Here is a 56,284-nt window from a genome sequence, read left to right on the forward strand (position 1 = left end):
GCAGCAACGCGATCCGCTCGCGCGCCGTCAGCTTGCCCTTGGCGTGCTGGGCCTCGGTGGCCCTCTCGCTCGGTCCGCTCAGGGCCTGCGCGCGGATCGCGTGCAGTTCGGCGACCCGCCCGCCGCCCTGTCCCGTGTCCGCTCCCGTACGGCCGGAGTCCACTGCCACCGTCATGTCCGTTCCTTCCCTGAGGGCGTACGACATCCCGTCACCGCCAACTGCCGGGCGCGCGGTACGCCCGCGGCTCCGGCAGCGGGTGCCGGTCCCGCTCGGGCCGCTCGGGGCCGCGCCGCCGGGCCCGGGGACGCAGCCCGAGGAGCAGGACGGTCAGCGCCGCCACCTCCTCGGCGTCGGCCCGGCCGCGCTCCACGCGCAGCAGATCGCCCGCCACCTGCGCGCCGGTCTCCGGATTCGTCATGACGGCCTCCTCAGACCTGTTCCGATGTGCCCGGCGGGGCGCTCTCGCACCGCCGGTATCCGGGCGCGCCGTACCGGCACGGTCCGGTTACGCCCGGCCCGTCACCACGGACCGCAGCGCGGCGGCGAGCGCGTCCGCGCTCGCCTCGGCGCTCCCCGTGCCCACCATGACCACGACCGGGTCCCGGCCGGACGCGACCGTGCGCGCGATCTCGTACGCCGTCACCGCGGCCGGTCCGCATCCGCACAGGAGCAGCCCGGATCCGCTCACCCTCTCCGCGAGGGCGGACGGCAGGGTGAACGGGGGTCCCTGGCAGCGGAGTTCGACGATGCACTCGGGCCCCTCGTGGAGCCGGGCGAAACGGCGGTGCGCGCCGGGCACGACGCCCTCCTGCGCGACCAGGCAGATGACGTCCGCCCCGGGTTCACCGCGCCGCAGCGTGGTGAGGACCGGCACCCCGGCCCCCGCCGCCCCGCTCCCGGACGCCGCCGGCGGCTCCGCCGCCCTCGGCACGTCCACCCCGTCGAGGACCGCGACGAGCTGCCCGACGGTGGTGTCCGCGCCGGGGAACTCGGCCAGGGCGCGCAGCATCCGCACGCACTGCGACAGCAGCAGGGCCGCGTCGTCGTCGCGGAGCACCGCGCGGTCGTAGAGGGAGGTCAGGCCGAGGCTCCCGTCGGGTTCGTGACGCGCCACCAGGGTGAGCGGGCCGCCCGAGCCGCCGACGAGCCTCGGTACGTCGACGCGGATGCCGTGCGCCTCCAGCTCCGCGCGCACGGCCGGGACCATCGGCGGTCTGCTGTCGAAGTCCACGGTGGTGTCCGCCGGCCGCACCACGCGTCCGGCCCACCGGTTCAACAGATCGTCGCTGGCCCAGGGGTAGTTGGCCATGTCGAGTCCGGCGTCCCGCAGCCGCAGCAGCAGCGCGTCCACGGGTTCCGCCGGGTCCACCGTCACGGTGAGGGGGACCCGGCCGCCCAGCAGGCCGGGGACGTCGGCGGAGCCGGGCATCGCGACGTCCCGCGCCGACAGCCGTACGCCGAAGGTCACTTCGGCCGGGCGGCCAGGCGTCTCCCGCGCGGCCCGGTGCAGCAGCAGCGCCCAGACCAGGTGGAGCGCGCTGGACTCGCCGGCGCCCCGGTCGGCCGCCCAGGCCCGCAGCCGCAGCGCCTGCGTGGGGCTGAGCCGGCGCCGTACGCGGGCGTCGCCGCTCTGCCGGGTGGAGCCGCCCGGCCGTCCAGGCCCCGACCAGGCGTCCGGCGGGGGTGCGGCGCAGGCCCAGTAGGCGCGCGCGGCGTCCGGGGACTGCGCGGCCAGCCAGTGGGCGTGGTCGCGGACATCGGGGCGCCGCTCCCCGCCGGGCAGGACCCCGCCCGCCAGATAGGCGCGGTAGAAGGCCCGCAGCAGGATGTGGACGGCCCGCTCGTCCAGCAGGGCCCGGTGGTACGTCAGCAGGACCCGGGTGCACGGCACGGAGGCATCCGCCGTGGCCGGGACGTCCTCGAAGAGGGTGAGCCGCAGCAGCCCGGCGCGGTGCAGCGCGAAACCGCGCGCCCGGTCGTCTTCCAGTAAGTCGTTCCAGGAGCGCAGCGCCGAACGGGAGCGGTGGGCAACCTCGATGTCGGCGTGGTCGTGCAGCACCAGCCGGGGGGCCGCCACCCAGTCGAAGGCGCTGCGCAGCACCGTTTCGCGGGCCGCGACCGACTGCCAGGCGGCCACGAAGCGGTGCGGGTCGAGCTGGCCCGTCCAGCGCAGGGCGACCTGCTCCACCTGGCGTCCCGGATCGCCGGGCGCGCCGACGGCGGCCCGGACCCGGTCGAGCTGGGTGCCGGACAGCGGCACGGTCCGCGCCCCGCCGGGCAGCAGCAGGAGGTCGGCGAGGAGTTCGGGCGTCAGCGGCGCGCCGCCCACGTCGGGCTCGCGCGGGATCAGGGTCAGGGTGTGCCGGCTGTCGGTGAGGCCGGTGACCAGGACGGAGAAGGCATGGTGGCGCTCGACGAGCCGGGCGGCGAGCCGGTCGGCATCGGCGGGCGTCAGCGCGCCGTGCAGCTCGATCACATGGGAGCCGTCGGAGGCGCTCGCGGACGCGGTGTGCGTCGCGCAGAGAACGCCTCCCGGACTCGGGCGTCCGCCGCTCATTCCCGGTCCCGCGCGCCCTCGTCCCCCGCGCCCCGGCCGTCGGCGGCCGGGGACGGGCCCGCGTCGCGGCCGGGCAGCGGGCCGCGGTGGGCCTCGCTCACCAGATACCGCTCCTGGACCCGGTGGGTGGCGAAGGTCCAGGCGTCGGGGTCCGGGGCGGGCGCGGCCAGCCGGGCCCGCCCCTCGGCGTCCGGCTCGAAGCCCACCCGGGAGAAGCTGTGGCGCAGGCCGTAGCCGAGCGCCTTGGTGTACGCCTCCTTCAGCGTCCAGAGCCGCAGCAGTTCGGCGCGCTGCCGCTCCGGGGGCAGCTGGGCCAGCCGCCGCACCTCGCGGGGTGTGCACATCTCCTCGCCCATCAGGTCGAAGGGGATGGAGCGGTCGGCGCGTTCGATGTCGACGCCGACCGGTCCGGTGCGGCTGACCGCGACGACGAGGAGTTCGTCGGTGTGCGCGAGGCTCAGCGAGAGCTCGTCCCACCCCCGCACCCCGGGCCGGCCACCGGGCCGGAAGGTGAAGTCGATGGCCCCGACGGGCACTTCGAGGGCCTCGGCCACCGTGTACTTCATGACGTAGCGCGAGGCCGCGAAGCCGAGCCGCTGCCCGGTCGCGGGGAACTGCCGGTAGCGGGGCCAGTCCCGGCCCAGCGTCTGGCGCAGATCGGGGTCGAGCAGCGCGGAGGGTGCCCACACCCCCCAGGTGGTGTGGACGACCACGTGACCCGCACTGCTGAAACGGTCCTGCACGGTGTCCCACGGGCCGTCCGGGCCGCCCACGTACAGCGGCGCCGTGCTCATGGCGCTCACCACAGGACCCTGGTGGCGTGGAGGTCGGTGTCGACGCCCATCCGGTCGCGCCGGTCCAGCTCCGCCTCGACCCCGGCCTGGGCCCCGTCGAAGGGCCCGACCGGGGGCAGCCCGAGGCGCTGGACCGCGCGGGCCAGCGCCAGCGGGGTCCACCCCCCGGAGGCGAGGAAGCCGCCGCGGCCGTACCGGGCGGTGTCCCGGCGGACCGCCAGCACCACGCAGGCGGTGAGGAGTTGGGCGTACCGCTCGGCCGCCGCCGCGCCCGTCCCGGGCACCTTGCCCTCCGGTCCGGTCAGCAGCCGCCGTTCGGCCAGCAGCCGTCCGGCGGCGCGGGCCCGTCCGGCCTCGGGGCCGGTTCCGTCCCGGTCCGCGGCGGCCGCGTCGAGGAGTCCGAGCAGTCCGGCCAGCGGGTCGCGGGCGTCCGCGTCGCCGCTCGCCGCTCCGGTGTACGGCCCGGCCGGGCGTACGGCGGCGCGGCCGCCCCCGGGACCGGCCGACGAGGGCAGCGCGCGCAGCAACTGAGCCCTGCTCTCGGCCGTACCGCTCGCCTCGCGCACCCGGGCCGCCCCCTCCGCCGCCCGCAGGCACCAGCGCAGGGCGGCGCTGTCGCGCCCGTGGCCGCATTCGCCGAGCGTGAGCACGGCCTCGTCCAGGATCTCGGCGGCCAGCGCGGGCACGACACAGCACGCCGCCGCCCGCACCACCGCGTCGCCCGTTCCGGAGGGGCGGCTGAGTGAACGCAGCGCCACCGCCGTCAGACTCTCGCAGGCCAGCAGGTCGGCGAAGCTCCGGGCGAGGGAGGCACGCCAGCGCGACAGCCCCGGCGTCCCGCGCTCCCCCTCGGCGACGGCGCGCACGGCGGCCCGCAGCGCGGTTCCCGCGGCGGCGCCGAGCGCGGCGGGGCCGATCAGCCGGGCCAGTTCCACGGTCCGGGCCGGCAGCGGGGCCTCGGAGTCGGGGACGGCGGCCAGGGCGGCGGTGACGAGGGCGTGGCCCAGATCGGGATCGCGGCGCAGCAGTGGCCGCAGGGCGGCGGCCAGCGCCTCTCCCCCGGCGAAGTGGCCGCCCTTGGCGACAGGCCGGATCTCTGCCTCGACCAGCCCGCCGAGCCCGTCGAAGGGCCTGCGCCCGGCCCCGTGGGCGAGGGCGTGGTGGCCGTACGGGTTGCTCCGGTCGCGCGGGTCCCCGAGCAGCCCTTCCAGCCGCCGGGCGCGCTGGACTACGGCGGTCGGCGGCGGCGCGGCCACGTGGAAGGGCGGCAGGTGGGAGCCGGCCGGCCGCTCGTCCGCCAGGAGCGCGCCCCGGCCCGCCGGGGTCCGGGGGTGGACCGGGCCCGGATCGCCGGGGGCGTCGACGTGCCGGGAGGAGCCGTCGGCGGACACGGCGCCGCCGACGTTCCTCGCTCCGGGCTGCTGCAAGCGCAAGACCCTGCCCATCGGCGTGCTCCTCCTCGTCGGTCCTGCCGGTGCGGTCGCTGTGATCACCCCACGCGGCGCAGGGCGCTCTCCGCGTGCCACTTGGCCAGCCCGAGAATCTCGGTGGCCGCCTGCCCCAGCCCCGTACGCACCTCGTGGCGCGCGTCGGTGAGGGTGGCACCGGCACCGAGGAACGAGGCCAGCGCCTCTTCCCTGAGCATCACCGAGTGCGTACAGACCACCGTGAGTCCCGAACCGTCCGGCACCAGGGACCACCGGACGGTGTGCCCCGCGAGGATCTGGGGCGCCACCACGTCCTTGTGGACGAGGTATCCGGCGGCCGGGAAGCCGAGCCGGACGGCGCCCGAGGTGACGGTGTCGCCGCCGTCCCAGGCCATGCTGTCGATGTCGACGATCTGGACGCCCGGGGCGTCCGTGCCGACCTGGACCCGGTCGATGTGCGGGACCAGCTCGGGCCAGTTCTCGATGTGCTGGAGGAAGTCGTAGACGAGTTCGGGCGGGCCCGTGGTGCGCACGCTGTCGGAGAAGGCGAGCAGCAGTTCGTCCAGCCGCTCCCAGCGTTCGGCGACCGCCCTGACCTCGTCGAGCCGCGACCTGACCTCGGTGTCCGGCGGCTGGTCCGCCCCGGGCGTCCAGGGCGCGGGGTACGGGGTGGCCACCCGTTCGCGCCGCAGGCTCAGGACGCTGCCGCCGCTGCCGTCGGTCGTCACCCGCCAGACGCCGCGCCCCACGGTCTGCTGGGTGGCGGGGTCGATCCGCTCGGTCGTGATGGTCCGCTCGTGCGGGTACAGCCGGCGGCGTACGTGCAGGGCACGCGGGCCGTCGCTCGTCATGTCCCACAGGTGGAGCAGTTCACGGGAGCCGTCGGTGTCGATGCGTTCGGCATGGACGTACGACGGAAAGAGCACGGGCCATCGGAGCGGGTCGGCGAGCAGCCCGTAGACCACGCCGACGGGAGCCGCGACCGGGATCGCGTACTCGGCCCCTTGTCCTGGGTGCGACGACATCCGTGCTGGCCCCCTCTCCAACGGCCCGGATCAGCGGACCAAGGATGCGGTGTCGTGCTGGAGTACGGCTCAAGGCCCACAGGACCCGATGCCCCGTCAGCCCGAGGGGACCACCGGGCCGGGTCTGCTCCGGCCCGGTGCCGGCCGCTGCGGCGGTACGGAGACGGAGAGCCAGGAGAGCAGGAACTCCCGGAACGGGACCATGCCCGCGCACGACCCCTGCTCGGACCCGCGGACGCCGTCGAGCAGCACCACCCCGGCCAGGGCCGCGGAGATCACCGCGGCGGCGCCCTCCGCCGAGTGCTGCTCGGGGAGTTCGCCCGCCTCCCTGGCCCCGACGAGCAGCTCACCGACCCATCCGTACCACCAGGCGAGGGCGCCGCCGCCGGTCTTGCGGGAGGGGTCGCCGCCCAGCCGCAGGCCCGCCCGGGTCACCGGGTCGGCGACCACGGCGTCGAGCAGCCGGGTGATGGTGCAGGCCAGCCGCTGGAGCCGCGTCGTCGCCGATGCCCCGCACTCCTCGACCAGGCTCCGCAGGGCCAGCTCCGCCGTCTCCTCGACCGCCGCCGCCAGCGCGTCCTTGTTGGCGAAGTGGAAGTGGAGCGCCCCGGTGCTCACGCCGGCCTTCTTGCTGATCGCAGGGAGCGAGGCGAGGGCGTATCCGTCCTCGGCGAAGACCTCCGCGGCCGCGATGATGAGCGCACGACGTGTGCGGGCGGCCCGCTCCTGCTTGACCATGGGTTCCTCCTCAATCCGCCCTGAGCGGCACGCCGAGTCCCCCACTCCGGTTTTCCGCGGACAGCGGTGTCCTGACCCCGAAAGAATAGCAAACCGCACGTCTGGTTGGTTTATGACGGGGTACCGGATTCCTGACCCACGTCCACCGCGATCAACGCCTGAACTGGGGGGAAGGGCGGATTCACGCAGGTACGGCGGCCGGACGGGCCACCGTCCGCCACCGATACCGCCGCCGACCGCACCGGATCACGGCGCGGTCGGCGGCAGCGGGATTCGAGGCGCTCTCAAGCGCGGCGTGCCGTCACGCCTCGGAGACCGCGTACTCCTTCTCGGCCGAGCCCTGGATCTCGGCGAGGACCCGGGCGCCCCGGTCGGGCGCGGTGTCCAGTCTGACCAGCGCCGCCGGCGTGGCCACGGCGGGAAGCATGTGGTTGTAGAGCACGGAGATGCGCTCGTCGAGATCCGCGAATTCGGACTCCGCCTCGGAGACGACCTGGGTGCCGATCCACGCGCCGAGGAAGCACTGCGCGGTCTGCTCGGGGTCGACGTGCGGCAGCACCTCGCCCTGTTCCTTGGCCTCGGTGAGGAGTTTGGTGCCCAGTTCGGCCCAGGCCGGCCAGGCACTTCCGAACAACTTCCGCCCGTGCATATCGGCCGAGAGCCGGATACCGGCGAGCAGAATGACGTCGCGGGGTATGCGGTGGGCCAGCGTCATCCCCACGTCGACCCACTCCTGGAGCCGTAAATCGCGCGGCGCCCACTGCCCGGAATCGATCTGCGCCTCGATGACGCCTCGCGCCAGCGCTTCCTTGGAATCGAAGTGGAAGTAGAGGGCGCCCTTGGTCACTCCGGCCCGCTGGAGGATCTCGGCCATCGTCGCCGCGGTGTAACCCCGCTCGGCGAAGACCGCGGCGGCGCCCTCGATAACAGCCCGCCGGGTCCGTATTGCACGCTCTTGCTGTGCCATGGCCCTCCTCCGACGGCGAACAAAACCAAACGGGTCGTACTCTACCCCCAACCAGCCCGCGTGCGCTGCTCCTTGGGAGGGTCGGAACCAGGAGCAGCGCCGCGGTCCGGGTTCACCAGGCGGTCCTGCCTCCGTCCACGGGCACGGTCGCCCCGGTCACGAAGCTCGCCAGATCGCTGCAGAGCCAGGCCGCCGTCTCGGCCACTTCCTCCGGATCGGCCGCGCGGCCCTGGGGGGCGGACCGGTGGGCCCGTTCCTCCGCCTCCGGCGAGCGCGCGAACCAGGCGTCGATCATCTCGGAGCGGGTCAGCCCCGGGGCGATCGCGTTGACCCGTATGTGGTGGGGGGCGTACTCGACGGCAGCCGCCTTGGTCAGGCCGATCACCGCGTGCTTCGAGGCGATGTAGGGCGCCCCGGTCGAGGAGGCCACCAGCCCGCCGACACTGCTGGTGTTGACGATCGCACCGCCCTTGCCCTCGACCATGGCCGCGAGTTCATGGCGCATGCAGTTCCACACGCCGGTGACATTGGTCCCCACCACGTGTTCGTACGTCGCGTCGTCGATGAGGTGCATGGGGGTTCTGGGGAGGCCGACACCGGCGTTGTTGAAGGCCGCGTCCAGGCGGCCGTGCCGCTCCACCGTGCGCTCCACGACGCGGCGCACGGCCTCCCCGTCGCGTACGTCCAGCACCTCGTAGGAGGCGTCGGCGCCGGTGGCGCGCACCTGCTCGACCAGGGCGCGGAGCCGGTCCTCCCGGCGGGCGGTCAGAACGACGGCGGCGCCGTGCCGGGCGAAGACCCGGGCGGCGGCGGCGCCGATGCCGCTGCTGGCGCCGTGGACGAGCGCGACCCGCCCCTCCAGGACGGGGGCCACCGTGCCGCTCATGCGCACACCGCCTCGGCGGAGCCCCGCCACACCGTGCCCTCGGCCGCCTCGTGGTCGAGTCGTCGCAGCAGGTCCTCGTCGATCTCGTGCAGGGAGCCGACCACGTGCCGCGCGCCGGTCTCGCGCATCAGGGCCGGCTGGAATCCGTGTTCGAAGGCGCTGGGGTGCCCGATGAAGGGGACGTCCAACTCCCGGGCACGGGCGGCGAAGGAGGCCGCGTCGTCGATGAAGAGGACCTGTTCGCGGCGGAGGCCGAAGACGCCCTCGACGATCTCGCGGATGCCGGGACGGAAGTCATTGGTACAGATGTACCGGGGGGCGGTGAACCAGGACGCCCGCTCCCCCAAATGGCGTTCGAAGTGGCTGACGCCGAGGCCGCCGTAGCACACGAGGTCCAGGCCCATGCCCTGGAGGCGTTCCAGTAACCACACCGCTCCGTCGAGGAGTTGGACGGGGTGGCGCTCCACGTACCGCTCGCGTGCGGCGAAGTAGGCCCGGACCAGCTCCTCCTCGGTCGCCCGTATCCCGGTCGCCTCGGCCGCGGCACGCGCCGCGACGGCCTGCGTCTGCGAGAGCAGCCGCCGCTCCAGATCGGCGGTGTAGGTGCCGCCCCACTCGACCACGAGCTGATGCAGAACGGGACTGAAGGTGTCGTTGAGCAGAACGCCGTCGATGTTGACAGCGGCGAGACGGAGCGTGCAGAGGGGTGCGTTCATCTAGTGATCTCCCTGTCTGTTCTGACGGTCGCCCCGGATTCACTACGAAAAACAACACGCGCACCGGGTTTCTTTACTGGCGCTTTTCCTCACTCCAGGATCAACGGATATCCGTTACGTCCGCTTATCTCGGCGTTTCCCCTGCTTTTAAGGCCGTCCGGGACGGCACTAACCGGAATGCTCCCCTCAAGTAACCAGGCCGCACTTGGCAAAGATTTTACTTTAGGGCTCACGCGAAGAAAACCGGTAGGTCCGTATCTTATAGTCGTCGTCGCTGACCGCACGTTCAAGATGGGGGTCCTCATGGCTCTGTCCATCGCCGGTGGAAGTACCGAACTGCCCGAAATGCCTCGGCTCACCACCACGGTTCCCAAGGAGTACGTGCACCGCGCGTCCTTGGCCGAGGTGTTCCTCACCGGCTGCACCGCTCAGGGAGATCTGCGCTTCACGCTCACCGGACAGTGGCCGCGGGCCCATACGCTCTTCAACAGTCCGGACGGCCGCAGCCACGATCCGCTCCAGGTCGCCGAGACGTTCCGGCAGGCCGGCATGTTCCTGGCCCACGCCGAACTCGGCGTACCGCTCGGCCACCACTTCGTGATGTGGGACCTCACCTACACGACGTTCCTGGAGAACCTACGCATAGGCCCGCACCCGACCGACTTCGAGATGGAGGCGCGCTGTACGGAGGTGACGACCAGCGGACGAAGAGTCAGCCAGCTCCGCATGGAGTTCGAGATACGCCGGGACGGGGCGACCCTCGCCCATGCGGCGGGACACTTCTCCGCCATCACCCCGCGCGTCTACGCCCGGCTGCGCGCCGGCCGCCCGCAGCGCGACGACTCCGCCGCGCCGTTCGCCCCGCCGGACCGCCCGCCGATGACCCCGGCCTCCGTGGGCCGCCACTCCCCCGCCGATGTGGCGCTCACCCCGACCGACGATTCCACGCGCTGGCTGCTCACCCCGGACCTGAACCACCCGATCCTCTTCGACCACGCCGGGGACCACCTGCCGGGGATGGTGCTGCTCGAAGCCGCCCGCCAGGCCGCCTGCACGCTCGCCGCGCCGCTCGTGATGCCCCCGTCCAGCGCCGCCACGTACTTCCACCGCTACGCCGAACTCGACCGCCCGTGCTGGATCGAGGTGGACCGGCTCTCGGCCGAGCACTGCGATCTGATGACCGTCCGGGTGGTGGGGCGGCAGGACGGTGAGGCCGTCTTCACCTCGACCATGACGGGTCCCGTACAGGACTGGTGAGTCCGGGTCAGGAACGCGCCGGCACGGTCTCCGCAGTGCCCTGCGAGCGGCTGGTCTTCTCCCCGACCGCACCCGGCGCCAGTGTGCGCGGGTCGACGGCTTCGAGGGGGGAGCCCACCTTGTAGGGGCACTCGGGGTCGTCGGGCCGGTTGGGGCGGTCGTGCGGCAGCAGATAGAAGGTGCGCCGTGCGAACAGCCCGCTGCCGATGGAGCGGGGCGCCTTCGGCGCGAGGTTGGAGTAGCCGATGAGGCGGCCGTCCCGCTCGTACCGCGGCCGCCCCTTGCGGGTGTTGACCTTGTCCAGGGACTGGCGGACGTAGTCGAGGCCCATCGGGTCCTCGAGCCACACGATCTCGACCTCCTGGGCAACATCGCCTTCTTGGGGCAGTGCGCTCATCGTCGGCCCTCCTGCGTGTGGGCGGCCGCGGGTCGGCCTGGTGGTGTGTCGTTCGTGAAGCCGGTTCCCGGACAGGTGGGACGAAGCCGTCCGGAACTTCCGCCTCCATCGTACGGGTGCCCTACGGGGGCGGGCAGGGCGCAGTCCTTCATCGTGCGCCCCCCTCCACGCCCTCCGCAAGCAGAGCGATGCCCGGATAGAGCTTGGTCGCGTTGTTCTTGATCATCTCGGCGGGCGAGGCGAGGCCGAGTTCCTGGCGGATGCGGCTGGCGAAGGCGCGCGGCGTGGAGGCGCGGATCCCCTCGTCCAGACACCAGCGGCTGTAGGTCTCGTACAGCAGCTTCTGCTCGACGCGCAGCTCCGGGTTGGGCCCGTCCCCCTCGCCCTTGGTGCAGCGCTCGGTGACGAACCGTCCGACGTGGTCCTCGGTCGTCTCGTACGCGGCCGTGGCTACCCGCACGGAGGCCGGCCCGGCCAGCGAGTCCCGGGTGGCGAGATAGCGCTGGGCGCCCTCGATGAGCCACTGGAGGATGCCGGGGCCCTCGTCGGCAACGAGTTCCGCCGCCAGGTTGTCGATCTTGCGTTCGTCGGGCACCCGCCGCTCGAAGGGGATGATGCGCATCCGGCGCCAGAAGGCATGGCCCCCGGTGCCGACCTCGGGACGGTGGTTGCCCAGCAGCCACAGCTTGTGCGTGGGCGTGAAGGTGAAGAAGTTCTGCCGCATCCGGCGGGCGGTGATGGTGTCGCCGCCCGTGAGCAGCTTGACGCGCGCCTCGTTGAACCTGTCGTTGGGCTTGAGCTCGCTGCACACGACGATGCGCCGCCCGTGCAGTTCGGTCAGTTCGGTGGAGTGCTCGGTGAACTTGCCCTTCTCCATGAGGAAGCCGGGCGGCGCGGCGTTCGCGTAGTCGCCGAGGATCTGCGTCATGACCTCCAGGAGCACCGACTTGCCGTTGGCCCCGGAGCCGTACAGGAAGGGCAGGACCTGGGCGCCGACGTCCCCGGTGATGGAGTAGCCGAGCAGCAGGTGCAGGAAGCGCGTGGTCTCCAGGCCCTGGTCGTCGTCGCCGAAGGTGTCGCGCAGGAAGCTGTCCCAGCGGGGCACCGGCATCTTGAGCGGGGCGACGGTGGTGGCGCGCGAGTGCATGTCGGTGAGCGGGTCGGGTTTGCGCAGTACGCCGGTGCGCAGGTCCACCACGCCGGTCGGGGTGCACAGGGCATAGATGTCGCCGTCCAGGACGTCGGGGTCCAGACGCAGGTCCGGTGCGGCCTGGGCCTGGAAGAGGAGCGCCTTGACCCCGGCGGTCGACTCCGAGTGCCTGCAGTGGCCCGCCAGTTGCCGGTCCGTGAAGCGCCCGCTCGGGTCGTGGTCGGCGTACCGCTCGGCCATCTCCCCCGCGGCCCACACGGCGGCCTCCTCGCCGCCGGTCAGCTTCCAGCGGTAGGTGTCCCAGCAGTGCCAGCCCATCCCGATGACGTACCGGAAGCGGTCCCGGTAGAGGCGGGCGAACAGCTTGGCGTTGCCCCGGTCGGTGAGCGAGGTCGGCAGCAGGCCGCCGGCGCGGGCCGGGGGCGGCGCGGTGACCGCCTCGCCGTGCTGGGCCGGGAGGCTGGGCAGCTCGTGCAGGGCGAGGTCGAGGCTCTGCTGATGAATCTGGCGGGCCGCGGCCACAGCGTCGAAGCGCACGGGTTCTGCGCTCATGAGCATCCTCGTCGGGAGAACGGGCGCTGCGCGCCGAGGGACAGGACAGCTGCGAGTCGGGTCCCCCGCGTGTCCGAGGCCCGCGCCGACGGGACTACGGGACCGAAGGGACTGAGCTTCTGAGTTGACCGAGCAGAGCGTAGCCCACCGGAAGCCTCCGGAACGGGAAGACTCACGTGTCGGGAGAATTGAGTCCCGTCAGTCCCGTGTCCCTCGGGCAAGGGGCCTCCCTCCGCGGCCGGTTCAGTCCCGTGCGGGCCCCCAGCCCTTCGGGCCCGTTCAGTCCCGTTGCGCAAAAGCGCAGGTCACAGCGTTGGCCTGGAGAACTACGGGTCTGACGGGGCTCAACCTCGTAGTTATCACCAGCACAGAGAAACAGATGTCGTACGCGCGCGCACACGTGTTCCCTTGTTCTTGAACTACTGATAACTAGGAGCTTGAGCCCCGTCAGTCCCGTGGCAGGGCTGCGAAACCGCTCTGACCTGCGGTTTCGTCGGTACGGGACTGAAGCCCACGTTCAGGCCCGCCGAGCCCCGGGCCCGCTCGGCCCCGTTCGGTCCCGTGGGAAGCTGCAGCCGGGCCGGGTTGATCGTCGAGCCGCGCTGGACCACTCCTGGAGGGCCCTGTTCTCCCGAAGCTACGGCGGAGTGACAAGTAGCTCTCTGTAGCGGATCTGGGGTGTGCTAGTCGGCATTTTTGATCTTCTGGGGTCATCGAGGGCCGTGCTCGGCAAGGTTGGTCCGGTCATGACGACCGGAGGGAGCGCGGGGTGCGGCAGGAGTGGGAGCCGGAGGACCTGATCGAGGTCTGGACGCTGCTGGAGGAGGACCAGGAGCGGCTGCGGAACAAGTCGGGGGCTAACCGGTTGGGGTTCGCGCTGTTGCTGAAGTTCTTCGAGGCGGAGGCCCGGTTCCCGGAGGACGCCGAAGAGATCCCGGTGCCGGCGGTGTCGTACGTCGCCCAGCAGGTGAAGGTGCCCGCAGGGGAGTGGGCCGCGTACGACTGGGCGGGGCGGGGGATCAAGCGGCACCGGATGGAGATCCGGGGCGCGTTCGGCTTCCGTGAGTGCACGGAGGAGGACCAGGGCCAGCTCGCGGAGTGGCTGGCGGTCGAGCTGTGCGGGGTGGAGCTGAACCGGGACCGGCTGGCGGAGGCGGTGGTGGCCCGCTGCCGCAAGGACCGGCTGGAGCCGCCGGCCCCGGGACAGATCGCCCGGCTGGTGGGCAAGGCGGTCAGCACCTTCGAGGAACGGTTCTGCGCGGCCACCATGGGTCGGCTGTCGGCGGCGACCCGGTCCCGGCTGGACGACCTGATCGCCGAGGACGCCGACACGGACGCGGACAGCGCGGGCGGCGGGGGCACGTTCTTCACCGAGCTGAAGGCCGACCCGGGTGCGCTGGGGCTGGACAGTCTGCTGGCGGAGGTGAACAAGCTCCAGCGGGTGCGCGGGCTTCAACTGCCGCCAGAGCTGTTCGGGGACGTGTCGGGGAAGCTGGTGGCGGCCTGGCGGGCGCGGGCGGCGAAGGAGTACGGCCTTGGGGCACAGCGGTACAGCGGTACAGCGGTACAGCGGTTAACGCTAAGCCGGTGATCACGGGATCGGGGCAGGTCGTGGGCGGGACTACCGCAGCTCGGCGTTCGGGTGGGGCTGGGCCTGGAGCCGTTCGCGGAGGTCGATCTCCTCGGGGGTGAGCGGGTCCTCGGGCCGGCGGATGCGTACGGGCTTGGGCCGCAGCGGCAGGCCGTCGTGGGCCGCGGCGTCCTCGGCTTCCGCGAGCGCCCGGTAGAGCGAGGCGACCGACGGGGACTTGCCCGCGTTTTTCCCGGTCTTAATGGTCAGCTTCTTCGCGATCTCGGGGACGGGGACTCCCTTGTCCTTGAGTGCGACGGCGAAGGTGAGCATGTCGTCGTCGATGACCTTGGGGCGTCCGCCGTGGTTGCCCTTGGACGCGGCGATGACCTGGCCTTCGAGGGTTTTCTCCCGGATGTAGTTGCGCTCGATCTGCCCGGCCACGGCAAGGACGGCGAAGAACATCGCGCCCATGCCGTTGGGGTCGTAGATCCCGGTGAGCGGCCCGGTGAGGAGTTCGAGCTGAATGCCGCCGGCCTGGAGCTCGGCGGACAACGTCATCAGCTCGGCCGCGTTGCGCGCGAGGCGCTTGAGCTCGTGGACGGTGAGGATGACGGGCGTCTCGGGGGCGGCCTCCTTGAACTGGTGGGCCAGCGCGAGCGCCTTCTCCAGCTCGGGCCGGACCTTGACCCGGGTGCTGATCTGCTCCTGGAAGACCTTGTGGCACTCCGCCCGGTGGAGGGCTTCGAGCTGACTCGCCAGCTCCTGCCGGGCGGTCGACGTCCTGGCGTACCCGATGCGGACTGGGCGCTCGGTGCGGGGCGCGGGCACGACGGTGAGCGCTGGGCCCTGCTTCCACGCGCGGCCGGGGTGGCGGTCGGCGGGGACGAGGACTTCGAGTTCCTCGCGGAGCGCGGGGACGAGGACGAAGCGGGGGGTGTGGTACTTCGCGGCGGTCTTCCCGCCGCGGGTGCGGCAGGCGGAGCCGGCGGGTGCTTCACAGTTCGGGCAGGTGTGACGTTCTACCGCCAATGCGGCCCGATCGGGCGTGAGATCCATCCGGGAAGTCTCTCAGAAGTGCCTCGCACAACGTGCGGGTTTCGAGAGGACTTTTGCGAACGGCGACCTGCGGAAACGCGATCACTGCGGGGGCTCTCGCAGAACTCTCACAGATGAACATTTATGAGAATCGCCTCGAAGGCCCCGTTTCCATCCAAAGGAAAGATCGTTTAGCCAGCTGCGGGGGATACGACTGAAGGAGACAGTGATGGTACGTACGGCATACGCTGCGGCAACGAGGACTCGGGCCACCCTCCGAGGCAGGGCCGACCGTGTGTGGCCGCGGCTGGCGGCCTGCGCGGTCACAGCGTTGGCCGTGACGGTGGGGTTTGCGTCGGCCCCTGCTTCCGCAGCCACAGCCAAAGCCACCGTGAAATACGACTACGACTCCTCAAACCGCTACCACGTCACAGCTCACGTGACCGTCAAGAGCGACGGCGATGGCCACTACACGATCGAAGGGTTGCTGACGGGGGACTGCCATCTCGCCAGCGGCGTCAGTCAGTACATGGCCCTGGAGTACGCCAGCAGCCGCGAATCCTGGAAAACGATCCAGGCACCTTGCCCCACCGAAGGAGGAGTCCATTTCAAGGAGAGCGGTGATTTGTCCGTGTCGGGTGACGGCAAGGTACTTCTCAGGGCCGGCGCCTGGGGCGGTACGATCGTGGGGAGCTGGGGCTGGGGTGACACGACCACCGTTGTCGTCTAACAGCGATGATGCAGGCACGGGTCCGGGCGACTGTCGGCACTGACACTCAGCAGCCAGCAGCGCGGTGGCATGTCCGCGGGTAGCGGCACCGCGTCCAGGAGTTCCCCCGCGCTGCCGACGGCGGCCTTGGCCGCCGTCGGCAGCGCGGTAGCTGACGCGGCAACTGATGCACTCACGGCAGGCTACGACAACTCCGTTCTTCCACTTCGGCACCGACGTGCGATTGCCGAAGTGCTCCTGGCCAGACCATTCGTGCCCGATCCGGCGCCTCACCCTGACAACGATCCGGGCCCGACGGAAGACACCAAGAGGACCTCTACTCCTCGTCGTCCTCGTCCAGCCCGAGCCCGGCCGCGTCCGGGTCGCGCAGCGGGCGCAGGGCGCCGGCGGCCGGGGTGGAGGCGGTGAAGCTGTAGCGGCCGAGCAGGTTCAGGTTGCGGTGTTTGAGCGGGGAGAGCCGGGCAATGTCCTCGTCCCGCAGCTCGTGGCCCTCGGCGCCGAGCTGGGCGACGGCGGCGTCGATGTACCTCGTGGTCCAGAGCACGATGGCGTTGAGGACCAGGCCGAGCGCGCCGAGCTGGTCCTCCATGCCGTCGCGGTACGCCTGGTGGATGGTTCCGCGCTTGCCGTGGCACACGTCGCGGGCGAGCTTGTGGCGGGACTCCTGCACGGTGAGCTGGCGGTTCATCTGGCGGCGGTAGGTGTCGTCGACCGGGTCGACCATGCGCATCAGGTGCTCGGTCTTGGCGATCCGCCCGTACTCCGCGAACGCCTGCCCCAGCGGCGTGGGGTGGCCCTCGCGGCCGAACATCCGCAGCAGGTCGTAGGCGCGGACCTGGTTGGTGACCAGGGAGCCAGCGACCCGGAGCATGTCCGGCCACCACGTCTCGATCTTCTTCAGGTTCACGCGGTTGCGGGCGAGCGGCTCCAACACCCCGTACGTCCCCGTCTCCACCCCGGGCATCGTCGCCCGCCAGAACCGCTGGTCGTCCAGGTCCTTGAAGCGGGGGCTGAAGTTGTAGCCCAGGATCTTGAAGATCCCGAACACGATGTCGGAGTACGAGGCGTTGTCGGTGGCCACCATCTCCGGCTTCACCCCGCCGTCCAGGTTCAGCAGCGCGTCCAGGATGTGCAGGGAGTCGCGCGGCGTGCCCGGGACGACCATCTGCCCGATGCCGGCGACCTGGTCGTTGACGGCGTTGAGCCAGGTGATGCCGCGCTTGAACCCGAAGTACTTCGGGGAAGGCGCCGCGCTGATCGTGCGGACGGGGACGACGAACCGCAGTCCGTCGACCGAGGCCAACAGTCCGTCGCCCCAGTACTGCACGATCGGTACCTCGGACTGGGCGGCGATCAGGGCTGTGTTCGCCGCGGCGATGGTGTCGGCGCGCAGGTAGAACTGGTCGACATGGACCAGGCGGGAGCGGGTCAGGGCCTCGTGGCCGGGGTTGGTGACCGGGGTCATGCCGATGTTGCACGCCTCCGAGACCAGCAGCGCGACCACTGAAGTGGTCAGGTCCTTCATGCGGGTGGTGCCGTCTCCCAGGTGGACGAAAGCGTCGAGGAAGCCGGTCCAGGAGTGGACCTCGAACAGCAGGTCCGGCAGGTCGATCTTCGGGAGCATCTTCTCGACCCGCCCCCGCAGCCAGGCCAGCGACTTCGGCTCGCCGAGCGCGCCGAGCTTCTCCACGTTCAGCTTCACCCGGCCGTTGGGCAGGACGTCGAGCGACACCTTCGCGTCCTTGCCCGCCGACTCCAGGCGCTCGGCCATCTGCTTCCAGCCCGCGTCCAGGGCCCGCACCAGCTCCGCCAGGTGCTCGGTGACGGGCATGTCCAGGCTCAGCCCGGCCAGCACGTCCTCGCACACCGCGTCCCACGCCGCGCCGTCCAGGAGCCGGGCGCGCGGGTCGGACCACCGGTGCGAGGGGGAGGCGAACACGTTTGCGGTTGTTCAGGGCCCGGTGCAGCTGCTCCAGCACGCACACCACGTACGCGTCCCGGTCCACCGACCCCTGCGGCAACTCGGCGTTCGCGTACACCGCCTTGCGCCACGCGGCCGGCACCAGCTTCTCGTCCACCTCGCGCGGCAGCAGCGGCTTGTCCTTCACCCGCCGCCGCGCCAGCGCGGGCAGCCGCTTCACCCCCGCCAGCACCCGCGCGCCGCCGGTCGACGCCGCCAGCGCCTTCGACTCACCCAGCAACGCCAGGAACGGGCGCACTGTGTTGTAGCGGGTGGTCAGCACCGCCCGCATCGCGACGTCCGCCGAGTCCTCGTCCTCGGGCACCAGGGACACCACCAGCGCGGCCGCGGTCATCACCGCCGCCCGCGGGGCGACCTCCTCGACCGCCGCCCACAGCGCCGCCGCGTCCAGGTCGGCGCCGTGCGTCTCCACCAGCTCCAGCTCCTCGAACAGCACCCTCGCCGCCCGCGCAAGCGTCCTCGACGCCTTCTCCAGCTGCGGCAGCGTCGACAGGCGCTCCTTCTCCGTCGCCCGCCTCGCCGTGCTGATCAGCCTCGTGGCCATCAGCACCTGGAACAGGTCCAGGGCCTCGTCGATGGCCTTCGCCTCCAGGTGCCGCATCACCGCGGTGAGCATCGCGGTCCGCTTGGGCTCCTCCGCCCGCTCCAGGCTCGCCGCCTTCGACCCCAGCCCATAGCGGGCCAGCGCAGCCAGCCGGTTCGGCGGAACCTGCGACAGCCGCACCCGGCCCAGACCCGAACGCGCCGATCTCATCGACCCGCTCCAACGACCGCGCGAACGCCGTGCCCGTCGTCCGCGTCGGCGGCCGGCGCAGCCGCTCCAGCTCCGAGAACCGGGCGCCCTCCGGCACCGCCAGCGTGGCCACCAGGTCCCCGGGCAGCGCCGCGTCCGCCCGGTGCGCGGCCCTGGCGACCGTGGCGTGCAGCCGCTTCTCCGCGACCGCCCGCACCTCCGACACCTTCCGGGCCAGCACACTCACCCCCGGCAGCAGCACCCGGTGCCGGCGCAGCCAGCCCACCGCCTGGTTGAACAGAGCCACCGGCCCCTCCGCGTGCGTCCACGCCCGACCGTGCAGGAACGTACGGAACTTCCGCCCCCACTGGGCATCGTCGTACTCGTGGTACTCGTACGCGTCCCGGATCTCCCACGCGTGCTCGTACGCCGTCGGCTTGCGCTCGGTGTACTGCTTCACGCACGACACGTCCTCGATGCCGAGCTGCTCCCCGAGGTACTCCACCACCGCCCACGGAACGTCCAGCGGGTCGTCCGGGAGGAACCGGCCGATGTAGCGCACGGTGCACATCTGGAGGGCGAACCCGAGCCGGTTGTGATCACCGCGGCGCTTCGCGATCAGCTTGCGGTCCTCATCGTCGAGGAAGAAGAACCGCTCCAGCTCCGGCCGAGTCGGCTCCTCGTTGAACTTCCCGTACGAAGCCGCCTGCTCGTCGGTCAGAAACTCCACTGGCATGGACCTGACGCTAACGACGCCCAAGCCGATCAAACGATCTTCCGCCGAACCCCGCCGCCGGGCCGATCGGCTGTGCTAGAAGCAGCTAGTGCTGCGTCAGGCAACGTTCGCCCTGTCGACGACCTCCCGTAGGCGTTGGTCGTCGGCGTGGCGGTTTCGCCAGGTGATGTAGCGCCGGATCATGCTGCCCTGCTCCTTGTGGGTGGTGTGGTCGGTGCCGTCGAGGGTGAAGTAGCGCAGGGCGGTGAACTGGGCTTCGATGCGGTTGAGCCAGGAGCTGTTCGTCGGCGTGTAGGCGATCTCGACGTTGTTCGTGGTGGCCCAGTCGCCGACGCGCTGGCACTTCCTCGTGGTCAGGTGCGGGGAGAAGTTGTCACAGACGATCGCGATGCGGACCTGGGCCGGGTAGAGAGTGCGCAGGTAGCGGCAGAACTCCAGGAACTGGGTGCGCTTCTTGATCGGCTTGATGTGGCCGTAGAGCTTGTCGCGGGCCAGGTCCAGGGCTGCGAAGAGGTGGCGCACGCCGCCGTAGCGGTTGTAGGTGGCCCGCCGCCTGCGGCGCGGTTCCCGGTCGGGGTCCTTGTGCTTGCCCCCGCGTTCGGCCCACTGACGGCCGGGGTGTGGCATCAGGTTGAGCGGCCCGAACTCGTCCACGCAGAAGATCACTTCGGGCTCGCCGTTCTCGGGTATGACCTCGCCGTCGGCGATCGCGTAGAGGTGCTCGACCCGGGCCTTCTTGGCTGCGTAGTCCGGATCGCGGGAGGTCTTCCAGGTCTTCAGGCGTTGAAAGGTACGCCTTCCTCGCGGAGCAGGATGCGCAGGCCCTCGTGGCTGATGTCGTCGACCACCCCCTCGGCTACGAGGAAGTCCGCCAGCTTGGTGAGGCTCCAGGTGGAGAACGGCAGGTCGTGCTCGGTCGGCTTCGACTTCGCGATCTTCTTGATCTCACGCCGCTCGGGCAGCGTGAAGGTCTTCGGCCGGCCGCCCTTGTACTTCGGGTACAGCGAGTCGAAGCTGTCCGTGTTGAAGTTGTGGATCACATCCCTCACCCGGTCTGCGCTGGTGAACGACACCTCGGCGATCTTCGCCACCGGCATGCCTTGCGCGAACAGTAGGACCATCTGGGCCCGCCGCCATGTCACCACTGACCCGGTGCCTCTGCGGATGATCCGCAGCAGGCGCTGTCCCTCGTCATCGTTGATGTGTCGAACCTGAACTCTGTCGGCCACGCCGACCAGTTTCAGTGAACGCGCTGATCGGGATCCGGTTCCCGATCAGCGCGTCGCGGACTGCAGGCGGCGATATCAGCCGAGGTGCCGGGCGAAGAACCTCAGCGTGCTCTCCAGCTCGAATGCCGGGATCTCCCCGTGCTTGCCGGGGTTGGCGTGCAACGTTTTCTCGGCCGAGGCCAAGGCGTCGAACAGCGCCAAGCTCTGAACCCGCGGCACCCGCTCATCGTCCCACTGCACCAAGAACTCCACTGGGACGGTGATCCGCGCGGCGGCCTCGGCCGACGCCAGCACCCCGCCCAAGCCCAGTACCGCCGCGCGGACCCGCGGTTCGGCAGCGACGAACGGAACACCGAGTCCGCATCCCAGCGAAACCCCCCAGTAACCCACCGGGCCGGCGCCTACGTGCTCGAGTTGCTGAACCGCGTCCAGGACCGCCCGCCATTCCGGCACGGTCTGGCGGGCCACGAGCGCCTGGAAGTCGGCGATCAGCGGGGCCAACTCTTCACCGGCTTCCACGCGAGCCTGGTTCTCAGTCGCCATCCGGTCATACTCCTCAACCTTCGGCCGGTCACCATGGGCGGGAACGTCGACCGCCACGACCGCGAAACCGCATTCGGACACGAAGCGGCGTGCACGAGCCAGGACGTCAGGGGCCTTCTTGTGCTGACCGCCACCGTGTCCCATCAAGACGAGCGGACGAGTGGCGACGGCACCTTCTGGCGTCCACAACACGCCAGGAATGTCGCCGAGGGTGAAGAGCTGCTCGCGGACGCCGGCGGACGACGTCTCAGATATGAAGCGCATAGCGGTTCATGCCTTTCGGGATGCCTCTGCGGGCGCTCCCTAGGCCATGCGAGGGAGGGAGGCCCGACCTGTCAAAGCGTTGATCGGTCTCACCTCCTCAGTTCGCAGCAGTGCACGGCGGCAGGAACGTATCACGAACGACTCCACCCTGGCCCGGGCAAGGATGCCGACAGGGCGAACGTTGTCTGATGCAGCACTAGTTAACGGCCGGTGGGACTGCTGCACGATCCGGTGACATCTTGACCTGGCTTCCTTCATGCGCCGCTGCTCGCGAAGCAAAGCCCGGCCGTGCCTGCGGGCACGGCCGGGCTTGTGTGTGTGGGCTGGTGTGGCTACTGGCCCTGGAGCCAGCTGCCCCAATATGCAGTGCTGCTGAAGACGGAGGGGGAATCTGGCAGGCCGCAGCCCCGGCCGCCGGAGACGATGCCGACGACCACGCCGTCGAGGACGGCGGGGCCGCCGGCGTCGCCCTCACAGATGGCCTGGCTGCCGTCGGCGGGGCCTGCGCAGAACCGGCCGGTCAGGGTGAACGGGTCACCGGGCTCGGAGTAGGCGGCCTTGCACGCGTCGCCTGTGGTCACCGGCAGCGAGACGGCCTGCAGCTCATCGGGCAGGGCCGCGGAAAGCTGGCGGGTGCGGCCCCAGCCAGTGACGGTGATGGACGCTCCTGGCGCCGGGTCGCTCGTGGCCAGTCTCGCAAACTGGACCCCAGCGCCCTCAACTGCTGTGGTGCTGAGGGTGAGGACCGCGACATCGCCGATGAGGTTGGTGGGGTTGTACTCGGAGATGATGCTGATCTTGCTGACCGCACTGTTCTTGGGAAGGCGGGAGCGGTTCAGCCCGCCCCACGCCACATTCATCTTGCCGGCGTCCTGTCCGTCCACACAGTGCGCTGCGGTCATCACCTTGTTCCCAGTGAGCAGGATGCCGCCGCAGATGTGGCTGAGGCTGCCGGTCCAGGTCTGCGCCCGGACGCTGGCCATGTACGGCGCGGAGTTCACGGTCGCGGGCTCGCCGCCCACGATGGCCTGGGCGGGTACAGCGCCCGCCATGGCCAACCCCATGACCGTCAGAGCGGAAACGATCGTCCTACGCAGCACTGCGGAACTCCTCAAAGCGCCGATGGATCACGAAGGTCGGGCGGAACGCTTTTTCCCGACACCGTCCTAAACGATCACTTGCCTTCGAGGTCACTGCGCGGCGATCGTTCTCCCTGACCGCAGCGAAAACTGAGGATTCCGGGCGGGGCCCGGTGGAGTGAGCGACAGGCCAGCGCCGTTCAGGCAGCCGTCGATAAGGGCGGCCCTCCGCCGAACCGCCGGCCGATCGGCTGCGCTAGAAGCCCACGGTCACCGGCCTAGCGTTAACCGCTGTACCGCTGTGCCCCAAGGCCGGAGTATCCCTCGGACCTGCGGGCGGCGGCCGGGCCGGTGCGGTACACACTGCTGTCGACGCTGTGCCATGTGCGGGAGACGGAGATCACCGACTCGTTGGTGGAGCTGTTCATCCAGCTGGTGCAGCGGATCAACACGCGGGCGGAGAAGAAGGTCGAGGGCGAGTTCACCAAGGACCTCAAGCGGGTGCGCGGCAAGGAGGGCATCCTGCTGCGGCTGGCGGAGGCGGCGGTCGCCGAGCCGGGCGGCACGGTCCGCAAGGTGATCTATCCGGTGGCCGGTGAGTCCACACTGAAGGCGCTGGCGGCGGAGGCCGCGGCGAACGAGGCCCGTTACCGGGCCCGGGTGCGGACGGTGCTGCGCTCGTCGTACTCCAACCACTGGCGGCGGATGCTCTCGCCGCTGCTGAACGCGCTGGAGCTGAAGTGCAACAACACCGCCTACCGGCCGGTGATGGACGCCATCGACCTGCTGAAGCGGTACCTGGACCAGCCCATCGCGAAGGAGGGGGCGTTCTTCGACGAGGCGGAGAAGATCCCGCTGGGCGGGGTGGTGCGCGAGGAGTGGCGCACGGCGGTCGTGGACGAGCGCGGCCGGGTCGAGCGCATCCCGTACGAGCTGTGCGTGCTCGTGGCGCTGCGGGACGCGCTGCGGCGCCGGGAGATCTGGGTGCCGGGCGCGAACCGGTGGCAGAACCCGGAGGACGACCTGCCGCCGGACTTCGAGGACAACCGCGACGTCCACTACGACGCGATCCGCCAGCCCCAGGACCCCCACGCCTTCATCGACGCGCTGAAGAAGCGGCTGCGCGAGGCCCTGACCCGCTTCGACACCGCGCTGAAGCTGGGCACCACGGGCGGGGTGGACATCGTCCGCAGGCACGGCGAGCCGTGGATCAAGGTCTCGCCGCTGGGAAAGCAGGAGGAGCCGGAGAACCTCGTCGCCCTGAAGGCGGAGATCGAACGCCACTGGGGCACCATCGACCTGATCGACATCCTCAAGGAGGCCGAGTTCGCCACCGGCTTCACCGGCGATTTCACCTCGGTCGCCACCAGGGAGGCGGTCCCGAAGGCGGTGCTGCGGCGCCGGCTGCTGCTGGTGTTGTTCGCGCTGGGCACGAACATGGGCATCAAGCGGGTCGCGGTCACCGGCAAGCACGGCGAGAGCGAGGCCGTCCTGCGCCGGGTGCGGCACCTGTTCGTCAACCGGACCAACCTGCGCGCGGCGCTGGTGCGGCTGGTCAACGCCACCTTCGCCGCCCGCGATGCCGCGTGGTGGGGCGAGGGCACCGCCTGCGCGAGCGACTCCAAGAAGTTCGGCTCCTGGAGCTCGAACTTCATGACCGAGTGGCACCAGCGGTACCGCGGACCCGGGGTGATGATCTACTGGCACGTCGAGAAGAAGTCGCTGTGCGTCTACAGCCAGCTCAAGTCCTGCTCTTCCTCCGAGGTCGCCGCGATGATCGAGGGCGTGCTGCGGCACTGCACGGACGTGGAGATCGACCGCCAGTACACCGACACCCACGGCGCCTCCATCGTCGGGTTCGCCTTCGCCCACATGCTCGGCTTCAACCTGCCGCCCCGGCTGAAGAACGTCGGCTCGGCACGCCTGTACCGGCCGGCAGCCGGTGAGGACGACACCTGGCCGCACCTGGCGCCGGTGCTGTCGACCAAGACGATCGACTGGGACCTGATCCGCCAGCAGTACGACCAGATCGTGAAGTACACCACCGCCCTGCGCCTGGGCACCGCCGAGGCCGAGCAGGTCCTGCGGCCCTTCACCCGCGGCGGGCCGAAGCACCCGACGTACCGGGCGATCGAGGAACTCGGGCGGGCGGTACGTACGGCGTTCATCTGCGACTACCTCGCCGACGCCGACCTGCGCCGCGAGATCAACGACGGGCTCCAGGTCGTGGAGAACTGGAACTCCGCCAACCACGACCTGTTCTACGGCAAGGACAGCGACCTGACCGGCTCCGACAAGGAGTCCCAGGAGATCTCCATGCTCGCCCTGCACCTGCTCCAGTCCGCGCTGGTGCACGTCAACACCCTGCTCCTCCAGGACATCCTGAGCGAGGAGAAGTGGCAGAAGCGGCTCACCGACGCCGACCGGCGGGCCCTGTCCCCGCTGTTCTGGACCCACGTGAACCCCTACGGCCGGTTCGAGCTGGACATGAACGCCCACCTCGCCCTCGCCGCGGCGTCCATGGCGCCCGGCCCCCGAACCCCGCCCGAGACGGGAACCGCCCGATCGGCGGGCGGCTCGGCCAGGTCGGCAACCTGAAAACCGGTATCCCCGACGTCGCCCCGGAGGGCTGGATCCGGTGGGGTGCATCGCCACGCCATCCGGTCGTGCGGGTCGCACTGGGAGAGGCCGGTTGCGCTGTCGGCGAATGTCCAGGCGGGCTGCCCGGCAGCGCGGGACGGATCAGCCGGATGCCGTCAGTGCCGCGCGCGCGGTGGTGAGGATCTCCTCGGAGAGCGGGGAACCGTTGGTGGCCCGGGCCAGGACGAGCGCACCAAGCATGGTGCACAGCCGGGTGATGCCGTCCTGGTCCTCAGTGGTGAGCCACTCGGCGAAGTCGCCCACGCCTTCGGTGTAGATCCGGCGGGCTTCCTGGACTTCGCCCTCACGCGCCATGTCGGTGACGAGTGCGGCGACGGGACACCCGTCCGCCGGGCTGTCGCGGTGTCCAGGGGAGAGGTAGGCGTCGATCAGTGCCCGCTGGGCGGCGCCTCGCTGCCCGCCGTGCTGCTCGAGTCCGTCCTTGTGGTGCCGGGTGAGTTCGTCGAAGGCGTGGGCGGTGGCTTCGTCGATGAGCGCCTCTTTGGAGGCGAACTGCTTGTAGAAGCCGCCGTGGGTCAGTCCGGCCGCCTTCATGATGTCGGCGACGCTGGCGTGAGTCCCCTGTTCCCGGAACAGGCGAGACGCGGTTTCCACGACCCGTCGGCGGTTCTCCTCGGCCTGTGCCTGCGATACGCGCCCCATCGGCCACCTCCTGCTTGGATGTCGACTGGCATCTATCCTAGACCAGTGTTTAGATTGTGATTGCAATCTAATTCAGTGCCGCCGGCAGCTCGCCGACGGCCGTAGCGCTGGAGTGGGCATGGAACTGAAGGACGCGGTCGCGGTGGTCACCGGCGCCAACCGGGGGCTCGGACGGCATCTGGCCGCCCAGCTCGTGGAGCGTGGCGCGAAGGTGTACGCGGCGGCCCGGCGCCCCGAGACGGTCGACGTGCCGGGTGTCGTCCCGCTGCGGCTGGACGTCACGGACGAGGCCTCGGTGCAGGAGGCCGCCCGGATGGCGTCCGACGCGACACTGTTGATCAACAACGCGGGCGTCTCCACCGGCGCGGCACTCATCGGAGGCGACCTGGCCGAGGTGCGCCGGGAGATGGAGACCAACTTCTTCGGCCCGCTCGCCGCGACCCGCGCCTTCGCCCCCGTGATCGAGGGCAACGGCGGCGGCGCCGTGCTCAACGTCCTGTCCGTCCTGTCCTGGTTCCACCCGGCCGCCCTCGGCTCCTACGCCGCGTCCAAGGCCGCCGCCTGGGCGCTGAGTGACGCGACCCGTGAGGAATTGGCACCGCGCGGGATCGCCGTCTCGGCTCTGCACGTCGGCTACATGGACACCGACATGGCCGCCGGCGTGCCCGCCGATCAGAAGGTCGCCGCCGCCGACGTCGCGGCCCAGGCCCTTCACGGCATCGAGACCGGCCTGCCCGAGATCCTCGCGGACGAGGCCAGCCGGTACGTCAAGCAGAGCCTGTCCGCGGCACCCCAGCCGAACGCAGGCTGACGCCGCTCCCCCCACCCCGGCGCGACCATCTCCACACCCCTCAGACAAGGACATCTCATGCGCTACACGACCTTCGGCCACCGGACCGGACTGCGCGTCTCCGAGTACGCGCTCGGCACCGCGAACTTCGGCACCGGCTGGGGCGCGGGCGCCGAGCCCGACGAGGCCCGGCGGATCTTCGACCGGTTCGCCGAGGCCGGCGGCACCTTCTCGACAGCGCGGACGGCTACCAGTTCGGCGAGTCGGAGGAACTGACCGGAAAGCTGATCTCCGCCGACCGCGACCACTTCGTCCTGGCCACGAAGTTCGCCCTCGGCGCCGCCCCGCAGCCGGACATCTCCAAGACCGGCAACAGCCGCAAGAACCTGGTCGCCTCGGTCGAGGCCAGCCTGAAGCGCCTGGGCACCGACTACATCGACCTGCTGTGGGTGCACTTCCCCGACGAGCTCACTCCGATGGAGGAACTCCTGCGCGGACTCGACGACCTGGTGAGCGCCGGCAAGATCCACCACGCCGCGCTGTCCAACTTCCCCGCCTGGCGCGTCTCGCGCGCGGTCACCCTCGCGGACCTGAAGAACTGGGCCCCGATCGTGGGCATCCAGCACGAGTACAGCCTCGTCGAGCGCACCGCCGACCGTGAGCTCCTACCTATGGCCGAGAGCCTCGGGCTCGGCGCGGCCCTGTGGTCCCCGCTCGGCGGCGGACTGCTCACCGGCAAGTACCGCAGCTCCGCCGAGGGACGCCTGAGCGACCTGGGCGCGGTCGTCCACACCGAGAGCACCGGCCAGAAGACCGCCGTCGTCGACACCGTCCTGGCCGTCGCCGAGGAGACCGGCGTGACACCCGCCCAGGTCGCGGTGGCGTGGGTGCGCGAGCGCGCCGCCCGCTCCGTGGCCACGCTCGTCCCGATCATCGGCCCGCGCAGTCTCTCCCAGCTCGACAGCTACCTCGGCGCCCTCGACGTCCAGCTGACCGACGAGCACTACACCCGCCTGGCCGAGGTCAGCGCGGTGCCGTTCGGCGTGCCCCACGAGGGGATCGCCGCCTCCCTGGACCGCCTCCAGGGAGGCGCCGCCGACCACGTCACCGCCCCGGTCGTGCCGGCGGCCTGACGGGTGAACGCGGCCGAGGACGCGGTGCGCCCGCGCCGCATCCAGAAAGACAACACAAACTAGTTCGCTGGGACAAGCCCCGGGCGAGCGGAGACCCCGACCTTCCACGGACGGGACACGGAACGGAGACGAGGATGAAGGCTTTCATGGTCGAGAAGTACGGCGACCAGGCCGGGATGCGCGCCGCCGAAGCGCCCGACCCCCAGGTGGGCGCCGACGACGTCCTGGTCAAGATCCACGCGGCGGGCGTCAACCCGCTGGACCTCAGGATCCGCAACGGAGACTTCAAGACGTTCCTGCCCTACCGCCTCCCGCTCATCCTGGGCAACGACCTCGCCGGGACGGTCGTCCGCGTCGGCCCGTCCGTCACCCGCTTCGCGGTGGGCGACGAGGTCTACGCCCGGCCCGACAAGGACCACATCGGCACCTTCGCCGAACTCATCGCCGTCCACCAGGACGACCTGGCGCCCAAACCGGCCACCCTCACCATGACCGAGGCCGCCTCCCTGCCCCTGGTCGCCCTCACCGCATGGCAGGCACTGGTCGAGCGCGCCCGCGTGCAACCGGGCCAGAAGGTCCTCATCCACGCGGGCGCCGGCGGCCTCGGCTCCATCGCCGTCCAGCTGGCGAAGGCGCTCGGCGCACACGTCGCCACCACCGTGAGCACCGCCAAGGTCGACCTGGCCAGGGACCTCGGCGCGGACGTCGTCATCGACTACCGCACCCAGGACTTCGAAGAGGTACTCAACGGCTACGACGTCGTCCTCGACAGCCTCGGCGGCGAGAACCTCGCCAAATCCCTGCGCGTACTCAAGCCCGGCGGCACGGCCATCAGCGTCGCGGGCCCGCCCGACCCCGCCTTCGCCCGCGAACTCGGCGCGAACCCGGTCCTCCGCCTGGCCATGACCGCCCTCAGTTCCAAGACCCGCCGCCAGGCCAAGCGCCTGGGCGTGACGTACTCCTTCCTGTTCATGAAGGCCAGCGGAGACCAACTGCGCGAACTCACCCCTCTGATCGACACCGGGAAGGTCCGACCCGTCGTCGACCGCGTCTTCCCGTTCGACGAAACCCTCCAGGCCATGGAGTACGTCGAGAAGGGACGCGCGAAGGCCGGGAAAGTCGTCGTCTCCATGACATGAGTGCGGGCACAGCCCAGCCGGACGCCGAGGCAGCCTGTCACAACGAGAAGCCCAACCCCTCACCCCCCACCGCACACCAGGACCCAGCCATGAGCGCATCGTCCAGCTCCCCCACACCCACCCCGTCGTCGTACAAGAACGCGCCGACCCGCTCCGTGTCCGTACAGGGCATCAACTTCGCCTACCGGCAGCTCGGCCCGGACGACGGCGTACCGCTGATCCTCCTCAACCACCTGTCCGCGGTCCTGGACAACTGGGATCCACGGGTCGTCGACAAACTGGCCGCCCGACGCCGCGTGATCACCTACGACAACCGGGGCGTCGGCGCGTCCGGCGGCTCCACACCCGACACCATCGAGGCGATGGCCCGCGACACCGTGCTGTTCATCCGAGCCCTCGGGCTCGACCAGGTCGACCTGCTCGGCCTGTCGATGGGCGGCTTCATCGCCCAGGTCATCGCGGCACAGGAACCCGCCCTCGTACGCAAACTCATCCTCGCGGGCACCGGCCCCGCCGGCGGACCCGGCATCGACAAGGTCACGTCCCTCACCGTCCAGGACATGCTGAAGGCGACGCTGCGGCGCAAGGACCCGAAGCACTACCTCTTCTTCACCCAGACCGAGAGGGGCCAACGGGCGGCGCGCGAATTTCTGGCGCGGCTGAAGGAGCGCACGGACGACCGCGACAAGGCGATCTCGGTGCAGTCGTTCCGCGCCCAGCTGAAGGCCATCAAACGCTGGGGCCGCACAGCACCGCAGGACCTGTCGCGCATCCAGCAGCCGGTCCTGGTGGCCAACGGCGAGAGCGACCGGATGGTCCCGAGCGAGAACACACTCGACCTGGCCGCGCGGCTACCCCGAGGTGAACTCGTCCCCCTCTACCCGGATGCCGGACATGGGGGCATCTTCCAGTACCACGACGAATTCGTCGCACGGGCTCTTGAGTTCCTGGAATCGTAGCCAGACCGGGGCCCGACACCGATCCGCGCGGCCCCGTCAGGTTCACCGATGCGCGAGAGGCGCTGGCAGCTGACCCAACTCGTAACTCCCCCCGGTTTCTCACAAACGTTCCTTTGCGCGAGCAAGATCAATCACGGACCGCCGGACCCCCGCCGGACCCGGATTCGTTCGCAGAACCCGTTCTCACTCAAAAGCGGGAGTCGCCCCGTTCTGAGACTTGCATTGTGCGAAAATCCGGGCCCATGACGGCCCCTCAGCAGCCTCCCCCAACCGACCGGTCGGACGCCGACGCTGTCGAACAGCACGCATGTCCGAAGTGTGACGCGCAGCCCGGCTCGCCGTGCCGCTCGCGTGGTGGCGCGGTCGCCTCCGCCTACCACACCCGCCGCTTCACCCTGGTGCCCCGACTGAAGAAGGCGCTGCGGGTGCCGACCCCCGCCGACCGCGGGCCGGGCCGGCCATGGCGGCCCGGCACCCCGCCGCCGGCGCCGATCGACCCGGACCTGCCGAGCGCAGACATCCGCATCGGGTACGCGCGGTGCTCGACGCTCGGGCAGGAACTCGACTCCCAGCTCGACGCGCTCAGCAAGCACGGCATCCCGAGGGACAAGATCTTCAGCGAGAAGATCAGCACCCGCGTACGGGTACGGCCGAAGTTCGAGGAGGCCCTCCGTACGGCGCGGGAGGTCAAGGCGCACGCCCCGCACTGCCGGGTCATCTTCACCGTGTACGAGATGAAGCGGCTCGGCCGCGACGCCGCCGAGCTGACCGCACTCGCCGACCACCTCACCGCCCACGGCCTGGTCCTGGAGATGCTCGCCGGGCCCCTGCCCGGCATCTACGACCCCACCGGCCCCGGAAAGCTCCTGTTCGCGTTCTTCGCCGCGATGGCGGAGACCGAGCGGGAGAACATCCGCGAGTCCACGCTGGAAGGACTCGACACCGCGGCCCGCAAGGGCAAGCACGGCGGCCGGCCCCCGGTCATCACCGATGACATGCTGCACACCGTGCTGCGGCGCCGCGCGGGCGGCGAGTCCGTCGAGCAGATCCAGCCTGACCTGATCATTCCCACCGGCAAGCGCAAGGGACAGAACCCATCCGTCGCCAGCATCTATCGGGCGCTCGCTGAACACGCCAAGCGCGATGCGTACCCCGAGGCCGTCGAGCAGGCCCACGCCGACTTCGCCGCCCTCCAGGTCGGCGAAGTCCCCGGACCCCGCCCCGCTACCCCTGACCGAGCGTCACTCTGATTACAGAGAGCTACTTGTCACTTCGCCGTAGCTTCGGGAGAACAGGGCCTGGAGGGGCGCCATCAGCCTGCGGGGCGACGTGCGGGACGTCATGGCGTCAGCACGATCCTGCCGAAGACGTCACCGGCGTCCATCTTCCGGTGCGCCAGCACGGCGTCGTCCAACGGGAGCAGTTCGTGCACCACCGCTTCGATCTCGCCACGGCCCGCTGCGCCGAACTGCTCGCGGCGTACCGCGCTCAGGTCGGCCGGCGCGACGGCCTGTTCGGCGTAGCCTCCGCCGGTGCCGATGAAGCCCCACACGCGCCGGCCGATCCACGACACGTCGACGCCCTCACCGACCGCCGTCACGATGCCCGCCACCTCGCCCCCGGGGATGTGTCCCTCCGTGAAGCCGTAGGCGGCCAGGGCCTTCCCCCGGCGGCACGGCTGGCGTCCGCACTGTCCCAGGACCTGTCGCGGGAGAACGGGCGCCGGCCCCGGGGCTCCCCCGCAGGACCGGCGCCCGTTCGCGCGCCGCGCGCCGGCGTGCCCGGCGCGCTGAGATTTCCGTGGCTCAGACGTCCCTGCGCCCCGGCAGGTACTGGTCGAGGACGATGGCCAGGAACTTGGTGTGGTCGGGCAGCCCGGCCTCGGAGACCAGACCGTCGATGACACTCCGCTGCGCCCGCGTCGGCTTGTACTGGAGCTGTACGGGGCCCAGCCCGCGCAGGTCCGTGTTGTCGGGGGCGACGGCGAACAGCTTGGACTGGAACTTGGGGGCGCGCCTGGCCTCCTCGACCACCTGGGCGAGGCCCTTCTCCACGGCCGCCTCGACCGCCAGGAACACGATCTGGGTGTGCGTCAGATCGCTGGTCTTGCGGAGCTTGCGGAAGCGCGTGGCGACGTTCGTCGAGACGTAGAACCCGACCGGCTTCGCGGTGTCGGCGTCCGCGACCGAGGGGGCCTGCTCCTCGGCGGGCTCCCGGGTGGGCTGCGGGACGACGACGGGGCGGGTGACGGCCGTGGGTACGGGCTGGACGGGCGGGGCGGCGGGGGCCGCGCTCTGCGGCTTGGCCCAGCCCGCGAGCGCGCCGGACGGTGCCCCTCCCCCGCTGAACAGGTTGCCGACGCCCTCGTCCGACATGCTCTGCTCGTCGTCCTGGGCCTCGGTCCTCTTGTTCTTCGGCGGTGTCATGCCGCGGCTTCCTTCCTGAGCTCCAGAGCCCGAGCGAACATCTCTTCGGTGAATCCTTCGTAGTCCGAGTCGAGCCCCACCACGGCCTCGGGGACCGAGCGGTCACCGCCCGCCCGCTGGTCGGCCAGCTCGTGGACCAGCAGCCCCCGCTTGCGCACCAGCCGGGCCACGGACTCCGTGTGCCCGATGAGGTGCTTGAACATATGGGCTTCCTTGCCCAGCACCTTCTGCACCTGGAGCCGCACATCGGCGTGGATGCCGCTGTAGTTGCGCCCGGTGTCGAACAGAAGGACACCCAGCAGCGAGATGTGCGGGTTGATCTGGCTGACGAACTTGACGTACGAGAACTCCAGCCCGATCTGCGCCAGGCCGTCCTCCGCGCCGCCGTCGCTCTTGACCGGGATGACGAGCCACCGCGCGGCGGACAGCGCGAGGCGCTGGAGCGACGGATTCTCCGGCGGCGTGTCCAGGACGATGATCTGGTACCTGTCCGCGATGGGCAGCAGGCACGTCAGCAGCCTCAGATAGGCCTGGGGGCCCTCCTTGGCGAGCAGCGTGTGGAAGAAGATCCCGAACTCGTCGCCGAGCGCCGGTCCGCCGAGCACGACGTCCAGGTTCTCCCGCACGTTCTCGACTGGGGTCAGGGGCGCACCGGTGCGGAGCGACTCGATGAGCGCCGCTCCCCCGTCGTTCCACTCTGCGCGCTTGTATCCGAGCTCGCGCGCGATGTTGCCCTGCGCGTTGCAGTCGATGATCAGCGTGCGCAGCCCGCTGCGGGCGGCCTTGCCCGCAGCGTTGGCGGAGATGGACGACTTGCCGACGCCCCCCTTGCCGTTGCCGAACATGAAGATGTGCGACAACGACTCCCAGGGGATGCCGTGGGCCTGCGCATGAGCGTCAGGCGCTTCGAAGGGACTGGCCATGGATCCTCTCACTCTGGTTCAGGCCCGCATACAGGGCGCGTGGTGCCCCTTTTGAGCTGGTACGGGTGGTCACAGTTCGCTCAGAACGATTCTCCGCTCCGAAGTGGCCGAAGAGGGTGTCGGGTAGGGCCCGAACACGCCCCTGAGGCCACCGAATCGTCCTGTTGTCCCCTCGTCGTCGCAGCTCATACGGGTACTTGGGGTGGTGTCCCCCACAAGTGATCCCGCATGGCTCCACGTTGTGACCTCTGCTTGACCTCACGCCGCTTCCCTCACCTTCACCGACGCTGACCACACGGTGGAGAAGCCGGGAGGCATCTCAGCGAACATGGTCACCTCCGAAGAAGCAGGAGAAGAGGGCGAGACACAAGGTAGCACGACGATCATGAGACCGACGAGCACCCACACGCCCGGGTCCGCATCCACTCCTGTCCCCCGGCACACCGCAGGGCGGACTCAGCCGCTCATTGGGATGCCACGAGGCACGCCGGTGTGCTCCCCCGGTGGCGCGCGGGCCTGAAGTCGTGTGTGTGGTGGGGGTGATGGGCCCCGTGCCGCGTCCGTGGGCGTACGAGTGTGCCGACACGTCAGTCGTCGTGCCGGCGGGCCGGTGACGCAGCCCGCACGCGGGTCGGTCATCCCCTCTGTACACGGTCCCGCTGAGCGTCGCGCTTCGCTACAGGCGTGCCATCAGGCGGGGCGGGTGGTGGGTGATCCGGCTGCCCGTCCGGCGGGCGGTGCGGTGGGCGTGCCTGGGTGCGTGCTTGTGTGCGGTGATGTGGACGGGGCTGGTGGCGGAGCTGATTGCGGGTGTGCGTGCGGGCGTGGTTGCTCTCTGGTGCGCGGAGCGGTGGGCGGGCCTGTGGGGCTCCGCGTTCTGTGGCCGGTGTGCTGACGGGCAGACACTCCTGCCGGTACACCTGCGCGCCCGCTGGCAGGGAGGGCGGTCACCCCTCTCCCCCGCATGCCTGTGATCTGGCAGGTTGAACGGCCCGCCTTCAGTCGAGCTGGCCGCCTCCTGTGCGTACGTACGCGCATGCCTGCGGGCGGTCTGACAGCAGGGCCCGTACGGCACCACGCTGACCTTCAGGCCCGGTGATTCACCTGCGGAGAGGCAGGCAAACATGGTGGGTTGCCTGCTTGGTGGCGGGTGTTCATGGGTGTGGGGGAGCAGGCTGGTGGCCGGGTCGACTCGCATAGGGGGAACGGGGTGGGGAAGCAGGCCGGGGAGTGAGCTTGTTGACCTGCCGTGAGGCAGGCGTGCGCGAGGGTGGGTGCACACGGTGTAGCCAGGGTGGGCATAGAGGCCCGTGAAGGAACTACCGACGAGATGTGAGGCTAGGTGGAGTCTCACGCCGCACACCACGCCGGAGGTCATGCGGTTGCGCATGCATGTCCTCCTCGTTGTGCGCAAGCTTGCACCGATGTTTGCAGCGATGCTTGTTTTCCCAGGTCAGGCGCCACTTTTAGCGCTCTGATGCCTGCACTCTAGCGTGATACGTGCTCACCATGCGAGCGCCCGCGCGTCTTCAGTAACGCGCCCATATGTGGCGACATTGCATCCCGGGTGTCTACGCATCCCTTCTCGCAGAGAGTGAAGGGAAGCCAGCGGAATTCTGTGCGGATCACCGCCATGAGAAGGGCGTCGGTGGCGGACGGGTTCCCGCCCGATACCTCGAAAGGCAGACGACGAAGATCAGGACAGCATGGACCTCCGAAGCGGGGAATCTCCGGAGCTTGCGCCGCCATGGTCCCGCTGCGGATGCGCTGCCAAGGAAACGGTTCGGGCTGCGTTGCGCTTCGGATGTGGTCTTCGCACTGCAGGTACAGCCCTTCAGCCACACCCCGCAGATGTCCTCTTCTGCACCAGAAGGGTTGGTCCCTCAGACCAGCCCGAGGGACCAACCCACCGCAGGGCTGCGGCACCTCGGCGCACGCGTCACGCTCACCCTCCCACCCCGCATCGCCACCATCCGCACCGCTCCCGGATCCTCGAACTGCCCATCCAGGCGAGGACCAATGCGGATGCCGTTTCCGCACCCCTCGTACGCTGACGGCCGTCGCCTCGTCCACGTGACCCAACCCAGATGCCCATTCATCCGCGTGCCCGATGATCAATCCAACGCGCCCTGACCAAGTGTCCCCGCGCCTCCCCACCACCCCCTCACCCCACCCCACCCCCGCCACGCTCCTACCGATCCCCGCACAGGAACAACCCGCAGAAGCCCTCCCTCTCCGGGCCACCGAGAACCCCGCAGCTCGCCGAGATGCCACGCCAACCGCGACTCCATGATCGGCTTCCCAAGAGGCTCGGTGCGGCCATCGCGTACTCCCGAAGGGCTGGATACGGCAGCCCGAACGCGGTCCGGATCGGAGTCGGGATCGCTGCCGCTCCGGGACATCACGCACGGAATCACGGAGAAGCCAGGGGACTCAGCACCCCCACCCCGACCTCCCCGACCGACCCACCATGCCCTTCTCCAACGCGACGCGCTTCCCCCCTCCGCGTCCAGCCTCCGCACCTCGACGGCCGGCGGCGAGGGCATCGTCGATAACCCACCGGGCCTACCGCCCACCCAGCAGTGGACCGGCATGCCGTAGTCGATCGGCCGAACCTCGCCGCGCCCCATAGCAGGGACGCGACACAGCACACCGAGGCTGCGCGGGCGCACCGCCGCGCCGTGCCGGTCGGGGGAGGCGTCGGGCCGGGGCCGTCGCGTTCCGGTGCGGCGATGACGCCGTCCGTGTCGCGCTTCCCGATACGGCTCCCTCACGGGTGAACCGGTGTGGCCGGCGGGGCGGTGTAGCGAGGTGGTGGGGGAGCGGTGCGGCAGGTCCGTTGCGTGTGGAAGGGCGACGAAGGGTGACGGGCGGGCGTACGCGTAGCGCCGGTGGGTGGGGGCATGGCGGTGGGGGAGGGGGAGGCCGGGGCGACGGTGCGCGGGAGGGGCGAGGGCGGACGGGGTGGTGGATCGGGGGTGGAGGGGGCCGTTCGGAGCCGTTGAGGGGCGGTTTTCGCGGCGGGGCGGCGGACGGGAGAATCGCTCTCACAGAAGTTGATCTTGGTGGGTGCGTGCCGTCCGGGCAGGGTGGGGGAGGGGTGGGTCTCGACGGGGATTCGAGTGTTTCCCGAGGGAACCTCGTCCGGCGGGCCGCATGGTGGAGGATCCGAAGCGATCGAAGGAGTCCCCGTGCGGATGGTGGTGACCGGTACCGCGAAGGCCGGAGGGTCCGGACGTGACGACGCTGCGTGAGGCGCTGGCCCGTTCCGCGCCGACGTTCTCCTTCGAGTTCTTCCCGCCGAAGACTCCGGCCGGGATGCACGGGCTGTGGCAGACGATCCGCCGCATCGAGCGCATGGCGCCGGACTTCGTCTCCGTCACCTACGGGGCGGGCGGCTCCTCGCGGGACCGCACCATCGAGGTGACGAAGCGGATCGTCGCCGAGACGACCCTGCGCCCGGTCGCCCACCTCACCGCTGTCGGGCACTCCGTCGCGCAGCTGCGCCACATCATCGGCCAGTACGCCGACGCGGGCGTGCGCGACGTTCTCGTGCTGCGCGGGGACCCTCCGGGCGATCCGAACGCGCCGTGGATCCCGCACCCGGACGGCTTCCGGCATGCCCATGAACTCGTGTCACTCGTCCGGGAGCTGGGCGATTTCAGCATCGGGGTGGCGGCCTTCCCCGAGCGGCACCCGCGCTCGCCCGACTGGGAGAGCGACATCCGGCACTTCGTCGCCAAGTGCCGGGCCGGTGCCGACTATGCCCTGACGCAGATGTTCTTCCACGTGGAGGACTATCTGCGGCTGCGCGACCGGGTGGCCGCGGCCGGCTGCGACATCCCGGTCATCCCCGAGATCATGCCCGCCACCGACGCCCGCCAGATCAGCCGCTTCGCCGCGCTGAGCGGCGCGGCCTTCCCCGAGGAGCTGGCGCACCGGCTGAACGCCGCCCGCCACGACCCCGCCCAGGGGTACCGCATCGGCGTCGAGTACGCCACCGCCATGGCTGAGCGGCTGCTCGCCGAAGGCGCACCAGGACTGCACTACATCACGCTCAACCGGTCGACGGCGGCACCCGAGATCCACCGCGCCGTGACCGGATCGAGGAGTGGCCGGCACGTGGAACTGCTCCACGGCTGACGCTCCACCGACCTGCTGAGAGCGGAGGAGCACGTGCACGACACCATGGAACAGGACACCCGATTCACGTACGAGGCGGCGGAGTTCTCCCCTGGGACCATCCCGCCGCTGCTGCTCGCGGGCATCGACGAGGAGGACCTGGCCGAGCCGCACGTGGTACGCGGAATCGACTGAACGCCCGGTGATCCGAGCGGCGGTCCCGACAGGAAATCGACCGGGTCTCAAGTCCGCTCGCCGATACTCCCGATGACCCCTCGGGCGGGGTTCGAGCCCGCCGCGGGGCACGGCACGACGACGTCCCTGACACGAGCGAGAGCACCGCTGGATCGGAGTACGCAATGAAGGACGTCGTGAAGGACGTGATCCGGGAGGTCAGCGTCCGCGGGGCTCGGCAGCAGCCCGCCTGGAGCGACCTGCCCCAGCTGAACCGGGTCCGGGAGGCTCTCGCCGCGCGCCCCGCCCTGGTGCGGCCCGACGACGTGGCCGCGCTGCGGACGCTGCTGGGGTCCGTGGCGGCGGGCCGGGCGCTGGTCGTCCAGTCCGGTGACTGCGCCGAGGACCCCCAGGAGTGCGGGCCCGAGCACGTCGCGCGCAAGGTGGCGGTGCTCGATCTGCTCGCCGGCGCGCTCGGTCTGCTCACCGGCCTCCCGGTGGTACGCGCGGGGCGGATCGCCGGGCAGTTCGCCAAGCCCCGGTCCCGCCCGACCGAGGTCGTCGGCGGCGTCGAACTCCCCGCCTTCCGGGGCCATATGGTCAACGGCCCCGAGCCGGACCCGGAGAGCCGCCGGCTGGACCCGCTGCGCATCCTCACCGGCTACATGGCGGCGGGCGACGCCATCGACCACCTGGGCTGGCGCGAGCGCGGCACGGGGCACCGAGCGGCGGGCACGCAGGTGTGGACGAGCCACGAGGCGCTGCTGCTCGACTACGAGGTGCCGCTGCTGCGCACCGACGACGAGGGGCGGCTCTTCCTGGGGTCCACGCACTGGCCGTGGATCGGGGAACGGACCCGGCAGATCGACGACGCCCATGTGGCGCTGCTCTCGCAGGTCGCCAATCCGGTGGCCTGCAAGGTCGGTCCGTCGATGGAGCCGGGGGAGCTGGTGGCGCTGTGCGAGCGGCTGGACGCCTGGCGCGAGCCGGGGAGGCTCACGCTGATCGCCCGGATGGGCGCCGACCGGGTCGCCGAGCGGCTGCCGCGCCTGGTCGAGGCGGTCCGCGAGGCCGGGCACCCGGTCATCTGGCTCAGCGACCCGGTGCACGGCAACACCGTCACCGCGCCGGGCGGCCACAAGACGCGCATCGTGGAGACCGTGGCGCGGGAGGTCTCGCGCTTCGTGACCGCCGTGCGCGGGGCGGGCGGGGTGCCGGGGGGTCTGCATCTGGAGACGACGCCCGACGACGTCACGGAGTGCGCCGACACCGAGGCGGAGCTGCCCGCCGTCGGTGAGCGCTACACCTCGTTCTGCGACCCCCGGCTGACCCCGTGGCAGGCGGTCTCCGTGATCTCCGCGTGGGACGTGCCGTGACCGGGGCGGGCGCCGCCCCGGCCGGGCGCCCGCCGGGGGGCCGCTTGGCGCCGGATCAGTCGTGCGGCGGCTCCTTGGCGGAGCGGGAGAGGAGTTCGTACAGCTCGTCGAGGTCGTACTCGGCGCGCTGCGGGGTGCCGAGGCGGGTGATCTTCCCCCGGCTCGCCCATTTGCGGATGGTGGCCGCGCTGACCCCCGCGGCCAGCGCGGCCAGTTCGGTCGGTACGGTGCGGCGGCGCCGTCGCTCCGTCATGCCGGACCGTTCGCCGGGCCGTCCTCCGTCGCCGGCCTCGCCCGGCCGGAGAGCAGCAGCCAGTCCCGGGGCGGGACCGTGTGCCCGGCGTCGCAGGCCACCCGGGAGTAGACCGTGTCGCTGGTGCCCCTCAGCGTCGCGCGCAGACGCGCCGTACAGCCGTGGTGACAACAAGTTCCCAGTGAGACTTCGTAGGCGCGCGGGCCGAGCAGGGAGCGGGCGGAGTCCAGGAGCGCGGTCAGTTCGGCGTCCAGGTCCCGGGCGGCCGGGTGGGAGGCCAGCCAGCCGGCCTGCTCGCCCAGGAAGCGGAGCAGGGCGGGGACTTCGGTGCCGGGCACCGAGGGCAGCCCGCGTTCGGCGATCACGAGCCCCGCCCAGGAGCACAGGAAGTCGGCGATCTGCGAGCGCAGCGCCAGCATCCGCTCGTCGAGGCGGATGCCCACCGACTGCGTACCGCTGACACGTTCCACCGGGCCCGTGCGGGTGGCCGTCAGTTCCTCCTCGCTCTCCCGGTAGACCTCTTCGACGTCCCGCAGCCGTGCGCTCAGTCTTTCGACCGGTGAATCGACGGAGGATTCCGTCTGGGGCGCGGGGTGATGACGTATGAATCGTTCCGATGATTCCGAGCAACCCTGCTGCTGCACGTTCTGGCCTCGCATCTCCAGTAGACCGAGCATCCGTTTCTCTGCGGCCGGCGTTCTCGTGTCGGCCGGAGACTTCCCTGCCTGTCCGTTCGCCTTGCGGTGACGCCCATACGTGTGCACTACAGTAATCGCGACATAACCAAATCGGGCGAACGGCGCATTTGCTTCGTCGGCCCGTCGTTGGTCAATTTGTTCACCAATTGTCGCGCTCGTCGGCTCAGAAGTGTCAAGGAGATCTCATGTGGGTCGCGTCACTCTCCAAGACTTTATCGAGAGCCACTCAACATCCCATCGAAAAACGGCTGTTGACATCAGCGACGGCCAACTGTCACACTTCTCGCGGGCCACTGGTCTGCGCAAATCCCGATCGGCAAGCGATTGCGGAGCAGACACCAGTGCCCTCTCCCTTGTGCGGCCACCCTTAGCTCTCCGGTGGTCTTCGCACTTCCCGGTGCACCCATTGCGTGCCCCGTCCGCAGCCGCTCAAGCGGTATTCAGGCCGGACTCCAGCGGCATTCGTGCCGACCACGACACCCAGCCTTGAGGGCTTCATGGATCACCAGCACGGTATACACGCATACGCGCGGCAATGCGCCCAGGCGCTGAACGCGCTCCATTCCCTTCCCTATTTCACCAGCGATTTGGCGGACGAACTCGCGCCGTTCGGCATCGACGACCACTCGACCGTCTACCTGGCCGGGCGGGCGTCCCCCCTGGGCATCGTGGCTCCTGCCGTGGTGACCGCCGTTTTCAACTCCTTCGCCCCGCGTCTCGTGGCCGAGCGCATTCCCGCCCTCTGGGATCTGGTGCCGCCCGAACGGGCGCTGCGCGCCCGTGAGGACGCCTCCGCCGCCGCCCTCGAACGCCTGCTGGGCACCGGGACCGTCCGGTCCCCGCAGCTCGCCGAGGCGGCCAAGCTCGCGACGGCCGCCGCCGAGGCGTGCGCCCTGCCCGGACGCCCGCTGTACGCGGCCAACTCCGCGCTCCCGCAGCCCGAGCGCCCGCACGCGGCCCTGTGGCACGCCGCCACGATGCTGCGCGAGCACCGGGGCGACGGCCACGTCGCCGTACTCGGCCACTACGGGCTGACCGGCGTGGACTCCCTCGTCATCGACTGCGCCAGCACGCACGGCATGGCCAAGGAGATCGTCATGCCGATGCGCGGCTGGACGGAGGAGGAGTGGGCGGCCGGACGGGAGCGGCTCGCCGACCGGGGACTGGTCGACGCGGCCGGCCGGCTCACCGCGCGCGGCGCCGGGCTGAGGGACGAGGTCGAGGCCGAGACGACCCGGCTCGACCGCCGGCCCTACGACGCCCTGGGCGCCGAGCACGTCGAGCGCCTGGCCCGGTACGTACGCGAGCTGGTCGGGACCGCGGCCGACGCCGGGGCCTTCCCGCCCCCGCTGCGCGACTTCTTCGCCCCGCCCGCCGCGGTGTGGAACGCACTCTGACCCCCTCGGAGAGGAACGAACCGTCATGACGTTGCCGACGCCGACGCAGGCGCCCGCGGAGCTGTTCTCGCCCGCCTACTACCAGGACCCGCACACCACGCTCGCCCGGCTCAGGGAGGACTCCCCGGTCCACGAGTTCCGCTTCCCGGCCGGTGACGTACGGACCTGGCTCGTCACGCGCTACGACGACGTCAGGACCGTGCTCTCCGACTCCCGCTACAGCGCGGAGGCCGCCACCTGGGCCAACGACGAGTTCCGGGCCGCCGGTCTCGTCGCCGCCGAGGGCACGCTCCTGGGGCGGGGCATATCGGTGGTCGACCCACCGTACCACACCCGGCTGCGGCGGCGGGCGATGGGCGCCTTCACCACCCGCCAGGTGGAGCGGTGGCGCACCACCGTGGGACAGCACGTCGAGCGGGTCCTCGCCGACTGCGCGGTGCGCGAGACCTTCGACGTGATGGACGACTACGCGGGCGAGGTCTCCGCCGGGGTCCTGGGCGAGATCCTCGGCATGCGCATCGAACGCCACCGGGAACTGGTCAGCGCGCTCAACGAGGCGTTCCCGTCGGACCCCGCGCTCATGCACAAGGTGCCCGCGGCGTTCGGCCGGATCTGCGAGTACGCCGCCGAGCTGGTCGCCGAGAAGCGCACCCGGCCCGCCGACGACCTGACCTCGGCGCTGCTGCGGGACGACGACGACGGCCGGCTGACCGAGGACGAGCTGACCGGTCTGGTCGCGGCCGTCATCATGGGCGGCAGCGACACCGTGCGCGGCTTCATCGGCAACGCCGTGCTCTCCCTGCTGGACCACCCCGGCCAGGCGGACCTGCTGCGGTCCGAGCCGGGGCTGGCCGAAGGGGCGGTGGAGGAACTGCTGCGCTACGACGGGGCGTTGAGCACCGCCCTGTTCCGGGTCACCACCGAGGAGATCGAGCTCTCCGGCACGGTGCTGCCCGCCGGGGCGCCGGTCATCGTCGGCCTGCTGGCGGCCAACCGCGACCCCCGCCGCTTCGACCGGCCCGACGTGCTGGACCTGCGGCGCGAGGGCCCCCGCCACGTCGGCTTCGGCCACGGGCTGCACAACTGCCTGGGCGCGGCCCTGGCCCGCCTCGAAGGGGCCATCGCCATCCCCGCCCTGTTCGCGCGCTTCCCGGAGCTGGTCCTGAACGCGCCCCGGGACTCCGTGCGCTACATCGACAACTGGGCGATCCGCCGCCTGGTCGCGCTGCCCGTCGCCGCCTCGCCGAAGGCCGCCGCACGGGCCGCCCAGGGGGCCTGAGGTGGCCGCCGCGAGCGGCCCGGGGCGGCCGTCATGACCGTATCCGCCCGGATCGACCGCACGCTGTGCCTCGGAACGGGGCTGTGCGAGTCGATGGCGCCGGACCTGTTCCTGCTGGACGACGACGGCATCGCCGCGACCCCGCGGGACGTCCCGGCCGGTGACGCGGAGGAGCGGACGCGGCTGCTGCGCGCCGTCGCCGAGTGCTGCCCGACCGGGGCGATCACCGTCGTCGTACGCGAACCGGGCACCCCCGTACGCGAGAACGCACACGAGAGCAGGGAGTGAGGGACGGATGCAGGCGCAGTCCGCACAACGGGACACCCAGGTCGTCGTGGCAGGAGCGGGACCCGCGGGGCTGATGCTGGCCGCGGAGCTGCGGCTGGCCGGCGCGCGGGTCGTGGTCCTGGAGCAGGAGAGCCGGCCGACCGCAGAATCGCGCGGCATGGGGTTCACCGCCCGCACGCTGGAGGTGTTCGACCAGCGCGGGCTGCTGCCCCGCTTCGGTGAGCTGAAGCGGGCGCCGGGCGGCCACTTCGGCAGTGTGCCCGTGGACTTCGCGGTCGGCGACGGACGGCACGCCAGCGTCACCGGCATCTCGCAGGCGCGTACGGTCGCCGTGCTGGGGGAGTGGGCGGCGGAGCTCGGCGCCGACGTCCGGCGCGGCCACCGGCTGACGGGCTTCACCGACTTCGGCGACGGCGTCGAGGTGCGGGCCGAGGGCCCGGACGGCGACGTGCGGCTGACGGCGGACTACCTCGTGGGGTGCGACGGCGGCCGCAGTACGGTCCGGCGGGCCGGCGGATTCGGGTTCCCCGGCACCGACGCCACCGCCGAACTGCTGCTGGCCGATGTGCGGGACCTCGAACTCCCGCCGAAGTGGTCCGGGGAGCGGCGCCCGGGGGGCATGCTGCTGGCCGCCCCGCTGGGCGGGGGCATGGTCCGCATCGTCGTCTCCGAACACGGCAGGAAGCCCCGGGAGCGCACGGGGCCGCCGGAGTTCAGCGAGGTCGCCGACGCCTGGAAGCGGGTCAGCGGCGACGACATCTCCGGGGCCTCACCGGTCTGGGTCAGCTCCTTCGGGGACGCGGCCCGGCAGGCCGACGCCTACCGCCGGGGCCGGGTCCTGCTCGCCGGTGACTCCGCCCACGTCCATCTCCCGGCCAGCGGGCAGGGGATGAACGTCAGCGTCCAGGACGCCGTCAACCTCGGCTGGAAGCTGGGCGCGGTCGTCACGGGCCGCATGCCCGAGGCGCTGCTGGACAGCTACCACGACGAACGCCACCCGGTGGGCGCGGCCCTGCTGCGCAACACCCGGGCGCAGGCGTCGCTCTTCCTCGGCGGGCCCGAGACCCAGCCGCTGCGCGAGGTGCTGGCCGAGGTCTTCCGGGGCCCGGAGGCGGCGCTGCTGCTGGCGGGCATGGTCAGCGGTCTGGAGATCCGGTACGACGTCGGGGCCGGGGACCATCCGCTGCTCGGCCGGCGGCTGCCGGACGTGCCCCTGGTGCTGGAGGGCGGGGAGGAGACGCGGAGCCCCCGGCTGCTGCACCCGGCCCGGGGGGTGCTGCTGTCCCTCGGTTCCGACCCGGAACCCGCGCGTCTCGCCGCCCGGTGGGCGCCGTGGGTGGATGTCCACTCCGCGCGGCCGGGCGCGCGGGACGAGGGCGGCGAACGGGTGGACGCGGACGCCGTCCTGGTGCGCCCGGACGGCTATGTGGCCTGGGTGGCCGGGGCCGGCGACCTGGCCACCGCCCTGCACCGCAGCTTCGGGGAGCCCGCGAACTGAGCCGGGCCCGCCCCACGAGACCACGGGAGACGACATGACCAGCACAGGGGCCCGGCAGGCAGCCGCCGTACCGGCCATCGACCGCGCGGACTCCCGCGCCGTCTTCATGAGCCACTGGTACGTGGCAGGGGAGGAGCAGGGCCGTGCGGTGCTCGACGAGATCGCGGACGCCTGGGAGGCGGCGGAGCGGCCGGCGGACGTCCTGTCCTTCTCCTGCTACCTCAGCACGGGCGGCGACGACGTCACGGTGATGACGTACGCCCAGTGCGCCGGCCCGGACGCCTACCGGCCGTTCGTCCGCTCGCTGCCGTCGGCGGCGGCGCGGGTGGAGCCGGTGGAGTACCGCCTGTTCCGGAGCGTGCCGCTGGCCCCTCGGAGCGGTCCGGCGGCCTCGGTGGTGATCGCCAGTTTCGACGTGGACGGCCGGGAGCGCCAGGAGCACATCGTCGCCTCCGTGACGGCGAACATCGAGGCGTCCCCGCGCTCCGACCAGGCGGGGCTGATCGCGTCCCACTTCCATCTCAGCGTGGACGGCACCCGGGTGATCAACTACGCGGAGTGGACGAGCGACGAGGAGCACATCGCGTTCCTGGAGGGGGCGACCCGGCACCGTTCGCTGCGGCTGGCGACCCGCACCCCGGGCGTCCGGCCGATCGGCTTCACCCGCTACCACCTGTATCGCGCCATCGTCGGCTGACACCGTGGCCGACAGGGTGACTGTCCGATCATCGAACTGCGGCTCTTGTCATGATGGTTGACGGTCCGACCCGCACGGCACGAAGGAGAAGCCCCATGGCCGACACCCCCAGCCCCTTTCCGGACGTCGCCCGCGCCGACGCCGGGGTCGCGCTGGTGACCCCGTTGTACGTCGGCGGGGCGGAGCTCCAGCGGGCCGAGGTGGAACGGGTCCTCGCGCCGTACCGGACGGGGCCGCTGCCCGAGGGCTTCCTCTCGGTGAGCGTCTTCACCAGCACCGAGGGCGAGAACGTCCTCACGTACGCCCAGTGGACCTCGGACGACGCCTACCGCGCGTTCGTGGCGGGCGGCGGCCTCGGCGAACCGGACGAGAACACCACCGAACCGGTGCGCTACCGGCTCTACCGGGGCCGGGTCCTGGAACCCGGCAGCGTGCCCACCGCACTGGTGGCGCCCGTCTTCGACGTGGACGGCCGCGACCGGCAGCGCCGCTCGATCGACAATCTCATCGACGGGCCGCTCGGCACGCCGTTCCCGGGTCTGGTCGCGTCCCACTTCCACATCAGCCTCGACGGCACCCGCGTCATGAACTGGGCGGAGTGGGTCGACGAGGACGCCCATGTGGGCTTCATGAAGAGCAGCCGCCCCCAGGAATGCCTGGAGGCCATCACGATGCCGGGCGTGCGCGGCATCGGCGGCAAGCGGTACGTCCTCGCGGGTGCCGTGACCCGCTGACGTCCGGCTCCTCCCGAACGGCCCAGGTCGACGACCTGGGCCGTTCGCCGTTTCCCGGCAGGTTCCCGGCAGTGCGCCACCGCGCCGTGGACCTTGTCAGGTCCTGGTCAATTTTCCTCAGGTCAATCGTACGGATCGAGCATGGAGAGGGTGCATGGACACTCAAGTGATCGTCGTCGGGGCCGGGCCGGCCGGAATGATGCTCGCCGGGGAACTGCGGCTGGCCGGGGTCGACGTCGTCGTCCTCGAAAAGCTCGCCCGGCGCACCGGCGAATCGCGCGGGCTGGGATTCACCGCCCGCACGATGGAGGTCTTCGACCAGCGCGGCCTGCTCTCCCGGTTCGGTGACATCGAGGTCAGCAACCAGGGCCACTTCGGCGGGCTGCCGATCGACTTCGCCGTCCTGGACGGGGCCCACCAGGCCGCCAAGACCATCCCCCAGTCCCAGACCGAGACCGTACTGGAGGAGTGGGTCACCTCCCTGGGCGCCGACATCCGGCGCAGCCACGAACTCCTCTCCGTCAAGGACGCCGGGGACCACGTCGAGGCGGAGGTCCGCGGCCCCGAGGGGGTCCACCGGCTCACCGCCCCCTACCTCGTGGGCTGCGACGGCGGGCGCAGCCTGGTGCGCAAACAGGCCGGGTTCGCGTTCCCCGGCACCGCCTCGACCATGGAGATGTTCCTCGCCGACGTGAAGGGGCTGAACCTGCCCCCGAGGATGATCGGGGAGACCCTGCCCGGCGGCATGGTCATGGTGGGCCCGCTGCCGGACGGCATCACCCGGCTGATCGTGTGCGAACGCGGCACCCCGCCCCAGCGGCGCGAGACCCCGCCCTCGTACGACGAGGTGGCCGCCGCCTGGAAGCGGCTGACGGGGGACGACATCAGCCACGGCGAGCCGGTCTGGGTCTCCTCCTTCGGGGACGCCACCCGGCAGGCCACCCACTACCGGCAGGGCCGCGTCCTGCTGGCCGGCGATTCCGCGCACATCCACCTGCCGGCCGGCGGACAGGGCATGAACACCAGCATCCAGGACGCCGTCAACCTCGGCTGGAAGCTGGCGGCCGTGGCCCGGGGCCGGATGGACGAAACGTTTCTGGACACCTACCACGACGAACGCCACCCTGTCGGACAGCGCCTGTTGATGAACACCCGCGCGCAGGGCCTGCTCTTCCTCAGCGGCGCCGAAGTGCAGCCGCTGCGCGATGTGTTCAGCGAACTCATCCGCTACGAGCCGGTCAGCCGGCACCTGGCCGCGATGGTCAGCGGGCTGGAGATCCGCTACGCCGTCGACGGCGGCGCCCACCCCCTGCTCGGCCGCCGGATGCCGCACCTGGAACTGACCGGCACCACCTCCCCGGGCAGCTCCACCGAGGCCCTGCACGCCGGCCGGGGCGTCCTCCTGGACCTCGCGGACAACGCCGAACTGCGCCGCCGCGCGTCCGGCTGGACCGACCGGGTGGACGTGGTGACCGCGGCGCCGAAGGAGCTTCCCCGCGACGGGGCGCTGGACGGCACCGCCGCCGTGCTCGTGCGCCCCGACGGCTATGTGGCCTGGGCCGCGCCGGGCAGCCACAGCGATCTGCCGATGGCCCTGGAGCGCTGGTTCGGGCCGGCGCGCTGACCCCCGTACACCCCAGAGAAGAGAGAAGAGACCATGCACAGCACCTTGATCGTCGCCCGGATGGCACCGGGCACCGGACCCGAGGTCGCCGGGCTGTTCGACGCCTTCGACCGGACCGAGATGCCGCATCTGATGGGCACCCGGCGCCGCCAGTTGTTCTCCTACCGGGGGCTGTACTTCCACCTCCAGGAGTTCGACGAGGACAACGGCGGCGAGCTGATCGAACAGGCCAAGACCGACCCCCGGTTCATCGGGATCAGCGACGATCTCAAGCCGTTCATCCAGGCGTACGACCCCGCCACCTGGCGCTCGCCCGCCGACGCGATGGCCACCCGCTTCTACCACTGGGACGGTTCCGCGTGACCGGGCGCAGGGTCGTCATCACGGGCATCGGCGTGGTCGCCCCCGGCGGCATCGGCGTGAAGGACTTCTGGGGCCTGCTCAGCGAGGGGCGCACCGCCACGCGCGGCATCACCTTCTTCGACCCCGCGCCGTTCCGGTCCCGGGTCGCCGCCGAGATCGACTTCGACGCCGAGGCGAGCGGGCTGAGCCCCCAGGAGATCCGGCGGATGGACCGGGCCGCCCAGCTCGCGATCGTCGCCACCCGGGAGGCCGTCGCCGACAGCGGCCTCGACACCGCCGCCCTGGACCCCTACCGGCTCGGCGTCACGATCGGCAGCGCGGTCGGCGCGACCATGGGACTCGACGAGGAGTACCGGATCGTCAGCGACGGCGGCCGGCTCGACCTGGTGGACCACGCCTACGCCGCCCCGCACCTCTACAACTACTTCGTCCCCAGCTCCTTCGCCGCCGAGGTCGCCTGGGCCGTCGGCGCCCAGGGACCCAGCACGGTGGTCTCCACCGGCTGCACCTCGGGCCTGGACTCCGTCGGCTACGCGGTCGAGCTGCTGCGCGAGGGCTCGGTGGACGTGATGATCGCCGGAGCCTCGGACGCGCCGATCTCCCCGATCACGATGGCGTGCTTCGACGCGATCAAGGCGACCACCCCGCGCGACGACGCGCCCGGCGAGGCATCCCGGCCCTTCGACGGCACCCGCAACGGATTCGTCCTGGGCGAGGGTTCCGCCGTCTTCGTCCTGGAGGAGCTGGACAGCGCCCGGCGCCGCGGCGCGCACGTCTACGCCGAGATCTCCGGCTACGCCTCCCGCTGCAACGCCTTCCACATGACCGGGCTGCGCCCGGACGGGGCCGAGATGGCGGAGGCGATCACGGTGGCGCTCGACGAGGCGCGGATCCCCGGCGACCGCATCGACTACATCAACGCGCACGGCTCCGGCACCAAGCAGAACGACCGGCACGAGACCGCCGCGTTCAAGAAGAGCCTCGGCGACCACGCCCACCGCACCCCGGTCAGCTCCATCAAGTCGATGGTCGGGCACTCGCTGGGCGCCATCGGATCGATCGAGATCGCCGCATGCGCCCTCGCCATGGAGCACAACGTCGTGCCCCCCACGGCCAATCTGCACACACCCGACCCCGAATGCGACCTGGACTACGTGCCGCTCACCGCGCGCGACCACCGCACGGACACCGTGCTCACCGTGGGCAGCGGCTTCGGCGGGTTCCAGAGCGCCATGGTGCTGGAACGGGTCGAAGGGAGCACACGATGACCGCGTCGGTCGTGATCACCGGTCTGGGCGTCGCCGCCCCCAACGGCCTGGGCAAGGAGGACTACTGGGCGGCCACCCGGGCCGGACGCGGCGGGATCGGCCCGCTCACCCGCTTCGACGGCTCGGGATATCCGGCGCGGCTGGCCGGTGAGGTGCCCGGCTTCGTGGCGGAGGACCACCTGCCGAGCCGGCTGCTGCCGCAGACCGACCGGATGACCCGGCTCGCCCTGGTCGCCACCGACTGGGCGCTCGCCGACGCCGGCATCAAGCCGCAGGAGGCCGAGGGCTTCGACATGGGCGTGGTGACGGCCAGCTCCTCCGGCGGATTCGAGTTCGGCCAGAACGAGCTCCAGAAGCTGTGGAGCAAGGGCAGCCAGCACGTCAGCGCCTATCAGTCCTTCGCCTGGTTCTACGCCGTCAACAGCGGCCAGATCTCCATCCGCAACGGGATGAAGGGGCCCAGCGGGGTCCTGGTGAGCGACCAGGCGGGCGGCCTCGACGCCGTCGCCCACGCCCGCCGGCAGATCCGCAAGGGCACCGGAATGATCGTCTCAGGCAGCATCGACGCCTCCGTCTGCCCCTGGGGCTGGGTGGCGCAGCTGGCGAGCGGGCGGCTGAGCACGGTCGACGACCCCGCCCGCGCCTATCTGCCCTTCGACCGCCGGGCCTGCGGCCATGTGGCGGGCGAGGGCGGTGCGATGCTCATCCTGGAGGAGGCCGGAAAGGCCCGCCGGCGCGGTGCCCGGATCTACGGCGAGGTCGCCGGATACGGCGCCACCTTCGACCCCCGGCCCGGCAGCGGCGGCGAGCCCGGTCTGCGCAAGGCCGTCGAACTGGCCCTGGCCGAGGCCGGCGCCGCCCCCGGCGAGGTCGACGTGGTCTTCGCCGACGCGGCGGCCGTACCGGAGCTGGACCGGGCCGAGGCCGAGGCGCTCCACGCGGTCTTCGGACGGGGCGCCGTCCCCGTCACCGCGCCCAAGACCATGACCGGCCGCCTCTACTCCGGGGCCGCGCCGCTCGATCTGGCCACCGCGCTGCTGGCCATGGAGTCCGGGCTGATCCCGCCCAGCATCCACACCGACCCCGATCCGGCGCTCGGCCTCGACCTCGTCACCACGGCCCGGCCGGCCCGGATCCGCACCGCACTGGTCCTGGCCCGCGGCCACGGCGGGTTCAACTCCGCCGTACTGCTGCGCGCCGCCACCGCCTGACCGGGCGGGCGGCCCCCATTCCCGGCTCCCATCCCCATTCCACCGGTTCACACCACGACACAAGGCAGGGCGGACGCATGAGTACACAGCCGTTCACGATCGACGACCTCAAGCGGATTCTGCTGGAGGGCTCCGGCGCCGCGGAGAACGTGGATCTCGACACCGACATCGCGGACCAGGAGTTCGAGGACCTGGGCTACGACTCGCTGGCGCTGCTGGAGACCAGCAGCCGCATCGAGCGCGCCTACGGCATCACGATCTCCGACACGATCCTGGCCGACGCGACGACCCCGCGCGCCCTGGTCGGCGCCGTCAACGAGCACCTGACCGAGGACGCGGCGGCCTGAGGCCCGTCCCACGAGGACCCGCCGGACGGGCCCTCACCCGCACCGCACCCCCGTACCCCTCTCATCCCACCGATCACGGGAGCAGTCAGCCATGCCAGAGAACAGCAAGGACACCAGGGTCGCCGTCGTCACCGGCGCCACCAGCGGAATCGGGCTCGCCGCCGCCCGGCTGCTGGCCGGTCAGGGGCACCGGGTCTTCCTCGGGGCGCGCACCGCGGAGAACGTGGCGTCCACCGTGAAGGAGCTGCGGGAGGAGGGCCTGGAGGTCGACGGGGCGCCGCTCGACGTCCGCTCCGCCGAGGGCGTCGAGGAGTTCGTCCGCGCCGCCGTGCAGCGGTACGGCACGGTCGACGTGCTGGTGAACAACGCGGGCCGCAGCGGCGGCGGCGTCACCGCAGACATCGACGACGCGCTGTGGGCCGACGTCATCGACACCAACCTCAACAGCGTCTTCCGGATGACCCGCGCCGTCCTGAACGCGGGCGGCATGCGGGACAAGAGCCGCGGCCGGATCATCAACATCGCCTCCACGGCGGGCAAGCAGGGCGTGGTCCTCGGAGCGCCGTACTCGGCGTCCAAGCACGGTGTCGTCGGCTTCACCAAGGCGCTCGGCAACGAGCTGGCGCCCACCGGCATCACCGTCAACGCCGTCTGCCCCGGCTATGTGGAGACCCCCATGGCCCAGCGGGTGCGCCAGGGCTACGCGGCCGCGTACGACACCGACGAGGCCGCGATCATGGAGCGCTTCACGGCGAAGATCCCGCTCGGCCGCTACTCGACCCCCGAGGAGGTGGCCGGCCTCGTCGGCTATCTGGCCTCCGACACGGCGGCCTCCATCACGGCCCAGGCGCTGAACGTCTGCGGCGGACTCGGCAACTTCTGACGGCCCCGGGCACCCCTCGCGAGGAGACACCGACATGACGACCCAGCACGTCGAGCACGAGATCACCGTCGCCGCGCCCGCGGCCGACGTCTACCGCCTGATCGCCGAGGTGGAGAACTGGCCGCAGATCTTCCCGCCCACCATCCACGTCGACGTGGCCGACCGGGACGGCGACAGCGAGCGCATCCGGATCTGGGCCACCGCCAACGGCGCCGCGAAGAACTGGACCTCGCGCCGCACCCTGGACCCCGAGGGGCTGCGCATCGACTTCCGCCAGGAGGTGTCCACACCACCGGTCGCCGCGATGGGCGGCACCTGGATCATCGAACCGCTGCCCGGCGGCGACTCCCGCGTCCGGCTGCTGCACGACTACCGGGCCGTCGACGACGACGCCGAGGGCCTGACGTGGATCGAGGAGGCCGTCGACCGCAACTCCCGTTCCGAACTGGCCGCCCTCAAGACCAACGTGGAGCGCGCGCACGCCGCGAAGGAACTGACCTTCTCCTTCGAGGACAGCGTGCGCATCGACGGCTCCGCCAAGGACGCCTTCGACTTCATCAACGAGGCCGGACTCTGGGCGGAGCGCCTGCCGCACGTGGCGTCCGTACGGTTCGAGGAGGACGTCCCCGGGCTCCAGACCCTGGAGATGGACACCCGCGCCCGGGACGGCTCGACCCACACCACCAAGTCCTACCGGGTGGCGTTCCCGCACCAGAAGATCGCGTACAAGCAGATCACGCTGCCCGCGCTGATGACCCTGCACACCGGCTGCTGGACCTTCACCGAGGAGGACGACGGCTCCGTCACCGCCGTCTCCCAGCACACCGTGGTGCTCAACACCGCCACCATCGAGAAGGTCCTCGGCGCCGGGGCGACCGTCGCGGACGCCCGCGCCTACGTGCACGGCGCGCTCAGCACCAACAGCCGCGCCACGCTCGGACACGCCAAGGACCACGCCGAGAGCACGGGCTGACCGTGACCGCCCTGGACTGCGATGTCGTCGTCGTCGGAGCGGGCCCGGCCGGGCTGCTGCTCGCCGGGGAGCTGCGGCTCGGCGGGGCGGCCGTGGTGGTGCTGGAGCGCCGCACGGAGCCGGGGACGGAGTCGCGGGCGTCGACCCTGCACGCCCGCACGATGGAGATCCTCGACAGCCGGGGGCTGCTGGACGCGCTGGGGGAGCTGCCGAACGACGTACGCGGCCACTTCGGCGGCATCCCGCTCGATCTGACGCTGCCGACTCCCTATCCCGGGCAGTGGAAGATCCCGCAGACCGCGACGGAGGCGGCCCTGCGGGAGTGGGCGCTGTCGCTGGGCGCGGAGCTGCGGACGGGCCACGAGGTGACCGGGGTGCGCACCGGCCCGGACGGGGTGACCGCCGAGGCGGTGACCGGCGGCCGGACGGTCGGGGTCCGGGCCCGGTACCTCGTGGCGTGCGACGGCGAGGACAGCACCGTACGGCGGCTGACCGGGGCCGCCTTCCCCGGCGACCCCGCACGCCGGGAGCTGGTCCGGGCCGACGTCGCCGGCATCGACATCCCGGCCCGCCGCTTCCAGCGGCTGCCCCGGGGACTGGCCGTCGCGGCCCGCAACGCCCAGGGCGTGACCCGGGTGATGGCGCACGAGTTCGGCAGCGCGGTCGGGGAGCGGACCGGGGCGCCCGCCTTCGCCGAGATCCGCGACCTGTGGCAGCGGCTCACCGGCGAGGACATCGGGCACGGCCGCCCGCTGTGGGTGAACACCTTCGCGGACGCGGCCCGGCAGGTCGCCCGCTACCGGGACGGCCGGGTGCTGTTCGCGGGCGACGCCGCCCACCAGCAGATGCCCATCGGCGGCCAGGCCCTCAACCTCGGGCTCCAGGACGCCGCCAACCTCGGCTGGAAGCTCGCCCTCCAGATCACCGGACGGGCCCCCGACGGCCTCCTCGACAGCTACCACACCGAGCGGCACGCCGTGGGCTCCCGGGCCCTGGGCAACATCCGCGCCCAGGCGATGCTGCTCCTCGGCGGCCCCGAGGTGGAGCCCGTCCGGGCCGTCGTGGCCGAACTCGTCCGCGAGGAACCGGTCCGCGCCCATCTGGCCGCGATGATCTGCGGCCTCGACATCCGTTACGACACCGGCCCGGGGGACCATCCGCTCCTGGGCCACCGGCTCGCCCACGGACAGCGGGGGCACGGCTCACGGGGCCTGCTGCTGCCGCACCCCGGTGGACCGGGCCCGGCGGACGCGTGGCGGCGCGCCCTGGCGCCGTGGAGCGACCGGATCGACCTCGTCCCCGGCGGCGCTGCGGGCACGGCGGTCCCGGAGCCGGGCGCCGCCGTGCTGGTCCGGCCGGACGGGCACGTCGTCTGGGCCGGGCCGCGGGGCGGCGGCGAGGGCGACGCGTCCGGGCTGCGCACGGCGCTGCGGCGCTGGTTCGGCGAACCGGCGGCGCCGGACGGCCCGTACGCCCTCACCGGCGCCCCGGACCGCACCCCGGCGCGCACGGCGTCCCCGGCCCCGGCCGCCGGCGCACCCTCACCGACCCCTTCACAGGAAAGAGACGGACGCATGAGCAGGTTCACGGGCAAGACGGCGCTGGTGACCGGTTCCAGCCGGGGCATCGGGCGGGCCATCGCCCTGCGGCTGGCCAGGGAAGGCGCCCTGGTCGTCGTGCACAGTTCCCGGGGCGGCGAGGCCGCCGACGACGTCGTCACCTCGATCGAGAAGGACGGCGGCCGGGCCTTCGCCGTCCGGGCGGAGCTGGGCGTCCCCGGCGACGCCGACGCGCTCTTCCTCGACCTGGAGCAGGGCCTGAAGGAGCGGACCGGCACCACCGATCTGGACATCCTGGTCAACAACGCCGGGATCATGGGCGGCGGTGTCGCGGCCGACGCCACGACGCCCGAGCAGTTCGACCGGCTCTTCGCCGTCAACGCCAAGGCGCCGTTCTTCCTCATCCAGCGGGCGCTGCGGAATCTGACGGACGGCGGCCGGGTCGTCAACATCACCTCCGGGCTGACCCACTTCGCCAACCCGGAGGAGATCGCGTACGCGATGACGAAGGGCGCCGTCGAGCAACTGGCCCTGCACTTCGCGAAGTACCTCGCGCCGCGCGGCATCACCATCAACAGCGTCGCGCCCGGCATCACGCGCAACGACAACCCGGTCTTCGGCATCCCGGAGGCCGTTGAGCAGATGGCCGCGCTGTCGGCGTTCGGACGGGTGGGCGAGCCCCGGGACGTCGCCGACGTGGTGGCGTTCCTGGCGAGCGAGGACGCCCGCTGGGTCACGGGGGCCTTCCTCGACGCCACCGGAGGCACGCTCCTCGGCTGAACGGCACCGGGACCGGACCCGACGGGTTGTGCGACCCCACGGCGGCCGGCAGCGGACGGCGGGGGACAGGACGGAGCGAAGGAGCGCGATGAAACCCGTGGCACCACTTCAGGAACCCCTCGGTTCCGCCGCCCCGCCGGGCGGCGCCGGGCGGTGGAGCCCGCGCCTGTGGGGGCTGTTGTTCGTCCTGGCCGGGAACATGCTGATCGACGCCCTTGAGGTGTCGGCCATGATCGTGGCCATGCCGGTGGCGGGACAGGCGCTGGGGCTGTCGCTGACCGGGGCTCAGTGGCTGATCACCGGCTTCGCCGTCGGCTTCGGCGGGCTCACCCTCTTCGGCGGGCGCCTGGTGGAACTGCTCGGCCGGCGGCGGGTCTACCTGTGGGCGCTGCTCGGCTTCGCCGCGGCCTCGCTGGCGGGCGGGGTGACGGACGAACCCGGCGTGCTGGTGGCCGCCCGCGTGCTGAAGGGCTTCTTCGCCGCGCTGACCGCGCCGACCGGACTGGCCATCATCGCCTCGGAGTTCCCGGCGGGGCGCAGCCGCGAGCGCGCGGTGTCGGTGTACGCCCTGTTCGGCGGGTCCGGATTCGCCGCGGGCCTTCTGGTGTCGGGGCTGCTGACGGAGGTGAGCTGGCGGTGGACGGTCGCCTTCCCGGCGCCGGTGGTCCTGGTGCTGTTCGCCTGCGCGGTACGGCTGATCCCGCGCGGCCCGGCGCCCGAGGCCCCGCCTCCGGGCGAACCGCGCCGGTTCGACGCGGCCGGGGCGCTCGCCCTGACAAGTGCCCTGCTCTGCCTGGTGCGCGGCATCGTCTCGGTCCCGGAGCACGGCTGGTCCGACGCGCGGACCGCAGGGCCGCTGGCGCTCGCCGCGGTGCTGGTCGCGGTCCTGGCCGTGGTGGAACGCACCGGGGCACGCCCGCTGATCCGGGGCCGGCTGCTGCGCAACCGCACCCTGGTCCGCTCGATGGCCGGGGCCGCGGCGCTGAACGGGGTGAACCTGGGGCTGCTGCTGATCCTGACCGTGCGGCTCCAGACCGGTCTGGGCTGGTCCCCGCTGCGCACCGCGCTGGCGCTCCTGCCCGCCAGTGTGCCGCTGGCCGTCACGGCGCTGCTCTCCCGGAAGCTGATCGCCCGGTACGGCACGGCCCGGCTGATCGCCCTGGGCGCGCTGGGGCCGGTCCTGGGCGCGGCGCTGTGCCTGCGGCGCCCGGTCCCCCAGAGCTACGCCACGGACGTCCTGCCGACGCTGCTCCTGGTGGGCGCGGGCTTCGTGCTGGCGTTCGCCGCGCTGAACACCCAGGCGACGTCCCGGCTGGCCGCCGTGGACCGGCCCGCCGCCGTCGGCCTCTACCAGAGCGCCGTCCAGGTCTCCGCCGTCGTCGTCCCGGCCCTGGCGGCGGCCCTCGCCGCCGGCCGCTCCGACGACCGGCCGGCGTTCCTGCTCGTCACCGCCGTGGCCGTGGCCGGGCTGGCGGCGGGGCTCGGCGGTCTGCGGACCCGTCCGGCCCGGGGCGCGACACCATCCACAGAGGATTGAGGCTTTTGATGTCCGTTATCGATACGACTCCGGCCCGGCGGTCCGACTGGACGCTGCACGAGCGCCTGGAGGAACTCCGGCTGATCAGGAACGAGGCCCGGCAGGGCCCTGACCCGGCCGCCACCGAACGCCAGCACGCCAAGGGCAAGCTCACGGCATATGAGCGGATCGCGTTGCTGT

The 56,284-nt window shown here is 71.4% G+C and carries 48 protein-coding genes and 3 pseudogenes; 28 read left to right on the plus strand and 23 right to left on the minus strand.

The window, feature by feature from the left end:
* The 10 genes and pseudogenes from ACWCXC_RS33340 to ACWCXC_RS33385 all read right to left on the minus strand — a co-directional run.
* Nucleotides 1–175 (minus strand): annotated as a pseudogene (locus tag ACWCXC_RS33340) (methylmalonyl-CoA carboxyltransferase); the annotation flags it as partial.
* Between the two features lie 34 nt (nt 176–209).
* A complete protein-coding gene (locus tag ACWCXC_RS33345) occupies nt 210–419 on the minus strand; it encodes an acyl-CoA carboxylase epsilon subunit (protein ID WP_450684530.1) in 210 nt (69 codons plus the stop codon).
* Between the two features lie 87 nt (nt 420–506).
* Nucleotides 507–2,558, minus strand: a complete 2,052-nt coding sequence (locus ACWCXC_RS33350) for a condensation domain-containing protein (protein WP_450684531.1) — start codon at nt 2,556–2,558, stop codon at nt 507–509.
* On the minus strand, nt 2,555–3,352 hold the full coding sequence (locus ACWCXC_RS33355) for a 4'-phosphopantetheinyl transferase family protein (RefSeq protein WP_450684532.1): 798 nt from the start codon (nt 3,350–3,352) through the stop codon (nt 2,555–2,557). The genes ACWCXC_RS33350 and ACWCXC_RS33355 overlap by 4 nt, the downstream gene beginning before the upstream one ends.
* Nucleotides 3,353–3,357: 5 nt before the next feature.
* Nucleotides 3,358–4,797: a hypothetical protein gene (locus ACWCXC_RS33360; RefSeq protein WP_450891444.1), complete on the minus strand. Its 1,440-nt coding sequence runs from the start codon at nt 4,795–4,797 to the stop codon at nt 3,358–3,360.
* 44 nt (nt 4,798–4,841) lie between these two features.
* The gene (locus ACWCXC_RS33365) at nt 4,842–5,804 is read right to left on the minus strand and encodes an SRPBCC family protein (protein ID WP_450684534.1); all 963 of its coding nucleotides are present in this window, start codon (nt 5,802–5,804) and stop codon (nt 4,842–4,844) included.
* Between the two features lie 96 nt (nt 5,805–5,900).
* Nucleotides 5,901–6,542: a ScbR family autoregulator-binding transcription factor gene (locus ACWCXC_RS33370; RefSeq protein WP_450684535.1), complete on the minus strand. Its 642-nt coding sequence runs from the start codon at nt 6,540–6,542 to the stop codon at nt 5,901–5,903.
* A gap of 301 nt (nt 6,543–6,843) precedes the next feature.
* Nucleotides 6,844–7,509 carry a ScbR family autoregulator-binding transcription factor gene (locus ACWCXC_RS33375; RefSeq protein ID WP_450684536.1) on the minus strand — a complete coding sequence of 222 codons (666 nt, stop codon included), beginning with the start codon at nt 7,507–7,509 and terminating at the stop codon, nt 6,844–6,846.
* Nucleotides 7,510–7,621: 112 nt separating this feature from the next.
* The gene (locus tag ACWCXC_RS33380; protein WP_450684537.1) at nt 7,622–8,395 is read right to left on the minus strand and encodes an SDR family NAD(P)-dependent oxidoreductase; all 774 of its coding nucleotides are present in this window, start codon (nt 8,393–8,395) and stop codon (nt 7,622–7,624) included.
* Nucleotides 8,392–9,111 carry an HAD family phosphatase gene (locus tag ACWCXC_RS33385; protein ID WP_450891445.1) on the minus strand — a complete coding sequence of 240 codons (720 nt, stop codon included), beginning with the start codon at nt 9,109–9,111 and terminating at the stop codon, nt 8,392–8,394. Before ACWCXC_RS33385 ends, ACWCXC_RS33380 begins: the two co-directional genes overlap by 4 nt.
* Nucleotides 9,112–9,414: 303 nt before the next feature.
* Between ACWCXC_RS33385 and ACWCXC_RS33390 the strand changes: the two genes are divergently transcribed.
* Nucleotides 9,415–10,368 carry a ScbA/BarX family gamma-butyrolactone biosynthesis protein gene (locus ACWCXC_RS33390; protein ID WP_450684539.1) on the plus strand — a complete coding sequence of 318 codons (954 nt, stop codon included), beginning with the start codon at nt 9,415–9,417 and terminating at the stop codon, nt 10,366–10,368.
* 7 nt (nt 10,369–10,375) lie between these two features.
* On the opposite strand, the gene ACWCXC_RS33395 is transcribed toward ACWCXC_RS33390, so the two are convergent.
* On the minus strand, nt 10,376–10,765 hold the full coding sequence (locus ACWCXC_RS33395) for a DUF6009 family protein (RefSeq protein WP_450684540.1): 390 nt from the start codon (nt 10,763–10,765) through the stop codon (nt 10,376–10,378).
* Between the two features lie 148 nt (nt 10,766–10,913).
* Entirely contained in the window at nt 10,914–12,467 is a 1,554-nt protein-coding gene (locus ACWCXC_RS33400; RefSeq protein ID WP_450684541.1) for a DNA primase family protein, read from the minus strand.
* Nucleotides 12,468–13,236: 769 nt separating this feature from the next.
* On the opposite strand from ACWCXC_RS33400, the gene ACWCXC_RS33405 reads away from it, so the two are divergent.
* On the plus strand, nt 13,237–14,058 hold the full coding sequence (locus tag ACWCXC_RS33405; RefSeq protein WP_450891446.1) for a DUF4158 domain-containing protein: 822 nt from the start codon (nt 13,237–13,239) through the stop codon (nt 14,056–14,058).
* A 30-nt stretch (nt 14,059–14,088) separates the two neighbouring features.
* On the opposite strand, the gene ACWCXC_RS33410 is transcribed toward ACWCXC_RS33405, so the two are convergent.
* Entirely contained in the window at nt 14,089–15,096 is a 1,008-nt protein-coding gene (locus ACWCXC_RS33410) for a recombinase family protein (protein ID WP_450891447.1), read from the minus strand.
* Nucleotides 15,097–15,466: 370 nt separating this feature from the next.
* On the opposite strand from ACWCXC_RS33410, the gene ACWCXC_RS33415 reads away from it, so the two are divergent.
* The gene (locus ACWCXC_RS33415; RefSeq protein WP_450891448.1) at nt 15,467–15,805 is read left to right on the plus strand and encodes a hypothetical protein; all 339 of its coding nucleotides are present in this window, start codon (nt 15,467–15,469) and stop codon (nt 15,803–15,805) included.
* Nucleotides 15,806–16,121: 316 nt separating this feature from the next.
* Here the strand turns inward: ACWCXC_RS33415 and ACWCXC_RS33420 are convergent.
* The 4 genes and pseudogenes from ACWCXC_RS33420 to ACWCXC_RS33435 form a co-directional block, all read right to left on the minus strand.
* Nucleotides 16,122–19,255 (minus strand): annotated as a pseudogene (locus ACWCXC_RS33420) (Tn3 family transposase).
* Nucleotides 19,256–19,351: 96 nt separating this feature from the next.
* Nucleotides 19,352–20,484, minus strand: a pseudogene (locus ACWCXC_RS33425) (IS630 family transposase).
* Between the two features lie 75 nt (nt 20,485–20,559).
* Nucleotides 20,560–21,291, minus strand: a complete 732-nt coding sequence (locus ACWCXC_RS33430) for a dienelactone hydrolase family protein (protein ID WP_450891449.1) — start codon at nt 21,289–21,291, stop codon at nt 20,560–20,562.
* A gap of 332 nt (nt 21,292–21,623) precedes the next feature.
* Nucleotides 21,624–22,343 (minus strand): S1 family serine peptidase, encoded by a 720-nt coding sequence (locus ACWCXC_RS33435; RefSeq protein WP_450891450.1) that lies wholly within the window; start codon nt 22,341–22,343, stop codon nt 21,624–21,626.
* 357 nt (nt 22,344–22,700) lie between these two features.
* On the opposite strand from ACWCXC_RS33435, the gene ACWCXC_RS33440 reads away from it, so the two are divergent.
* Nucleotides 22,701–24,968: a Tn3 family transposase gene (locus ACWCXC_RS33440; protein WP_450891458.1), complete on the plus strand. Its 2,268-nt coding sequence runs from the start codon at nt 22,701–22,703 to the stop codon at nt 24,966–24,968.
* Between the two features lie 144 nt (nt 24,969–25,112).
* Here ACWCXC_RS33440 and ACWCXC_RS33445 read toward each other — a convergent pair whose 3' ends face one another.
* The gene (locus tag ACWCXC_RS33445; RefSeq protein WP_352141373.1) at nt 25,113–25,673 is read right to left on the minus strand and encodes a TetR/AcrR family transcriptional regulator; all 561 of its coding nucleotides are present in this window, start codon (nt 25,671–25,673) and stop codon (nt 25,113–25,115) included.
* A 118-nt stretch (nt 25,674–25,791) separates the two neighbouring features.
* Here ACWCXC_RS33445 and ACWCXC_RS33450 point away from each other — a divergent pair, with 118 nt between their 5' ends.
* The 6 genes from ACWCXC_RS33450 (at nt 25,792) to ACWCXC_RS33475 (ending at nt 30,944) form a co-directional block, all read left to right on the plus strand.
* Complete coding sequence (locus tag ACWCXC_RS33450) at nt 25,792–26,484, plus strand: SDR family oxidoreductase (protein ID WP_120719411.1); 693 nt, start codon at nt 25,792–25,794, stop codon at nt 26,482–26,484.
* Nucleotides 26,485–26,541: 57 nt separating this feature from the next.
* Nucleotides 26,542–26,739 (plus strand): hypothetical protein, encoded by a 198-nt coding sequence (locus tag ACWCXC_RS33455; RefSeq protein WP_450684543.1) that lies wholly within the window; start codon nt 26,542–26,544, stop codon nt 26,737–26,739.
* Nucleotides 26,740–26,750: 11 nt separating this feature from the next.
* On the plus strand, nt 26,751–27,596 hold the full coding sequence (locus ACWCXC_RS33460) for an aldo/keto reductase (RefSeq protein WP_450684567.1): 846 nt from the start codon (nt 26,751–26,753) through the stop codon (nt 27,594–27,596).
* 134 nt (nt 27,597–27,730) lie between these two features.
* Nucleotides 27,731–28,735: an NADP-dependent oxidoreductase gene (locus ACWCXC_RS33465; RefSeq protein WP_450684544.1), complete on the plus strand. Its 1,005-nt coding sequence runs from the start codon at nt 27,731–27,733 to the stop codon at nt 28,733–28,735.
* Between the two features lie 89 nt (nt 28,736–28,824).
* On the plus strand, nt 28,825–29,694 hold the full coding sequence (locus ACWCXC_RS33470; RefSeq protein WP_352141369.1) for an alpha/beta fold hydrolase: 870 nt from the start codon (nt 28,825–28,827) through the stop codon (nt 29,692–29,694).
* Between the two features lie 242 nt (nt 29,695–29,936).
* The gene (locus tag ACWCXC_RS33475) at nt 29,937–30,944 is read left to right on the plus strand and encodes a recombinase family protein (protein WP_450891451.1); all 1,008 of its coding nucleotides are present in this window, start codon (nt 29,937–29,939) and stop codon (nt 30,942–30,944) included.
* 89 nt (nt 30,945–31,033) lie between these two features.
* Here the strand turns inward: ACWCXC_RS33475 and ACWCXC_RS33480 are convergent, their stop codons facing one another.
* From ACWCXC_RS33480 to ACWCXC_RS33490, 3 genes are read right to left on the minus strand one after another with little or no spacing between them, the layout of a single operon-like run.
* Nucleotides 31,034–31,600, minus strand: a complete 567-nt coding sequence (locus tag ACWCXC_RS33480; protein WP_450684546.1) for an alcohol dehydrogenase catalytic domain-containing protein — start codon at nt 31,598–31,600, stop codon at nt 31,034–31,036.
* Nucleotides 31,500–32,120 carry a hypothetical protein gene (locus ACWCXC_RS33485; RefSeq protein ID WP_450684547.1) on the minus strand — a complete coding sequence of 207 codons (621 nt, stop codon included), beginning with the start codon at nt 32,118–32,120 and terminating at the stop codon, nt 31,500–31,502. The genes ACWCXC_RS33480 and ACWCXC_RS33485 overlap by 101 nt, the downstream gene beginning before the upstream one ends.
* Nucleotides 32,117–33,043 carry a ParA family protein gene (locus ACWCXC_RS33490; RefSeq protein WP_450684548.1) on the minus strand — a complete coding sequence of 309 codons (927 nt, stop codon included), beginning with the start codon at nt 33,041–33,043 and terminating at the stop codon, nt 32,117–32,119. Before ACWCXC_RS33490 ends, ACWCXC_RS33485 begins: the two co-directional genes overlap by 4 nt.
* Nucleotides 33,044–36,280: 3,237 nt before the next feature.
* Between ACWCXC_RS33490 and metF the strand changes: the two genes are divergently transcribed.
* The 3 genes from metF (at nt 36,281) to ACWCXC_RS33505 (ending at nt 38,715) form a co-directional block, all read left to right on the plus strand.
* A complete protein-coding gene (gene metF / locus ACWCXC_RS33495) occupies nt 36,281–37,186 on the plus strand; it encodes a methylenetetrahydrofolate reductase [NAD(P)H] (RefSeq protein WP_450684549.1) in 906 nt (301 codons plus the stop codon).
* A gap of 33 nt (nt 37,187–37,219) precedes the next feature.
* On the plus strand, nt 37,220–37,360 hold the full coding sequence (locus tag ACWCXC_RS33500) for a hypothetical protein (protein ID WP_450684550.1): 141 nt from the start codon (nt 37,220–37,222) through the stop codon (nt 37,358–37,360).
* 164 nt (nt 37,361–37,524) lie between these two features.
* Nucleotides 37,525–38,715 carry a 3-deoxy-7-phosphoheptulonate synthase gene (locus ACWCXC_RS33505; RefSeq protein ID WP_450891452.1) on the plus strand — a complete coding sequence of 397 codons (1,191 nt, stop codon included), beginning with the start codon at nt 37,525–37,527 and terminating at the stop codon, nt 38,713–38,715.
* A 55-nt stretch (nt 38,716–38,770) separates the two neighbouring features.
* On the opposite strand, the gene ACWCXC_RS33510 is transcribed toward ACWCXC_RS33505, so the two are convergent.
* Both ACWCXC_RS33510 and ACWCXC_RS33515 read right to left on the minus strand, forming a co-directional pair.
* On the minus strand, nt 38,771–38,968 hold the full coding sequence (locus tag ACWCXC_RS33510) for a hypothetical protein (RefSeq protein ID WP_450684552.1): 198 nt from the start codon (nt 38,966–38,968) through the stop codon (nt 38,771–38,773).
* Nucleotides 38,965–39,438 carry a hypothetical protein gene (locus tag ACWCXC_RS33515; RefSeq protein WP_450684553.1) on the minus strand — a complete coding sequence of 158 codons (474 nt, stop codon included), beginning with the start codon at nt 39,436–39,438 and terminating at the stop codon, nt 38,965–38,967. Before ACWCXC_RS33515 ends, ACWCXC_RS33510 begins: the two co-directional genes overlap by 4 nt.
* Nucleotides 39,439–40,163: 725 nt before the next feature.
* Here ACWCXC_RS33515 and ACWCXC_RS33520 point away from each other — a divergent pair.
* The 15 genes from ACWCXC_RS33520 to ACWCXC_RS33590 all read left to right on the plus strand — a co-directional run bounded on the left by ACWCXC_RS33520 (nt 40,164) and on the right by ACWCXC_RS33590 (nt 56,104).
* On the plus strand, nt 40,164–41,063 hold the full coding sequence (locus tag ACWCXC_RS33520) for an SCO6745 family protein (protein ID WP_450684568.1): 900 nt from the start codon (nt 40,164–40,166) through the stop codon (nt 41,061–41,063).
* A 25-nt stretch (nt 41,064–41,088) separates the two neighbouring features.
* Nucleotides 41,089–42,342, plus strand: coding sequence for a cytochrome P450 family protein (locus ACWCXC_RS33525; RefSeq protein WP_450684554.1), 1,254 nt, complete (start codon nt 41,089–41,091; stop codon nt 42,340–42,342).
* Between the two features lie 33 nt (nt 42,343–42,375).
* Complete coding sequence (locus ACWCXC_RS33530; RefSeq protein ID WP_450684555.1) at nt 42,376–42,630, plus strand: ferredoxin; 255 nt, start codon at nt 42,376–42,378, stop codon at nt 42,628–42,630.
* A gap of 7 nt (nt 42,631–42,637) precedes the next feature.
* A complete protein-coding gene (locus ACWCXC_RS33535) occupies nt 42,638–44,128 on the plus strand; it encodes an FAD-dependent monooxygenase (protein ID WP_450684556.1) in 1,491 nt (496 codons plus the stop codon).
* 34 nt (nt 44,129–44,162) lie between these two features.
* Complete coding sequence (locus ACWCXC_RS33540) at nt 44,163–44,825, plus strand: hypothetical protein (RefSeq protein WP_450684557.1); 663 nt, start codon at nt 44,163–44,165, stop codon at nt 44,823–44,825.
* Nucleotides 44,826–44,920: 95 nt separating this feature from the next.
* Complete coding sequence (locus ACWCXC_RS33545; protein ID WP_450684558.1) at nt 44,921–45,559, plus strand: antibiotic biosynthesis monooxygenase; 639 nt, start codon at nt 44,921–44,923, stop codon at nt 45,557–45,559.
* A gap of 154 nt (nt 45,560–45,713) precedes the next feature.
* Nucleotides 45,714–47,183 (plus strand): FAD-dependent monooxygenase, encoded by a 1,470-nt coding sequence (locus ACWCXC_RS33550; protein WP_450684559.1) that lies wholly within the window; start codon nt 45,714–45,716, stop codon nt 47,181–47,183.
* A gap of 33 nt (nt 47,184–47,216) precedes the next feature.
* On the plus strand, nt 47,217–47,546 hold the full coding sequence (locus tag ACWCXC_RS33555; protein WP_383641346.1) for a TcmI family type II polyketide cyclase: 330 nt from the start codon (nt 47,217–47,219) through the stop codon (nt 47,544–47,546).
* Nucleotides 47,543–48,814 carry a beta-ketoacyl-[acyl-carrier-protein] synthase family protein gene (locus tag ACWCXC_RS33560; protein WP_450891453.1) on the plus strand — a complete coding sequence of 424 codons (1,272 nt, stop codon included), beginning with the start codon at nt 47,543–47,545 and terminating at the stop codon, nt 48,812–48,814. Before ACWCXC_RS33555 ends, ACWCXC_RS33560 begins: the two co-directional genes overlap by 4 nt.
* Nucleotides 48,811–50,025: a ketosynthase chain-length factor gene (locus tag ACWCXC_RS33565; RefSeq protein WP_450891454.1), complete on the plus strand. Its 1,215-nt coding sequence runs from the start codon at nt 48,811–48,813 to the stop codon at nt 50,023–50,025. Before ACWCXC_RS33560 ends, ACWCXC_RS33565 begins: the two co-directional genes overlap by 4 nt.
* A gap of 77 nt (nt 50,026–50,102) precedes the next feature.
* A complete protein-coding gene (locus ACWCXC_RS33570; RefSeq protein ID WP_450684562.1) occupies nt 50,103–50,372 on the plus strand; it encodes an acyl carrier protein in 270 nt (89 codons plus the stop codon).
* A gap of 91 nt (nt 50,373–50,463) precedes the next feature.
* Entirely contained in the window at nt 50,464–51,255 is a 792-nt protein-coding gene (gene fabG, locus ACWCXC_RS33575) for a 3-oxoacyl-ACP reductase FabG (RefSeq protein ID WP_450891455.1), read from the plus strand.
* A 34-nt stretch (nt 51,256–51,289) separates the two neighbouring features.
* Nucleotides 51,290–52,228 carry an aromatase/cyclase gene (locus ACWCXC_RS33580; RefSeq protein WP_450684564.1) on the plus strand — a complete coding sequence of 313 codons (939 nt, stop codon included), beginning with the start codon at nt 51,290–51,292 and terminating at the stop codon, nt 52,226–52,228.
* A 2-nt stretch (nt 52,229–52,230) separates the two neighbouring features.
* Entirely contained in the window at nt 52,231–54,567 is a 2,337-nt protein-coding gene (locus tag ACWCXC_RS33585; RefSeq protein WP_450891456.1) for an SDR family oxidoreductase, read from the plus strand.
* An 88-nt stretch (nt 54,568–54,655) separates the two neighbouring features.
* Complete coding sequence (locus tag ACWCXC_RS33590; protein ID WP_450891457.1) at nt 54,656–56,104, plus strand: MFS transporter; 1,449 nt, start codon at nt 54,656–54,658, stop codon at nt 56,102–56,104.
* The last annotated feature ends 180 nt before the right edge of the window (nt 56,105–56,284 follow it).

It is taken from the genome of Streptomyces sp. NPDC001515, assembly GCF_053597115.1.

Excerpts from the sequence above, each read along its gene's own strand:
- ACWCXC_RS33345 (WP_450684530.1), bottom strand. The coding sequence starts at position 419 with ATGACGAATCCGGAGACCGGCGCGCAGGTGGCGGGCGATCTGCTGCGC.
- ACWCXC_RS33350 (WP_450684531.1), bottom strand. The coding sequence starts at position 2,558 with ATGAGCGGCGGACGCCCGAGTCCGGGAGGCGTTCTCTGCGCGACGCAC.
- ACWCXC_RS33355 (WP_450684532.1), bottom strand. The coding sequence starts at position 3,352 with ATGAGCACGGCGCCGCTGTACGTGGGCGGCCCGGACGGCCCGTGGGAC.
- ACWCXC_RS33360 (WP_450891444.1), bottom strand. The coding sequence starts at position 4,797 with ATGGGCAGGGTCTTGCGCTTGCAGCAGCCCGGAGCGAGGAACGTCGGC.
- ACWCXC_RS33365 (WP_450684534.1), bottom strand. The coding sequence starts at position 5,804 with ATGTCGTCGCACCCAGGACAAGGGGCCGAGTACGCGATCCCGGTCGCG.
- ACWCXC_RS33370 (WP_450684535.1), bottom strand. The coding sequence starts at position 6,542 with ATGGTCAAGCAGGAGCGGGCCGCCCGCACACGTCGTGCGCTCATCATC.
- ACWCXC_RS33375 (WP_450684536.1), bottom strand. The coding sequence starts at position 7,509 with ATGGCACAGCAAGAGCGTGCAATACGGACCCGGCGGGCTGTTATCGAG.
- ACWCXC_RS33380 (WP_450684537.1), bottom strand. The coding sequence starts at position 8,395 with ATGAGCGGCACGGTGGCCCCCGTCCTGGAGGGGCGGGTCGCGCTCGTC.
- ACWCXC_RS33385 (WP_450891445.1), bottom strand. The coding sequence starts at position 9,111 with ATGAACGCACCCCTCTGCACGCTCCGTCTCGCCGCTGTCAACATCGAC.
- ACWCXC_RS33390 (WP_450684539.1), top strand. The coding sequence starts at position 9,415 with ATGGCTCTGTCCATCGCCGGTGGAAGTACCGAACTGCCCGAAATGCCT.
- ACWCXC_RS33395 (WP_450684540.1), bottom strand. The coding sequence starts at position 10,765 with ATGAGCGCACTGCCCCAAGAAGGCGATGTTGCCCAGGAGGTCGAGATC.
- ACWCXC_RS33400 (WP_450684541.1), bottom strand. The coding sequence starts at position 12,467 with ATGAGCGCAGAACCCGTGCGCTTCGACGCTGTGGCCGCGGCCCGCCAG.
- ACWCXC_RS33410 (WP_450891447.1), bottom strand. The coding sequence starts at position 15,096 with ATGGATCTCACGCCCGATCGGGCCGCATTGGCGGTAGAACGTCACACC.
- ACWCXC_RS33430 (WP_450891449.1), bottom strand. The coding sequence starts at position 21,291 with ATGCGCTTCATATCTGAGACGTCGTCCGCCGGCGTCCGCGAGCAGCTC.
- ACWCXC_RS33435 (WP_450891450.1), bottom strand. The coding sequence starts at position 22,343 with ATGGCGGGCGCTGTACCCGCCCAGGCCATCGTGGGCGGCGAGCCCGCG.
- ACWCXC_RS33445 (WP_352141373.1), bottom strand. The coding sequence starts at position 25,673 with ATGGGGCGCGTATCGCAGGCACAGGCCGAGGAGAACCGCCGACGGGTC.
- ACWCXC_RS33450 (WP_120719411.1), top strand. The coding sequence starts at position 25,792 with ATGGAACTGAAGGACGCGGTCGCGGTGGTCACCGGCGCCAACCGGGGG.
- ACWCXC_RS33455 (WP_450684543.1), top strand. The coding sequence starts at position 26,542 with ATGCGCTACACGACCTTCGGCCACCGGACCGGACTGCGCGTCTCCGAG.
- ACWCXC_RS33465 (WP_450684544.1), top strand. The coding sequence starts at position 27,731 with ATGAAGGCTTTCATGGTCGAGAAGTACGGCGACCAGGCCGGGATGCGC.
- ACWCXC_RS33470 (WP_352141369.1), top strand. The coding sequence starts at position 28,825 with ATGAGCGCATCGTCCAGCTCCCCCACACCCACCCCGTCGTCGTACAAG.
- ACWCXC_RS33475 (WP_450891451.1), top strand. The coding sequence starts at position 29,937 with ATGACGGCCCCTCAGCAGCCTCCCCCAACCGACCGGTCGGACGCCGAC.
- ACWCXC_RS33485 (WP_450684547.1), bottom strand. The coding sequence starts at position 32,120 with ATGACACCGCCGAAGAACAAGAGGACCGAGGCCCAGGACGACGAGCAG.
- ACWCXC_RS33490 (WP_450684548.1), bottom strand. The coding sequence starts at position 33,043 with ATGGCCAGTCCCTTCGAAGCGCCTGACGCTCATGCGCAGGCCCACGGC.
- ACWCXC_RS33505 (WP_450891452.1), top strand. The coding sequence starts at position 37,525 with ATGAAGGACGTCGTGAAGGACGTGATCCGGGAGGTCAGCGTCCGCGGG.
- ACWCXC_RS33510 (WP_450684552.1), bottom strand. The coding sequence starts at position 38,968 with ATGACGGAGCGACGGCGCCGCCGCACCGTACCGACCGAACTGGCCGCG.
- ACWCXC_RS33520 (WP_450684568.1), top strand. The coding sequence starts at position 40,164 with ATGGATCACCAGCACGGTATACACGCATACGCGCGGCAATGCGCCCAG.
- ACWCXC_RS33525 (WP_450684554.1), top strand. The coding sequence starts at position 41,089 with ATGACGTTGCCGACGCCGACGCAGGCGCCCGCGGAGCTGTTCTCGCCC.
- ACWCXC_RS33530 (WP_450684555.1), top strand. The coding sequence starts at position 42,376 with ATGACCGTATCCGCCCGGATCGACCGCACGCTGTGCCTCGGAACGGGG.
- ACWCXC_RS33535 (WP_450684556.1), top strand. The coding sequence starts at position 42,638 with ATGCAGGCGCAGTCCGCACAACGGGACACCCAGGTCGTCGTGGCAGGA.
- ACWCXC_RS33540 (WP_450684557.1), top strand. The coding sequence starts at position 44,163 with ATGACCAGCACAGGGGCCCGGCAGGCAGCCGCCGTACCGGCCATCGAC.
- ACWCXC_RS33545 (WP_450684558.1), top strand. The coding sequence starts at position 44,921 with ATGGCCGACACCCCCAGCCCCTTTCCGGACGTCGCCCGCGCCGACGCC.
- ACWCXC_RS33550 (WP_450684559.1), top strand. The coding sequence starts at position 45,714 with ATGGACACTCAAGTGATCGTCGTCGGGGCCGGGCCGGCCGGAATGATG.
- ACWCXC_RS33555 (WP_383641346.1), top strand. The coding sequence starts at position 47,217 with ATGCACAGCACCTTGATCGTCGCCCGGATGGCACCGGGCACCGGACCC.
- ACWCXC_RS33565 (WP_450891454.1), top strand. The coding sequence starts at position 48,811 with ATGACCGCGTCGGTCGTGATCACCGGTCTGGGCGTCGCCGCCCCCAAC.
- ACWCXC_RS33570 (WP_450684562.1), top strand. The coding sequence starts at position 50,103 with ATGAGTACACAGCCGTTCACGATCGACGACCTCAAGCGGATTCTGCTG.
- fabG (WP_450891455.1), top strand. The coding sequence starts at position 50,464 with ATGCCAGAGAACAGCAAGGACACCAGGGTCGCCGTCGTCACCGGCGCC.
- ACWCXC_RS33580 (WP_450684564.1), top strand. The coding sequence starts at position 51,290 with ATGACGACCCAGCACGTCGAGCACGAGATCACCGTCGCCGCGCCCGCG.
- ACWCXC_RS33590 (WP_450891457.1), top strand. The coding sequence starts at position 54,656 with ATGAAACCCGTGGCACCACTTCAGGAACCCCTCGGTTCCGCCGCCCCG.